Raw genomic sequence first — 56,099 nt, 5'->3', positions numbered from 1 at the left:
TCCGCCCCAAGGCCGAATTCGCCGCCATCGGCGAACTGGGTGGAGGCGTTCCACATCACGATCGCCGAATCGACTTCGGCGAGGAAATGTTCGGCGGTGGCGGCATCCTCGGTGACGATGGCGTCGGTGTGGTGGGAGGCGTGGGCGGCGATGTGGTTGAGAGCCTGGTTTACACCGGAAACGAAGGTGACCGAGCAGATGCCGTCGAGATATTCTGTATCCCAATCTTCCTCGCCCGCGGGCAGGATGCGCGGATCAAGTGATTGAATTTCCTTGGTTCCGCGGATCTCACAGCCCGCATCCAACAGGTTGGTGAGGACGGGTAGCGGGTCGGGATAGGCCCGGTCGATTAGGAGGGTCTCGGTCGCGCCGCAGACGCCGGTGCGGCGCATCTTGGCGTTGACCGCGAGCGCGACCGCCTTCGCCGGATCGGCGGCGCCATCGATATAGGTGTGATTGATGCCGTCGAGATGGGCGAGGACGGGCACGCGGGCTTCGGCCTGGACGCGCGCCACCAGCGACTTGCCGCCACGCGGCACGATGATGTCGATCAGGCCATCGGCCTTGAGCATCGCGCCCACCGCGGCGCGATCGGTGACGGGGACGAGCTGGATCGCGTCTTCGGACAGACCGGCGGCGCGCAGCCCTTCGAGCAAGGCGGCGTGGATCGCGCGGCTGCTCTCGATTGCTTCGGACCCGCCGCGCAGGATCGCGGCATTGCCCGCCATCAGGCAGAGCGCGCCGGCATCCGCGGTCACGTTCGGGCGGCTTTCATAGATGATGCCGACCACGCCGAGCGGCACGCGGACGCGGCTCAGTTCCAGGCCGTTGGGCCGGGTCGCAACGTCGATCACCTTGCCGACCGGATCGTCGAGCCCGGCGACCGCCTCCAGCCCGGCGGCGATACCGGCGAGCCGGGCGGGATCGAGCTTCAGCCGATCGAGCATCGCCGGCGATAGGCCGTTCGCCTCGCCCCGCGCCATATCCCCAGCATTGGCGGCGAGGATTGCCGTTTCGCCGGCGCGAATAGCGGCAGCGGCGGCGCGCAACGCCTCGGCCTTCTCCGTGGTCGGCGTGCGGGCGAGGATGCGGGCGGCGGCACGGGCGCGGCGGCCCATGTCGGCGATCAGCGCATCGGCGTCGACGGAGGCGGCAGGAGCGGCGAGGGTGGCAGCGGCAGTCATAGTTCGCCGCCCCTATCATGTCCCCCCTCGCTTCGCCACGCCCGCGCTATTATCGTGCGCGCATGACAGGGGAATTCGAAGCTGCGGCGAATGTCGCGACGGGCGCCTTGATCGCCCATGCCGTCGATAAGGAACGGCTGGGCAAGGACGGGCATACCCATGAAACAACGTGCCTGAACTGCGGGACGCCGCTGACCGGGCATTATTGTGCCGAGTGCGGGCAAGCGGCACATCTCCATCGATCGGCCGTGGCGCTGCTCCACGACATCGCCCATGGCGTCTTCCACTTCGAGGGCAAGATGTGGGGCACCTTGCCGATGCTCGCCTGGAAGCCGGGCGAGCTGACGCGCCGCTATGTGCATGGCGAGCGGGCGAAATTCGTGTCGCCACTGGCCTTGTTCCTCTTCTCCGTCTTTCTGATGGTTGCGGTCTTCTCCTGGGTCGGCCTGCCGATCCATATGACCGACGAGCCGGCGACGGCGGAAGGGGTCGCCACGAGCATGGCGGAGGCGAGGCAGGAAGCGGCTGCGGCGGTCGCGAAGAATGACGCCAAGATCGCCAAGCTTGAAGCCAGCCGCGCCGAGATCAAGGCGGCGGGCGGCAGCGCGAGCGCCATCAACCAGCAGATCGCGGATCTGAAGCGCGAGAGCGCGATCACCAACATGGTCACGGGCCGCGTCGCCGAACAGGCCGGCGATCCGACGCTCAACGTGAAAACGGGCTGGCCGACGCTGGACAAGGGGATCGAGAAAGCGAGCAAGAACCCCGCGCTGTTGCTCTACAAGCTGCAATCCTCGGCCTATAAATTCTCCTGGGCGCTGATCCCGATCTCGCTGCCGTTCATCTGGCTGATGTTCGCCTGGCGCTGGAAATTTGGCCTCTACGATCACGCGATCTTCGCCATCTATTCGCTGGCGGCGATGACGCTGCTGATGGTGATGTTGAGCTTTGCCGGGCTGATCCTGCCGTCCGCGGCAATCATCGTCATCCTGACCTTCGTGCCGCCGATCCATATGTACCGGCAATTGAAGGGCGCTTATTCGCTCGGCTGGTTCAGCGCGCTGTGGCGGACCTGGTTCCTGCTGATTTCGGCCAGCATCGCGGTGACGATCTTCCTGCTGCTGCTGATCGCGATGGGCGTGACGGGGCACTAGGGGCGGGACTTCGCCGATGGTCGCCGTTCAGAGGAATTGAAATGCAGGACTTTCTGGCCGCGATCGAGATCGGCGCGGCGACGATCTTTTCCAAGACGGTGACGGAGAGCGACGTATCGCTGTTCGCCGGGATCAGCGGCGATTTCGCCCGTAACCATGTCGACGAAGCCTATATGCGGCGCACGCCGTTCGGCGGTCGCATCGCGCACGGGCTGCTGTTGCTCGGCTATACGTCACGCGCATCGACATTGATGTGCGAAGCCTGCCTGAAAGGGTCGGACGCCTTCGTGCCGCTGGCGCTGGGCTTCGATCGGGTGCGTTTCCTGCGGCCGGTTCTGATCGGCGAGACGATCACCGTGCGCTATGCGATCGAAGCCGTCGACGCCGAACGCGGCCGGATGACGAGCGCGGTGACGATCGAGAATGAGGCCGGCGAACCGGTTCTGGCAGCGACGCATATCGTAAAATGGGTCGCTGCCGAGGGCTGAAGTTGGCGAGCGGGCGTTAGCCCACCCGCTTCACATCGGGCAGCTTGTAGCTGCCGTCGAGGATCGGGTCGGTGGGCACGTAGGTGCGGATCAGCAAGGCGAACTGGTCGTCGGGGGCGGGGAGCCAGTTGGCTTTGCCTTCGGCGTCCGCTGGCTCTTCGTGCGACAGGACCAATGTCAGTGAACCGTCGTCGGCGAATTTCAGTTCGTTGGCGTCGAGATTGACCCGGCCGATATTGTTGCGGCCGTTCGGGCTCTTCGCCAGCATATAATAATCGCGGTCATACATGGTGAGCGACCAGAAGCCGCCGCGAGCGCGATCGACCGGGGGAAGCTGGTCCTTCTCGAACCGGACGGCATAGCGATAGCGACCTTGCAGCAGCGCACCGTCTGCATCCGTGCCGCGGATGAAGTAGATCGCCTCGTGATAATCGTTGACGTAGATGTAGATCACCGCGGCGAGCGCGCGGCCGAACCAGTCGCTGCCCCATACGCCGCCATTTTCCTGCCGCTGCCAGCCGTTGCCGGCATCGACGCCGACCTGATCATAGCGGGCGGCGGCGTGCAGTTCGGCATCGGCGGCGAGCGCCACGCGATCGAGCAGCGCTCGCCATTGATCGGATGATCGGCGCAGCGCGAGCAAATTGCGGGCCTGTTCCGCCATCGGCGTGTCATCCGGCGCGACGACCGGATTGGCATCGAGCATCTTTTCCAGACCGTCCCAGAATTTCCGCGCATCGACCGGCCGGGCCCGGAGCAGATCGGGATCGCGATCCAGCATCTCCGCCGTGATGCCGGCCGGATAGACCTTGTTGCGCGCGCTCGCCTCGCAATCGAAGGTTTTGCGTGTCGCCGTGTCCTCGCTCAGCGGATAGACACCGATCTGGTTGAGCACGCGCCGCGCTGTGGCCTTGTCCTCCGGCGAATGGGCGGTGAAGCTGCGGCCGAACAGCCCTGCCACCGCGGTCGGCGAACGCAGGACATCGATGAAGCCCTCGGGCTTCTCGCCCTGCCATTGGGGCCCGACCAGCAGGAGCTTGCCGCCGGCGGTGTGCGAGGCCGAACCGAGTTGGTGCGTCACGTTGGTGAAGATATCGACGATCTGTATCGTCCAATAATGGCCCGGGGGCGCATCGATCGGCGTCTGGATCACCAGCGGCTCGACACTGAGGTCGGCAAAGCTGACGCCATAGATGGTGTCGGCGTTGGGGGTGACGACCTTGCGCTGGGCCGGCGACATATAATCGTCGAGATAGCCCATGCGATTTTTGGGCGCGCCGGGGAACAGGCCCATCGTTGCGCCCGGACCAGCCTCCTTCATGACTTGCCAGGAGCTCGTCCGCCCGAAGCCGTCCACCGCGGGATAGCCCCAATAATAGAGGATGCGCGCGAGCGATTCGACATAGGCCTGGTAGGCGAGGCTGGCGGGGACGCCGGCGCCATTTTTCAGATCGGCATGAGCGGGCGTGAACTGGCGGGCGGCATAGGGGATGTCGGTCATGGCAGGTCACCTCGATTTTCGGGGCGAAGCTAGGCGGTAAGGAACGCCCTAACCATCGGGACATACCCGCAGGCGGAATCCGAAATTCATGCGGCGGCGGATGGCGCGGGAGCTTCCGCGAGGTTCGATCGTTCCGATGCGACAATGAACCCCGATCGCCTCGCCAAGGATGCGCCGATGATGCACCGATTATGCAGTGGACTCGTTTTTCTGACTGCCCTGGCACCGCTGCCTGCGCTGGCCCAGACGATATCGGAAGTGCCGGCCGAGGGCCTGTTCCGGATCGTGACGGTGGCGGAAACCACCGTGCAGCAATTGCCGCCGGGGCCGCTTTACTGGCGGGTCGAGACCTTCCCGACGCTGACCGGCGCGAAGGAGGGGGCGGGGGCGACGAGCCTTGCCGCCACCGTATCGGGCAAGAACTGGCTGTTCACGCTGGGGCCCAAGGGCGGCAAAAGCGTCGGCGGCAAGCTGATCACCGAGATCGGGCCGGTGCCCGAGGTCGAGGCGCGGCAATATCTGCTGCGGATCAACCATGCCGGTGGTCCACCGGGAGCGAAGACGCCCGTCCATTCGCATCCGGGGTCAGAGGCTTTCTACGTGATGTCCGGGAAACTCTGTCAAAAGACGTCGCACGGCACGAACCAGCTTGAGGCCGGGCGTTCGATGAACGGGCATGAGCCGGGGATGGTGATGCAGCTCACGAGCTGCGGGACCGCCGAGCTCGACCAGCTCGTGATGTTCGTGGTGGATGCGACCAAGCCCTTCTCGCCGCCCGCAAGTTTCGACTGAGGGCGGGTTTCTCCCGATGGCGGGGCCGTAGCGCGGGCCCTAGCCTGTGGTCTTTGATGGCCGGGGGTGACCCATGCGCATTGTCGCGACGCTGTTGCTGCTGACGGCAGTCTGCCCGGCCCAGGCGGAGGAGACAGCATCGATGCTGGTGACGATCGACAATTTCGTGCGTGCGGAGACCGACACCTATTTTGCCGGCTTCGTGAAGGATGGCGCGCTGGGGCGGTTCGTCCATGCCCGGGCGCTGGCGGGTATCGACGAGCAATCGATCGTGCGGATGAACCGCGACACCGTCTATTCGCGCGGTCTGTTCGATCTCGATGCCGGGCCGGTGACGGTGACCTTGCCCGATAGCGGCGGCCGCTTCCTGTCGCTGATGGTGCTCAACGAGGATCATTATGCGCTGGACACCTTCTATGCGCCGGGGACGCACCGTTTCACGCGCGAGGCAGCAGGCACGCGCTATCTGGCGCTGCTGGTGCGCACCTTCGTCAATCCCGCCGACCCGGCCGATCTGGCGAAGGTCCATGCGTTGCAGGATGCGATTCGGGTGGAGCAGGCGTCGCCCGGCCGGTTCGAGGCGCCGCAATGGGACGTGGCGTCGCTGACGAGCGTGCGGGAGGAGCTGAAGAAGACGACGGCGGTCGATCCGTCCAAGGCGTTCGGCAGACCCGGCGAGGTCGATCCCAGGCAGCATCTGCTCGGCACCGCGTTCGGATGGGGCGGCAACCCGCCCAAGGATGCGACCTACGTCGCCGGCCGGCCCGAGGGGGATGACGGCAAGACCGTCTATCGGCTGACGGTGAAGGATGTGCCGGTCGACGGCTTCTGGTCGATCAGCGTCTACAACAAGGATGGCTATTTCGAGCCGAATCCGGAAAACGCCTATTCGCTGAACAATGTGACGGCGAAGCAGGACGCGGACGGGGCCTATGTCATCCAGTTCGGCGGCTGCGGGGCGGGCGTGGCCAACTGCCTGCCGATCACGCCCGGCTGGAACTATACGGTGCGGCTCTATCGCCCGCGTGCGGAGATATTGGACGGGCGCTGGAAATTTCCGGAGCCCGTGCCGGTGGGGTGAGGCGGGGCTGCTACTTCCGCCCGAACAGCTTCTCGATATCGGCATGGCCGAGTTTGATCCAGGTCGGGCGGCCGTGGTTGCATTGGCCGCTATGGGGCGTGACCTCCATCTCGCGGAGCAGGGCGTTCATTTCGGCGACCGAGAGGATGCGGCCGGCGCGGACCGAGCCGTGGCAGGCCATGGTCGCGGCGACCGAATCGAGCCGTTCCTTCAAGGATAAAGCTTCGCCATAAGCGGCGAGTTCGTCGGCGAGATCGGTGACGAGGCCCTTGGCGTCGCTCTGGCCGAGAAGGGCCGGGACGGCGCGGACCAGCATGGCGTGGGGGCCGAAGCGTTCGAGATCGAGGCCCATTTCGGTAAGTTCGGGGATGCGCGCTTCCAGCCGGTCGCAGGCGCTTTCGTCCAACTCGACGACTTCGGGGAGAAGGAGGGCCTGGGTCGCGACGCCGCCATTGGCCATGGCGCGGCGCATCCGTTCGAGGACGAGGCGCTCATGCGCGGCGTGCTGATCGACGAGGACCAGCCCGTCGGCCGATTCGGCGACAATATAGGTGGCGGCGACCTGGCCGCGGGCGACGCCGAGCGGGAATTCCTTGGGTTCGGGCGGCGCGGCGAAAGCCGGCTCGGCGCGGGCGAGCGGCTGGGCTGAAAAGCCGGGGGCGTGATCCCAGACCGATCCCTGCACCGGGCGGGGCGGAGTGGCCCAGCCGGTTGAAACCGGCGCCGACGGCAACGGGCTGAGCGGTTCGCTCTGCCACGATCCCATCGCGGCGGGCGATGCGGATTGCGCGCTGCGGTGGCCGGCGGCGTCGAGCGCGGCGCGTAAGCCGCCGACGATCAGGCCACGGACGAGGCCGGGATCGCGGAAGCGCACCTCGGTCTTGGCGGGGTGGACGTTGACGTCGACCTCGGCGCCCGGAAGATCGACGAACAAGGCGACGACCGGATGGCGATCGCGTGCGAGCATGTCCTGATAGGCGCCGCGAACCGCGCCGACGAGCAGGCGATCCTTCACCGGCCGGCCGTTGACGAACAGGAACTGGTGATCGGCAACGCCGCGGTTGAAGGTGGGGAGGCCGGCGACGCCGCGCAGGATCACCTCGCCGCGGGCATAATCCACCGCGACGCTGTTTTCGGCGAGCGCGCGATCGGTGAGTGCGGCGACGCGTTGGGCGCGATCCTCGCCGGGAGGGACCGAGAGCGCGCGGCGGCCGTCATGTTCGACCGAAAAGCCGATGTCGGGCCGCGCCATGGCGAGGCGGCGGATCGAATCCATGCAGGCGGCATATTCGGCTCGCGGCGAGCGGAGGAACTTGCGGCGGGCGGGGACGCGATCGAACAGCCCCTCCATGCGGATGCGCGTGCCGGGCGGGATCGCCGCCGGCCCTTCGGCGACGACCGCGCCATTGTCGACCGTGCGCGACCAGCCATCGGCCCCGCGCACGCGGCTTTCGATGGTGAGGCGCGAGACGCTGGCGATCGAGGGCAGGGCCTCACCCCGGAAGCCGAGGGTGGCGACCTCCTCGATCGCGTCGTCGGGCAGCTTGGAGGTGGCATGCCGTTCAAGTGCAAGGGCAATTTCGTCGGGCGCCATGCCGCAACCATCGTCGGCGACTTCGATGCGGGTGAGGCCGCCGTCGGACAAGGAGACGGCGATCCGGGTGGCGCCGGCGTCGATTGCGTTCTCGACAAGTTCCTTCAACGCGCTGGCCGGCCGTTCGACCACTTCGCCGGCCGCGATACGATTCACCAGATGCTCGGGCAGGCGGCGTATTGACATGCCTGTCGCTCTAGCCCAAGCGCGAGCATCCCGCGACCGGCATTTCTCCCATTTTTACGTGCAGGATTCGGTGGCGGTCAGCACACACGGAGCGGGCGAACTGATGTCATTTACGCGCTGGTTCAAGTTCATGTCGCACGACATGGCGATCGATTTGGGGACGGCGAATACCGTCGTCTATCTGCGCGGGCGCGGAATTGTGCTCAACGAGCCGTCGGTCGTGGCGATCGAGACGATCAACGGCGTCAAGAAGGTCCGGGCCGTCGGTGACGACGCCAAGCTGATGATGGGCAAGACCCCGGAGAGTATGGAAGCGATCCGGCCGATGCGCGACGGGGTGATCGCGGACATCGATGTCGCCGAGCAGATGATCAAGCACTTCATCCATAAGGTCCACGGAAAGCGCCGTTTTCCGCGCTTCCCGGAAATCGTGATCTGCGTGCCTTCGGGTTCGACCAAGGTGGAGCGCCGCGCGATCCGCGATGCCGCCTCGAACGCGGGCGCGAGCCAGGTGTGGCTGATCGAGGAGCCGATGGCGGCCGCGATCGGTGCCGATATGCCCGTCACCGAGCCGGTGGGTTCGATGGTCGTCGACATTGGCGGCGGCACCACCGAGGTTGCGGTGCTGTCGCTCCGCGGTCTCGCTTACACCACCTCCGTCCGCGTCGGCGGCGACAAGATGGACGAGGCGATCGCATCCTATGTCCGCCGTAACCATAATTTGCTGATCGGCGAATCGACGGCCGAGCGGATCAAGAAGGAGATGGGTGTCGCCCGCATGCCGGCCGACGGTCGCGGCGAGACGATCCACATCAAGGGCCGCGACCTTGTGAACGGCGTGCCCAAGGAAATCACCATCACCCAGAGCCAGATCGCGGAAGCGCTGTCCGAGCCGGTGCAGGCGATCGTCGAGGGCGTGCGCATCGCGCTCGAGAATACGGCGCCGGAGCTGGCGGCCGACATCGTCGACCAGGGCATCGTGCTGACGGGCGGCGGTGCGCTGCTCAACGGCATCGACGAGGTGATCCGCGAGGAAACCGGCCTGCCGGTCACGGTCGCGGAAGATCCGCTGACCTGCGTCGCACTGGGAACGGGCCGCGCGCTGGAAGATCCGGCGTTCCGCGGCGTGCTCCAGACCGCCTAAGGGGAGCGGCCGGCGATGGCGCCGCCGCGCCTCCGACGTCCTGGCTTTTCGCGTCGCGCGCAATATGGCCTGTTCGCCGCTTATGTGATTGCGGTGGTGGGGATCGTGGTTGCGCTGCTGCTGCTGATCGCCGCGCGCTTCGATCCGCAGGGCTTTGCCGTGCTGCGATCGGTGGCGACCGACCTGACTTCGCCCGCCACTGCCGCCGGGCGCAGCGCGATCGACGGCATCGGTTCCGTCGGCGACAATATCGCGGCCTATTGGCGGGCGGGATCGCAGAATGCGGAACTGCGCCGCGAACTGGAGGCATCGCGCGCCAAGCTGGTCGAAGCGCGTGCCATCGACTTCGAGAATCGGCGGCTCAAGCGGCTGTTGAGCATCGTCGGGCCGGATAACAGCCCGATCGCCACGGTGCGGATCGTCGGGTCCACGGCCAGCAGTTCGCACCGGCTGGTGACCTTGAGCGCGGGCGCGACATCCGGCGTCCGCGTCGGTCAACCGGTGCGATCGGCCGAGGGGCTGATCGGCCGGGTGGTCGAGAATGGCCAGATATCGTCGCGCGTGCTGTTGATCACTGACGCCAGCAGCACGGTGCCGGTGCAGATCATCCGCAGCGGCGTGGCGGCGCTCGCCACCGGGCGGGGCGATGGCGGGATCGACTTGCGGTCGCTGATCGCCGGCCAGACGCCCTTCCGCCGCGGCGACGTGGTGATGACGACCGGCGCGGGCGGGGTCTATCCCGCCGGCATTCCCGTCGCGGTCGTCACCAGGGTGACGCGCGACGCCGCCGAGGCGACGCCGCTTGCCGATCCGGCCAAGCTGGATTTCGCGGTGGTGCTGAAGCCCTTCCAACCCGATCTGCCGCCGCCCCCGGCGCCGGCCAAGCCGTGAAGGCGCCCCGCCAGCGCGTGATCGGGCTTGAGGATGGCGAAAGCCTGCTGCCGCGGCGCGCGCGCTGGGCGCCGGTGTTCACAGTCATGCTGGCATCGATGATCACATTGTTGCCGATCGTCGCGGACTGGCCGGTCCTGCCGCCGTTCGGCCTGCTGATGCTGCTCGCCTGGCGGCTGCTGCGGCCGGAAATGTGGCCGAGCTGGATAGCGCTGCCGCTGGGCCTGTTCGACGATATGTTCAGCGGCCAGCCGATGGGATCGGCGATGGCGTTGTGGACGATCGTCTTTCTCGCCTTCGACATGATGGACAATCGCGCGGTGTGGCGCGATTACTGGATGGACTGGCTGGCGGCGGCGGCGGCGATCCTGTTCTGCCTGGTCGGCGGCGTCGGGCTGGTCGCGTTCACCACAGGCGGAGGAAATTTGCTCGCCATCGTGCCGCAGGCCGTGATCACCATTCTGCTTTTCCCCGCCGCGATGCGTGTCTGCGCGGCGCTTGACCGCTGGCGGCTTGCACGGTGAAGGGCAGCCGCCGGATAGTCACCGAACAGCAGCAGCTCCTCACCTTCACCCGCAGGGCGATGGTGCTGGGGGGGGCGCAGTTCGCGTTGGGCGGGGTGCTTGCCGGGCGGATGGCCTGGCTGTCGATCGCGGAGAATGAACGCTATCGGCTGATGGCCGAGGATAATCGCGTCCAACTGATCCTGATCCCTCCGCGGCGCGGCTGGATCATCGATCGCAAGGGCCAGCCGATCGCAATCAACCGCACCGATTTCCGCGTCGACATCATTCCCGATCTGCTGGAGGACGAGGACCGCGTCATCGCGGAGGTCGCGAAGCTGCTCGCGCTGCCCGACGAGGAAGTGACGCGTATCCGCGAGGAACTGAAGGATGCCGCCGGATTCCGCCCGGTGCCGGTGGCCGAGAAGGTCGATTATGAGCGCTTCGCCGCCGTCAGCGTGCGCCAGAGCGAGTTGCCGGGCGTGGCGCCGGCGCGCGGCTATACGCGCTATTATCCGGCGGGCGCAGCGGTCGGCCATCTGGTCGGCTATGTCGGCGCGGCATCCGCCAAGGATTATGAGAAGGACAAGAACCCGCTGCTGATCACCCCCGGCTTCAAGATCGGCAAGGAGGGGCTGGAAAAGGTGATGGAGCCGGCGCTGCGCGGCAAGCCGGGGGCCAAGCGGAGCGAGGTGACGGCGCGCGGCAAGATCGTCCGCGATCTCGACACGCGATCGGACGAGCCGGGCGGGACGTTGCGGCTGTCGGTCGATGCGGGCCTGCAGACCTATGCCGCGCGGCGGATCGGCACCAACAGCGGATCGGTGGTGGTGATGGATTGCCATACCGGCGACCTGCTCTGCCTGGCGTCCATGCCGTCCTACGACCCCAACAGCTTTTCAGACGGCATCAGCCATTCCGAATATTCGATGCTGCGGGCGAACGACCATCTGCCGCTGCTCAACAAGACGCTGCAGGGCCTGTATCCGCCGGGATCGACGGTGAAGCCGGCGGTGGCGCTCGCCTTGTTGCGCGCGGGCCAGTCGCCCGCTGCATCGGTGGTCTGCACCGGCGCCTACCGGTTGGGTAATCGCCTGTTCCACTGCCACAAGCGCGGCGGGCACGGCCATGTCGACATGCGGCGCGCCATCCACCAGAGCTGCGACGTCTTCTTCTACCATTATTCGCAGACCATCGGCATCGACGCGATCGCGACGATGATGCGCAATCTGGGGCTGGGCGAGGAGTTTGCGCTGCCCGTCGCTTCGCAGCGTTATGGCACGGTGCCCGATACCGCGTGGAAGCAGCGGCGCTTCAAGACTGCCTGGGCCACCTATGACACGGTGAACGCCACGATCGGGCAAGGCTATATGCTGTCCAACCCGCTGCAACTGGCGGTGATGTCGGCGCGGATCGCATCGGGCCGGTCACTGATGCCGCGGCTGCTGGCGCGGGCTCGCCTGCACGCCGGCGAACCGCTGGACATCGACCCCGAACATCTCGCCTTCATCCGATCGGCGATGAGCGATGTGGTCAACGGCCCCGGCACCGCCGGCCGATCGCGCCTGCCGCTCGCCGACGTGCAGATGGCGGGCAAGACCGGCACCGCGCAGGTGCGCAACATCACCGCAGCCGAACGCGCGCGCGGCGGCAAGTTCGGCGGCGAGGGCGTGCCGTGGAAATATCGCGACCATGCGCTGTTCATCGGCTTCGCGCCGGTGGAAAATCCACGCTACGCCTGCGCGGTGGTGATCGAACATGGCATCGGCGGTTCCGCGGTGGCCGCCCCGATCGCGCGTGACGTGCTGACCTATCTCTACGATCCGGCCAAGGCGCTCGATACGCTCGCCAAGATGGAAGAGGGCTGGGGCGGCAATATCGAGACGCGGATGGCGCGCGATGCGGCGGAATGGGCCGCGGAGAACCGGCCGGCGACGGCAACGGCGACGGCCGCCGCGCCCGTTGCGACGCCGACGAGCCCCGCGGACAATGCGACGGCGGCAGCGGCTGCGCCCGTTGCAGCGGGGGGCAATGAAACGGTCGGCACCGAGCCGGTCGAGACCGACTGATGCGCGATCCGCTGGTTCCGGCACCGCTGGCCGTCCTGCCATGGAAACTGATCCTGACGGTGATCGCGATCGGCGGCTTCGGCCTGACCGTGCTCTATTCGGCGGCCGGCGGTAGCCTGAAGCCCTGGGCGCTTTCGCAGGGCATCCGCTTCTTCGCCTTCCTTTTCGGCGCGGTCCTGCTGTCGCGGCTGCGCGAGGAGCAGATCAAGGCGGCGGTCTTCCCGGTCTATACGGTGATCCTGATCGCGCTGGTGATCGTCGAGATTTTCGGCTTCGTCGGCGGGGGGAGCCAGCGCTGGCTGGACCTGGGCTTCATCAGGCTCCAGCCGTCCGAACTGATGAAACCGGCCATCGTGCTGGTGCTCGCGCGCTTCTACGATCTGCTGCCCGCGGGCGAGATCCGCCGCTTCAGCGCGGTATGGCCGGCGGCGGCGCTGATCGGCGTGCCATTCTTCCTGGTGCTGATCCAGCCCGACCTCGGCACCGCGACGATGATATTGGCGGGCGGGGTGGTGGTGACCTTCCTCGCCGGCCTGCCGCTGCGCCTCTATCTCGGTGCGGGCCTCGCCTTCCTGGCCGCGCTGCCGGTGATCTATTTCTCGCTGCATGATTATCAGCGCAACCGCGTGCTGATCTTCCTCGATCCGGAGATGGACCCGCTCGGCAAGGGGTATCATATCAGCCAGTCGAAGATCGCGATCGGATCGGGCGGGATCTTCGGCAAGGGCTTCCTCAACGGCACGCAGAGCCACCTCGATTATCTGCCCGAGGGCCATACCGACTTCGTCTTCGCGACGATGGCGGAGGAATGGGGGCTGCTGGGCGGTCTGTTCGTCATCATCGCCTATCTGGCGGTGGTGAACTGGGCGGTGCGCGTGGCGATGCGGGCGCGGACGCGCTTCGGCCGGCTGGCTGCCGCGGGGCTCTCGATGACGATCTTCTTTTATGTCGCGATCAATCTTTCGATGGTGATGGGCCTGGCCCCCGTGGTCGGCATTCCGCTGCCGCTCGTCTCGTTCGGGGGATCGGCGGTGATGACGGTGATGCTGTGCCTGGGCCTGCTGATGGCCATCGACCGCGCGGAAAAGGCCGGCCGATAGAAAAGTTGCGAAAGCCGGTTTACATTCGCCGCCGGCCGATGCTAAGGGCGCGCCTCGCTTCGGGGCAACCAACCCCATGGCATGGACGCATAGCTCAGTTGGTAGAGCAGCTGACTCTTAATCAGCGGGTCCTAGGTTCGAGCCCTAGTGCGTCCACCACCACCAAGACCGGCCACAGCAGCCGCGATATGGACGCATAGCTCAGTTGGTAGAGCAGCTGACTCTTAATCAGCGGGTCCTAGGTTCGAGCCCTAGTGCGTCCACCATCCCTCCTGACATTCTGATCGGAACCTTCGGTTGCGCAGTCGCGCGCTGACCGACAAGCCTTTCGACAACCCCACGATTTTTCGCCCACTGGAAAGCGCGGCGTGCGATCTCGCGCGCTTAATCCCGGTTGACGTTCCGATCGGCTGCCCTTAGCGGGTTCAGCTAATGCGAATCTATTGCATTAGCAAAAACTCTGTTCGGGGGATGAAGGTCGATATGCCGCGATCCGGTTCGATATGTGTGAAGGAAATGACCAAGCAAGGCGGGGGCCGCGTGCGGGCGAAACTGGCTTTGCTGGCGGCGACGGCGCCGTTGGCGGCGTTTTGGGCGATCGGTTCCGCGCAGGCGCAGGATGGCGATCCGCTGTTCTATGCCGATGCGCGCAACACCATCACGGTGACGGCGACCCGCATTCCGACCTCGATCCTGGACGTGCCGGCGACGGTGAGCGTGATCGACGATACGACCATTGCCAACAATCTCGTCGCCGACATCAAGGATCTCGTCCGCTATGAGCCGGGCGTGAGCGTGCGGCGTGCGCCCACGCGCTTCGGCGCGGCGCAAGGATCGACGGGGCGCGACGGCAATGCGGGTTTCAACATCCGCGGGCTCGAGGGCAATCGGGTGCTGATCCAGGTCGACGGCATCCGCATTCCCGACGATTTCAGCTTTGGGGCGCAGGCGGCGGGGCGTGGCGATTATGTCGACCTCAGCCTCATCAAATCGGTCGAAATACTGCGCGGGCCGGCGTCCGCGCTGTATGGCAGCGACGGCTTGGCCGGCGCGGTAAGCTTCACGACCAGCGATCCGGCGGACCTGCTGAACGGGCAGGGCGACTTCACCGCCTTGGCGCGTGGGGCCTATGACAGCGCGACCGATCAGTTCACCGAGACCGGCATCGTCGCCGGGCAATCGGGCGCATGGTCGATCCTGGCGGCCTACACGCGCCGTGACGGCCATGAGCTGGAAAATCAGGGCACCAACGACGCCGCCAACGCGACCCGGACCAAGGCCAATCCGCAGGATACCAAGTCCGATGCGCTGCTGGGCAAGATCGTCTGGACACCCAACGATGCGCACCGCCTGCGCCTGACGGTCGATTATCTGAACGATCATGTCGATACGAATGTGCTGAGCGGGATCACGCCGACCCCGGCTTCGGGCGTGTTGCCGGCCACCGCCGTGATCGGCCTGACCGCGGCGGACAGCACCGAGCGGACGCGCGTGTCGTTCGACTGGCGCTATCAGGGCAGCGGCGCGATAGACTCGGCGCAGATCGCGCTCTGGTATCAGGACAGTGAGAGCCGGCAGTTCACGGCGGAGGACCGCAACACCGCAGCCGATCGCACCCGCCTCAACATCTTCCAGAACCGGGTGATTGGCGCGAGCGCAGAGGCGCGGAGCGATTTCGAGACGGGATCGATCGGCCACAAGCTTGTCTATGGCGCGGACATTTCGGTGACGCGGCAGAAGGGGCTGCGCGACGGCACCGTGCCGACGGCGCCCGATACCTTCCCGAGCCGCGCCTTCCCCGTCACCGATTACACGCTGGCGGGTGTCTTCGTGGCGGACGAGATCACGCTGGCGGACGGCGCGATTTCCGTCTTCCCGGCGCTGCGTTTCGATTATTACGATCTTTCGCCCAAGGACGATCCGCTGCTGCCGAACTTCGCGGCGGCCAAGCAGGATGGATCGCGGCTTTCGCCCAAGATCGGCGTGGTCGGCCGGATCGGCGGCGGGGCGAGCCTGTTCGCCAACTATGCCCGCGGCTTCAAGGCGCCGCTGCCGAGCCAGGTGAACCAGTTCTTCGAGAACCCGACCTCGCCGTTCTTCGCCTACAAGTCGATCCCCAACCCGGATCTGAAGCCGGAGACGAGCGAGACGCTGGAAGGGGGCTTGCGCTATGGCAGCCAGTGGCTGGATGCCAGCGTCACCGGCTTCTGGGGCAAATACAAGAATTTCATCAGCCAGGAGCAAGTGGGCACGCACGCCGGCACGCCCGCGGACCCGATCATCTTCCAGTTCGTCAATCTCGACCGGGTGAAGATCAAGGGTATCGAGGGCAAGCTGGAGGGAAGGACCGCGATCGGTATCACCGGCACGGTCGCGATTTCCTACGCCACCGGCGACGTCAATGACGGCACGACCAAGACGCCCTTGCTCAGCATCGACCCGCTGAAGCTGGTGGCAGGGATCGGCTATCGCGATCGCGCCGGGCGCTTCGGCGGGCAACTGATCGCGACCCATTCGGCCGGCAAGGAAGCGAGCCGCACCGAAGGGCTGTGCACGCCTTCCTGCTACCGGCCCGAGGGCTTCACCACTCTGGATGCGACGGCGTTCGTGCAGATCAACCAGATGTTCACGCTGCGCGCCGGCGTCTTCAACATTTTCGACACCAAATATGCCTGGTGGAGCGATGTCCGCGGCCTTGCCGCGACGCCGGCGAACCTGGCCGTCACCGATGCCTATACCCAGCCCGGCCGCAACGCGAGCGTCTCGCTCACGGCCCGTTTCTGATCGATCGGAAGAGAGAAAAGTGATGAACCGCTTCCTGCGCAACAGCCTGCTTGCTGCCACCATCGCAACCGCCTTGCCCTTCACGCCGGCCTGGGCGGACGGCCCCGTCGCCACCCGCGCCGCGGCGGACGAGTCCGCTTCGCTGACGGCCGACCGCGCCGCGATCCTCGCCATGGCCGGCGATTATAAGGTGACCTTCGACTTCCGCGAGACGACCCCATGGCGCGCCGACTATACGCCGATCGCACCCAAGGTTTCCGGCGGGCATGAAAGCGTCCGCGTGGTCGAGGACAGCCCGCGCCGGATCGTGCTGCAGCACCTGCTCGTCGTCACCGACGACAAGGGCAAATCGATGGTCATCAAGCATTGGCGGCAGGACTGGACCTATGAGCCGGAATCGGTGCTGGTCTATGCCGGTGAGGGCAAGTGGAAGCTGGAAGAGGTGCCCGAGCGGATGCGCAAGGGCCGCTGGTCGCAGACCGTGTGGCAGACCGACGACAGCCCCCGCTATGGCGGCTGGGGCCAGTGGACCGACGAGGGCGGCGTGCGCCGCTGGCGGAGCAACTGGACCTGGCGGCCGCTCGCCCGCCGCGATGCCGTCCGCACGCCGCCCTATGATCGCTATCTCGCGATCAACCGACACTCCCCGTCGCCCGCCGGCTGGATCCACTGGCAGGACAATATCAAGATGGGCCCCGAAGGCGGCGTGAGCGGCGGCAAGATGGTGCCGTTCGTCCAGGAATCGGTGCTCAACAGCTACGTCAAGGCGAGCGATTACGACATCAAGGCGGCCGACGATTATTGGGCGGCGACCAAGGACTATTGGGCGGCAGTGCGGACCGCCTGGGATGCGGCGATCGCCAAAGGTAATGGCGTGTCGGTTGCCGAGGTGGCGGAGACCGGATCTGCTTCGGGCGAACGGCTGATGGCCTTTGCCGACGATATCCGGACCGGCAAGCTGACGAGCGCGCAGGCGATCGCCAAGGCCAAGGCGATCATCGCCCAGGTCACGACGAGCTGAGGCGCGATGTATCGCTTCGTCGACCAGCCCGTCACGCGGCTGAGCAATGGCGCCCGCTTCACCCTGTGGGCGATGCGGGCGTGGGTCTATGCGCTGGGACAGGGCCGCTGCCCGCCCGGCGCACTGACGCCGGCCTTTGCCCGCATGGGCGTGCTGGCCGCCTTGCCCGATTTCCACATGGCGATGGCGCTGCTCAACCGCGATGCGCTGGAGAAACTGGCGCTGGCGCCGCTGCAATGCGCGACGATCGCCGAGCATGAGGCGGTGCTGCTGGAGCTGTGGGCGGAGGGGGCGGGCGGCGACGAAGGCCGGGTGTGCGCCACGCTGGAACTGCTGATCGCCGACGAGATCGTGGTGCCGGTGGCGACCGCGATGATGGCCTGCGCGCCGAAGCTGACGGCGCTCGATAGGGTGCCGGTCGACATGAATCATCCCCAAGGAGGAGCATCGTCATGAGCGATCGCAAAACCGAGCTGGTGGCGCCGTCTGCCGCGCTTTCAGTGGAGGAGGTGCATTCGGTTCGCCACTGGAACGCGCATCTGTTCAGCTTCACGATCAGCCGCCCGGCCAGCTTCCGCTTCCGATCTGGCGAATTCGTGATGATCGGTCTGCCGGGCGACGGGCGGCCACTGCTGCGTGCCTATTCGATCGCCAGCCCTGCTTATGCCGACGAGCTGGAATTCCTGTCGATCAAGGTGCCGGACGGGCCACTGACATCGCGGCTGCAATTGATCCAGCCGGGCGACCATATCTTCCTGGGGCGCAAGCCGACGGGGACATTGGTGGCGGACGCGCTGCTGCCAGGGAGCCGGCTGTTCCTGCTATCTACGGGCACGGGCCTCGCGCCCTTCCTGAGCGTGGCGCGCGATCCCGACATCTATGATCGCTTCGGCCAGATCCTGCTGGCCCATTCGGTGCGCCATGTCAGCGACCTTGCGTTCCGCGATGCGCTGGAAAGCCAGTTGGCCGATGATCCGCTGGTGCAGGACCAGGCGCTCGTCCAGTTCAGCTATCTACCGAGTGTGACCCGGGAGCCGTTCCACACGAGCGGGCGTATTCCGGCGCTGATCGAGAATGGCCGGCTGTTCGAAGGGCTCACCGGCCCGCGCAAGCTCGACCCCGAGCTCGATCGGGTGATGCTGTGTGGTAGCATGGCGATGATCCGCGAGCTTGCGGCGGAACTGGAGCGGCTGGGATTTTCGGAGGGCTCCAACGCGAAACCGGGCCATTTCGTGATCGAACGGGCCTTCGTAGGATAGATTTTTACGCGATTTGCCGTTTTGGCATCTCGAAAAGAGCCGGTTCAGCGACAAAAACGACATTCGCCGCGACCAGCATGTAGCGGCGCGGGTGGGCGGACTCGGCGACGTCGGTTATTATGGCGCTGCGACCCGAGGAGTTCTGGCGTAGCCAGGCTTCTATCTTGGGGCCCGATCGGGAAACCGGTCGGGCCCTATTTTTATCCGGCCTTTTTCGAAGTCTCCTGCTTTGCCACCTGCTCGATCTCGCGCAGGACACGGAGCAGATTGCCGCCGGACAGCTTGGCGAGATCGGCATCGCTCCAGCCGCGGCGTGCGAGCTCGACGAACAGGGCGGGATATTTGTGGACGCCGTCGAGGCCTTCGGGCGTATCCGGGATACCGTCAAAATCGGAGCCGAGGCCGACGGCATCCTTGCCCGCCACCTTGGCGATATGGTCGATATGGTCGGCGACCATTGCCACCGTTACCTTGGGGCGCGGGTTCGCCGCCTCCCACGCCGCCATCGCTTCCTTCGCGCGTTCGGGCTGGCCGATATAGAGGCCACCGAACGGCGGGGCGTTGTAGCGCGTCTGCTCTGCCGCGCGATCGGCATCCCATTTGGCCCGCGCCTGCGAAACATAGCCCGGATAGAAATTGACCATGACGATGCCGCGGTTGCGGGCGACGAGGGCGAGCACGTCATCGGGCACGTCGCGCGGATGATCGATGAGGGCGCGCGCACCCGAATGGGAGAAGATCACCGGTGCGCGGCTGAGTTCGAGCACCTGCTTCATCGTGGCGGGCGAGACGTGGCTGAGGTCGATCGCCATGCCCAGCCGGTTCATTTCCTTGACCGCTTCGCGACCGAGGGGACTGAGGCCGTTGTAGACCGGCGTATCGGTGGCGGAATCGGCGAGCTTGGTGTTGGTGGCGTGCGTCAGCGTAAGATAGCGGGCGCCGAGCGCATAGAATTGCCGGAGCGCGGCCAGCGAGCCATCGATCTGGTCGCCGCCCTCCATGCCGATCAGCGATGCGATGCGGCCCTTCTTCTGGATGCGGACGATATCATCGGCGGTGTAGGCCATTTCGAACGCATCGGGATAAGCGGCGGCCATGCGTTTGATGATGTCGATCTCCTCGATCGCCAGCTTCATCGCATTGGGGTCTTTGTTGGGCACCCAGACCGACCAGAACTGGCCGCCGAGATGGCCCGCGCGGGCGCGGGGAATGTCCGTCATCAGCGGATTTTCGCCGGGTTTCCGGGGTAGGGTGGTGGCGTCCTTGCGGAGATCGGCGCGCAGTACGTCGCTGTCGAACCGGTCGCGGATTTCGGACGGCAGATCATTATGCCCGTCGATCACCGGGCTCGCCGCCAGCACCTTCGCCACCCGCGCGGCGAGGGCCGCGTCGCCGGGCGCTGCGGCGGGCGCCGCGGCGGTGCTGGCGAGAAGAGTGAGGACGGCCGCGTGGAAACCGAACGTGGAAGACTTCACTTGGCGTCCTTTATCGGGGTGAACAGCAGATCATGATAGTCGTAGCTGAAATCGGCGAGCGGCGAAGCGGCCTTCATCGTCACCCGTTCCACCTTGCCCTCCGCGTCCAGCCCGAACGTCACATAAGCCGGTTCGATCGTCTTGTCGTCGAACCGGGTGATGAAGGTATCATATTGGAAATGTTCGAGCTTGCCACCCATGCGCGGCGTCGACTTGAAATCGATCGCAAGGGCGCCCGCCTTGTCCTGGGTGACCTGGACATTGCCATACCAGGCATCGTTGAAGGTGCCGACATAGCGGGCTAGCGGGAGTGACGGGCCGACGCCGGCGGGCTTCCCGGCCTTCGCCTTGGCCAATTCGAGCCCCTTGGCGATGCGGCCTTTCTTGTATTCGATGAACTTAGCCGGCCAGTCGTTCGACGGGTAGCCGAGATAATGATCGAGCAGTTCGTGCATCAGCCCGAGGATGATCTCGCCATCCTCGCTGTTGATCTCGATCGCGAAGCCGACATTCTTTTCCGGTAGCAGCGCGACGACGGTCTGGAAGCCGAACACCGCGCCGCCATGGGAAACGAGCTTGGCGCCGCGATAATCCTGGATGTCCCAGCCGAGCGCATAGGTGTTGAACATCGGCTCGGTGAGTTTCAGGCTTGCGGGCATCGGCGAGACCGGCTGCAGCACGACCGGCGTCCACATCTCGGTCGCCTGCGTCGCGCTGAAGAGCTGGCCGCCGCCGGGAAGCTTGCCCTTGGCGAGCTGGAGATTGAGCCACTTCGCCATGTCGTTGGCGCTGACCGCAAGGCCGCCCGCGGGGGCGGCGTTGCGGGCGAGTTCGTCACGTTCGTTGAGCGGTTCCTGATTGCCGGCGCCGCGCAGGCCGCTGCTCATCCGCGCATGGGGGAAGGCGCGGTCTGGCGTAGCGAAGCGCTTCTCGTCGGTGGTGGAGGCCAACATGCCCGCGGGCTTGAAGACATGCTCCGCGACATAAGCTTCCCAGGTCTGGCCGGTCACGGATTCGATGAGCTGGCCGGCGACCATGTAGAGGATATTGTCATAGGCATAGCCGCTGCGGAAACTGGTCGCGGGCTTGATGTAGCGGAGTCGCTTCACCGCCTCCGCGCGCGAAAGATGGCTGCGCGGCACGAACATCAGGTCGCCTGCACCGAGGCCGAGGCCGCTGCGGTGGACCAGCAGATCGCGGATCGTCATCTCGCGCGTGACCCAGGGATCATACATCTGGAAGCCGGGCAGGCGATCGATCACCTTGTCGTCCCAGCCGATCTTGCCCTGATCGACGAGCGTGGCGAGCGCCGCGACGGTGACGGCCTTGCCGGTCGATCCGGTCGGGAATATCGTGTCGGGCGTTACCGGATCGTTCGACCCGAGCTTCTTCTCGCCATAGCCCTTGGCCAGCACCGTCTGACCATTTTCGACGATCGAGATCGCTATACCCGGCACGCCGACCTGCTTGCGCAGCGCCTCCACCCGCGCGTCGAAATCGGCGGGCGGGGCGGCGGCAAGCGGGGTCGAGGCCAGCGCGAATGCGAGGACCAGCTTCTTCATATAATCTCCGGTGATGGCTGGCGGCCACGCCATAGCCTGGCGACGCCGAGCGTCAGCAGGGGCAGCACGTAGATGCCGAGGAAGATGTAGGCCAAGGCGCGATAGCCATTGGCGATAAGGGCAACGAGGCCGAAGCGTTCGGCCAGCATCATGCACAGCACCAGCAAAGCGAGCGCGATGGCGAGCCGGGCGGGGTTGCCGAGCACGGCGCCGCGGCGGATGTGCCATGCCTTGGCGATGCGTTCGTTGATCGCGTGGACCGCGCCGGTGCCGCTTTCCAGCAAGGCGCAAAAGATCATGAGCTGGAAGATGAAGTGGAAGAGAGGATTGCCGAGCTGGCCGAGCAGATAATCGGACGGCAGTGTCTCCGCGGCGATGGCGGGATAGAAGGCGATCATGCAGGCGAAGAAGATGATCGCGGGAATCATCGCCAGCGGCCCGGCGATAAGGCCGGCGATCACCGCATCACGATCGCTGGTGAAGTGGCGGACGACGGGCAGGATCACCACCGCGCCGATGATGTTATAGCTCGCATAAGTGATGCCGCCAGTCGCCCATCCGTTTGTGGGCAGCGACTGTGCGAAGCCGGCGGCGATGCGATCACCGAAATTGGTCAGCGCGAGGACCAGGAAGACCGCATACACTCCGTAGAGCAGGAAGGAGACCCATTTGAACAGCGTCTCCACCGACGCGTTGCCGAAGGTCGCGAAGCCGGCGATGCCCGCCATCAGCGCGAGCGTGCCGATGATCGGCGGTAGGCCGAACGCGGCCTGCGCGATCGCCCCCGCTGCCGCGCCGAACACAGCGAGGATCAGGATGATGAAGAGGATATAGGCGACCTCGAACACCACCCAGCCGCGTCCGAGCAGGGCGGAGAAGAAGCTGCGATAGTCACGCGCGCCGGTCGCGCGGGCTAACAGGAAGGTGAGGGTGGCGACGAGGCTCCAGATCAGGGTGGCGAGCAGCATCGCCGCCAGCCCGCCCCACGGGCCGCTGGGCAGGAAGAATTCCGCAAGCTCGCGGCCCGTGGCATAGCCGCCGCCGATGATCACCGCCTTGAAAGCGAAGCCGGGCAGCAGGAAGCGCTGGAACCAGGACGGCCGGGCGCTTCCTTCCGCGCTTATCATGCCAGGCAGGCGTCGAGCAGGCGATCGAAGCTCTTGCCGCCGCGAACTGGATCGGCCGCAGGCAGGGCCAGCCGCGCGGTGGTTTCGGCGATCACCGCCTCGGCCTCCGCGGAGCTCAATGCCGAGGTGTTGAGGCTGATGCCGACGCAGCGGATGGCGGGGTTGGTGAGGCGGCCCATCGCCACCGTTCGCTCGATTACTTCCTCGATCGAGGGCAGTTTGTAGCCTGCGGTGCCCAGCATGTCGGTGCGACCCGGTTCATGGCAGACGACGAACAGATCCGGCTGGCTGCCGTGGAGCAGGCCCAATGTCACGCCGGCATAGGCGGGGTGGAAGAGTGAGCCTTGCCCTTCGATGATGTCCCAATGATCGGGGGCGGCATCGGGGCTGAGCATTTCCGCCGCGCCGGCCACGAAATCCGCCACCACCGCATCCATCGGAATGCCGCCGCCGGCAATCATGATGCCGGTCTGTCCCGTCGCTCGAAAATCGGCATCCACGCCGCGGGTTTGGAGGCCGCGGACGATGGAGAGGGCGGTATATTTCTTGCCGAGCGCGCAATCCGTGCCGACCGTCAGCAGCCGCTTGCCGCTGCGCTTGGCGCCGGTCGCGACCTTGATGCCGGGGGGCGGCGTGCGGACGTCGATGAGGCGCCGGCCGAGCCGATCGGCGGTGCTGGCGAGTCCTGGCAGATCGCCGAGCTTCGCGTGCATGCCGCTGATGATGTCGAGCCCCGCTTCCAGCGCCTCCACCAAGGCGCTGACCCAATGCGGTGGGATGACGCCGCCGGTATTGGCGACGCCGATCACCAGTGCGCGGGCGCCCTTCTGCTGCGCTTCCGCCGGAGTGAGCGGCGGCAGGCCGGTCGAGACCCTGGCGCCGGGCAGCGCATATTCGCCGACGCACATATCGCCGGCCCAATCGCGCAGCCCAAACGCTGTCTTGGCAAAGCCGGCCTCAACCGTATCGCCCAGGAACAGGAGATAGGGCTGCGGCAAGGCGTGATCGCCATTTCCGGTCAAATCCGTATCCCTCCGCAAAGCCGTAACGACACCAGAACGAGACATGGATCAATATTCCGCGGTGAGGGACAGGCCGATCGTACGCGGGCGGATGATGCCCGTGCCCATCGCGCCGTTGGGATAGACGTTGAAGCCGTTGGCGGTGAGCGCCGCCGTCGATGTGATGCCGTGGCTATTGCCGAGATTCTTGACATAGGCATCGACCGAGAATTTGCCGAAATCGACCCCGGCGCGCAGATCGATGACCGTGTAGGACGGGATGATCCGCTGGTGGCCGGTTGCTTCCCGATAGGTGCCGTCGAACGCGCCCGACTGATCCGACAGGAAGCGCAGCGATCCGCCGAGATAGGCCGTCGTCGTGTCAGACAGCGACCAGCTGTAATCCGCGTTCGCGCCGATGCTGTAGGTCGGCACATAAGGCAGGCGATCACCGTCGCGGCCGCCCACGATCGGATCGGCATCATCCTTCAGTCGCGTCTTGGTGTAGGCACCGTTGACCGACACGTCCAAACCATCGGTGGGGCGCATGGTGGCGGTGAATTCGAGGCCCTGGCTCTTGGCCTTGCCGGCATTGGTGTTGACGCCGAAGCCGTTGACGACGGCGAACAACTGGATGTCCTTCCAGTCGAGATAGAAGGCGGCCAGATCAATGCTGAAGCGGTTGTCGTCGGTCTGCGCCTTGAAGCCGGCTTCGTAGCTGAGCACGGAATCGGAATCATAGGTGCCCGGCGTACCTGGAGGGGCCGCGGGCGGCAGGACGTTCGGCCCGCCGGGGCGGAAGCCCTTGGCAAGCCGCGCATAGAGCGACATGCGATCGTCGAACTTGAATTTCGGCGCGATCGAGTAAGTGAAGACGTCTTCGGACGACTTCACGCCGAATTCCTGCGGGCCGCCGGCGAGCGCGCCATCGCCCACCTGACGTGCTTTCTGGCTGTTGTGGCTGTAACGACCGCCGAGATCGACGTCGAACTGCTCGCCAAGGTGGATCGTCGCATTGGCGAAGGCCGCGATTTCCTCATATTTGGATGCGAGGTTGACCTGAGCCAGTAGGGGCAGGGTGGTGATCTCGTCCAGCGTGCCGGGGGTGACGGCGACATAGGCCTGGTCGATCGAACCATCCTCATGCGTGTAATAGCCGCCGACCAGCCATTCGAATGTTTCGGACTCATTGGATGCCAGGCGCAGTTCCTGCGTGAACTTTTCGACTCGCGTCGTCTGATCGAGGAATAATTCGTTCGGCGTGCCGAAGATCGCCTCGATCAGCCCGCTGAGATTGACGGTAAGGTCATCGTGGAACGACTGTTCCTGGGTGCTGTAGCTGGTCGACGAAGTGAGGTTGGCGAAGCCCAGATCGAAATTGGCGGCGCCATTGTAGAGCCGATATTTGACCTTGGAGGTCGGCTGCACGAATTGCGACAGAGTGAGGCCACCATAAAGCGGCTTCAGCGTCGTGGGATCTGCCTCGACGACGCTTGGCGCATCGGAATTGATGTTCTGGAGAATGGCGCTGAGGCGAACAGTGACCGTTTCGTTCGGCGTGAACAGCAATGATGCCCGGCCGCCATAATTTTCGACGCCATTGATGTTCTTCTCGACGTCCGATCCGGCGGTGCCGATGGAATCGATGAAACCGCCATCCTTGCGGTAGCTGCCCGAGGCGCGGAAGGCGAGGACATCGCTGATCGGCACGTTGACGACCGCGTTGCCGAAATAGGAGGTGTCGCCGCCGTCCACGGCCTCTACGCCGGCGCGGCCCCGGATTTCGAGTGCGTCGGTCTGGGGCACGTTGGTGACATATTTTACGACGCCGCTGAGCGAGCTGGCGCCGTAGATCGTGCCCTGCGGGCCGCGCAGCACCTCGATCCGGGCGATGTCGAACGTGTCGAAGTCACCGGCGAGGATTGCGCCATTGGCAAGGCCGCTGCTGGAGCCGAAGGGCATTTCATCCAGATAGACGCCGACGGTGGAGGCGACGCCGCCGGTGTTGAGGCCACGCAGCACGAGCCGGCCCTGGCCCGGCGTGCTCTGCGTAAGCTGAAGGCCGGGAACGAGTTTCAGATAATCGCTGAAACTGTTGGCCTGATGCGTTTCGAGCGTATCACCGCTGACGACCGAGATGGACTGCGGCACGTCGACCAGCGTCTGTTCGCGCTTCTGCGCGGTGACGACGATGACTTCAGATCCGGCGTCCGCCGTCTCCTCGGCCAGTGCCGGCGCGCTGACCAGCGCCAGCACCATGGCGGTCGACACACCCAATGTCGCGCGGATCCTATTCATCTCAGTCCCCCTTCTTCGGGCCCGTGGCCCGTCCCTTATTTCCAGACCTGGCCAAGCAATCGGCGGAAATTGCCGCCGAGCACGAGGCCGATATTCTCGTTGGACCAGCCGCGCCGGACCAGTTCCTCGGTCAGGTCGAACATCTTCATCGGATGATCGAAGCCTTCGATGTCGATCTTGTCGCGGAAGGCGTAGCTCGCCTTGTAGGCGGCTTTCAGCTTGGCATATTGATCGGCCGGCATGTCGTCATAGCCGTTGAGATCGGCGTCGGAGCCGATGCCAACATGGTCGACGCCGATCAGCTTCACGACATGATCGATATGATCGACCATATCGCCCAGCGTGGTCGGATCCTTGTCCTTCACGAACATGCGGACGCCGCTGATCCCTATCACGCCGGCCGTCTTGCCGAGCGCCCTGATCGCCTCGTCGCTCTTGGCGCGGGGATGGTTGGAAAGCGCGCGGCAGTTGGAATGGGTGATGGCGATCGGTGATTTGGAGATCGCGATCGCGTCCAGCGTGGTGCGGTCGCCGCTGTGCGACACGTCGACCAGCATGCCGGCCTTGTTCATCGCTTCGATGACGGTCTCGCCGAAATCGCTGACGCCGCCGTCGACGCGATCGGTGCTGCCCGATCCGATCAGATTCTGGCTGTTATAGGTGAGCTGCGCGCAGCGCAGGCCGAGGCCATAGAAAAGCGCGACATCTTCGGGCTTTTCGAACTGCTCGGCATTCTGCAGGCCGATGATCATGCCGATCTTGCGTTGGGCCTTGGCATGATCGAGATCGGCGACGGTGCCGACGAGCGAGAAGATATCGGCATTGCGGCCGGCGAAACCCTGCCAGGCGGCGAGGAATGTAAGGGCATCCTCGCGCGCCTGAGGCCCCCCGAGCCCAAAGGCATTATGGAAGCCGGTGATGCCGCAGGATTTGAAATCGGCGATCTCGCGAGCTGTGAGCGGGCGGGAGAAGGCATCGGGCGCCATGTCGATCCGCGGCGGCGCCAGCATGTCGATGACGAGCGCCTTTTCCATGATGTCGAGCGTGCGGCGCGAATAGCGTTTCGCGCTGCCCGGTGCGGCCGCGAAGCTGCCGCTGTTGATCATGGGAAAGGCAAGCGCGGCGCCGGCAATGGCGGCCCCGAGAACGGTTCGACGATTTGGGGTCGACAGCGCGCCCAATCCCGCTTCCTTGCTAAATTTAGTCCGTATTGGGATCGTATTGTCCTGATCAGAGAATTGTCAAACTGATTCGGACGGCCAGGCCCGATCGACGCTGCGAACCATCCGATCGAGCGAGCGCAGTAGCAAAGCGGCCACAGCGGCGATCAACGCGAGCAGGCCGAAGAAGCTTGCTGGCGTCATGTCGCTCCACAAGGTGCCGACCAGACCGGCCGAAAGGCTGCCGGTGAAGATGGCGAGATACCAGGCGGCGACCGTGGTCGCGCCGAGCCGCGGTGGGGCGAGGCGGGCGAACAGGCCGAGGCCGGTCGGCAGGATTAGTAATTCCCCGAAGGTGAAGATCAGGAAGAAGAGGCCGAGCCAGAGCCAGCCGGCGCGTGCCTCACCCGTGAAGCCGGCGACGAGCGACAGCAGCAGATAGGCGCCGGCCACGACCAGCGCGCCGATCGCCATCCGCCGCGCGGGCGAGGTATCGCGCCCGGCATCCGCCCGGCGTCGCCAGTAAGCGAGCAGAGCCGGGGTCATCAGCATCACCAGCAGCGGGTTGAGCGACTGGAACCAGGTCATCGGGATCGTGAAGCCGCCGGCGAGGCGATCGACCCCGGTGTCCGCCCACAAAGCCACGGTATTGCCGACCTGTTCATAAGCACCGCGGAAGACGGTGACCGAGAGGGCGATCGCCAGCAGCGCCGCGAAGGTGCGACGATGATCGGCCCAGCGTGTCGCCGGCAGTTCGGCGGTCGGCATGCGCGGCGCCTCCGGCGGGAGATATTTCTGGCCGGCGAGATAGATCAGGAGGCCGGCCAGCATGCCGACGCCCGCGGCGCCGAAGCCATAATGCCAGCCATAGAATTCACCGAGCGTGCCGCAGACCAGAGGGGCCAGGAAACCGCCGATGTTGATGCCGACATAATAGACATTATAGGCCCAACCCCGCCGCGGATCGCCGGCGGCATAAAGGTCGTTGATCTGGCTCGGCAGGCTGGGAAGGAACAGGCCGTTGCCGAGCGCGATGGTGGCGAGCGCCGGATAGAAAAGCGGCTCGAACGCCATCATGAAATGGCCCAGCGCCATGATCGACGCGCCGATGATCACCGCGCGGCGCTTGCCGAGCAGCCGATCCGCGATCACCCCGCCGACGATCGGCGTGAAATAGGCGCAGGCCGTGTAGGCGCCGTAGATGAAGGAGGACTGACCCTGGCTCAGCAGCAGCTCCTTCGTCATGTAATAGACGAGGAGCGCGCGCATCCCGAAGTAACTGAACTGTTCCCACATGTTGGTGAGGAACAGGATTGTCAGTCCACGCGGTTGCCCGAACCACGGGCGCGGGGCCGCCTCGCTCATACGACGGCGACCGCCGCGGTGGCACCCCACACATCATCGTCGCACCAGGCGGCGCCGTCGCGATAGACGATGCCGGGCGTGCGATCCTGCTTCAGGAAGATCGGCCCGTCGAGATCGCAGATGTCGCACAGCTGCCCGAGCACGAAGCCCGGCGCCATGCCGATGCTGGTGCAGACCATGTTGCCGACCATCACCTCCAGGCCATGGTCCTTCGCCGCGCGCGCGATCATCAGCCCTTCGGTCAGCCCGCCGCATTTATCGAGCTTGATGTTGAAGACGTCGAAGCGGCCGACGAGGCCCGGCACATCGTCCAGGGTCAGCGCGCTTTCATCCGCGGCGATCGGGATGGGGGATTTGTAGCCCTGGAGATCGGCCTCGCGCCCGCGGGCGAGCGGCTGTTCGATCAGCGAGACCTTGCTGTCGACCATCGCGGCAACCAGCGCATCGAGATCGCCGATCGCGAAGCCCTGATTGGCGTCGACGCCCAGCCACACATCGGGCCGGGCGGCGCGGATGGCCTGCACGCGGGCAATATCGAGATCGAGATCGCCGGTGAGCTTGACCTTGATCGCGCGTGCCTGCGCGTAACCCCGCGCGCCTTCCGCCATCACCTGCGGATCATCGGCGCCGAGGGTGAAGGTGGTGAGGAGCGGGCGGGGTTCGGGAAGCCCGGCCAGCGCCCAGACGGGCTTGCCGCTGCGCTGGGCTTCCAACTCCCACAAGGCGGCGTCGATCGCGTTGCGGGCGCCGCCCGCCGGCAGGATCCCGCGGAGTTCCTCGCGCGATGGGCCGGCCTCGATCGCGGCGCGCACGCCTTCGATCGCGGTGAGCATATGATCGGCATCGTCGTTCAGATAAAAGACGCCCGCCGCCTCGCCCCGGCCGCGATGCGCGCCATCGTCGAGCGTGACGAAGATGGCGTCGCAAAGTTCGAACACATGGCCGGAGATGCGGAAGGGCGCGGCAAGCCGCAGCCCTTCCCTGACGACATTCAGCTTGAGGCTGGCCATCAGTAATGCACCGTCATCGCGAGGAAGCCGCAGATCCACGCGACATAAAGCACGGTGAGCGAGGCGATGAGCAGCAGCACCGCCCACAGCTTGTTCGTCCAGCGGCGCTTGCCGGTGAAGGTGAGGTAGAGGTTCCAGCCCGCCAGCAGCACGGTGCCGACGAAGACGAAGAGACCCGCGATCTGCAGCGTCCACAGCCACCAGTCGGACTTCGCCGTCAGGTAGGTGAGCTCGCTCATCAGCTTGGTGAAGCCGACGATCCAGCCGACCAGGATGGCGATCGACAGACCCGCGGCGAGCCGTACGCCGCGATAGGCCTGCCGTTGTTTGCCTTCCAGCGGCAGCGGTGCCTTGAAGCTGCGGCGGACGAGTGCTGCGGCCGGCCAGTGGAGGAAGGTCAGAAGCAGAACGCCGAGGCTGGCATAAAGCAGAGGCAGCAGCCAGGCGGCCGACTTGTAGCTGGGTACGCGATCGAAGACCATGAAGGGCGAGAAGCCGTCGACGCTCCAGCGCACGACCTTGCCGTCGACGACCTTGGCGGCGAGGCGATCATGGCTGTTGGTGTCGCGCCAGACGAATGGGGCGATCTCCACCCACTTGCGCGGCTGGCCGTTGAGGCCGGTGAGATCCGGGATCAGCAGCCCGCCCTTATCGTCGAGGGTGACGACGGTCTGGCTGATGAGGCCGGTGATGGCGAGGAAGTTGGTCTCCTCACGCCGGCTGTTTTGCCAGTGGCCGGCCATCAGCTTGGCATGTTCGGCCGCGGTCTTCGCATCGACCCTGCCGTCCGGCGGGGCGATCGAGGGCAGGTAGCGATCCGCGAAATCCTGGAACAATGCGCCGCGCAGGGCATGGGCTGCACCCTGCTTGCCGCCGCTGTTGAACGAAACGTAGAAACCGACGCCATCGTTCATGAAGAGGTGGAGCGAGGTGTGGAACGCCTCGGTATCGCCGAGATGGGCGTTGACCTGGCGGCCGTTGATGTTGGTTTCGAAGAAGCCGAGCTGCATCCGGTTGAGCGGCGGGATCAAAGTCAGCGGGCTATCGTGCATCTGCTTGGCCGTTTCCGGCTTCAGGATGCCCGCGCCCTGGTTCAGGTGCGCGATCATGAAGCGGGCCATGTCCGCGCCGGGCGAGGACAGGCTGCCCGCCGGCGCCGGGCCGACGATTTCGAACGGCATCGGCTTGCCCGAAGCGACCGAGTATCCGGTCGCCATCTGCGGGACGAGGGCCTTGGGCAGCGGCTGCCGGAAGGTCGATTGCGTCATGCCGAGCGGCTTGAAGATATGCTGATCGACATAGTCGTCGAACGGCTGGCCCGAGACGCGCTCGACCACATAGCCGGCCAGCGTCGTCGCATAGTTCGAATAGGATGGCGTGGTGCCGGGCGTGTAGATCCGCGTCGGCAGCGCGGTTTTCACATAGTCGCCTACCGTCTGCATATGCTTGACGTCATAGAAGATGATGTTCTTAGCATGATCCTCGAAGCCTGCGGTGTGCTGCATCACCTGCCGCATTGTTGCCGGCTTGCCGTCCTTGGGCGGGATCTTGAAATCGAGATAGCGGTTGATGTCGGCGTCGAGATCGATCTTGCCCTGCTCGACAAGCTGCATCACCGCGGTCCAGGTCACCAGCTTGGAGACCGATCCGGGGCGGAACAGCGTCCTGGCCGGATCGACCGGCGAGCGCTTGGCGACGTCCGCATAACCGAAGCCGCGTTGGGTGAGCACCTGGCCGTCCTTGACGACGACCACCACGGCGCCGGCAATGTCGCCGGTGTGGAGCGCATAGGGCATGTAGCCGTCGAGCCAGGCGTCGACATCATCCTTGCTAAGCGCGCGCTGGCCGACCGCGGGTGCGCCGCTCGCTACCGGTGCTGCGACCGGCTTCGACAATGATGGCGGCGCCAATGTGGGCGCGAGATTGGTCGCCTGCTGTGCGGCGGTGACCCCGCCTGCCAGCAATAAAGCGGCCGCCGCGAATAGCTTGATCGAACGCATGTCCAACGCCCCCCTTTCCTGTTTTGATGCCGCCGCGGCGGGATTGCCTACCTGCGGAACAGCCTATATCTTGGGTATATCCTGATCAGGACATCATGATCCTAATCGGAAAACAATGTCAACATGACCGCCGGAGACGTTTTGAGCCGCTTGAAATCAGCCAATCCAACGCTCGGGGCGCTGCTTCGGGGGTTGCGCAGCCGGGAGGGATGGACGCTCAAGGAAATGAGCGCGAAGAGCGGGATACCCGTATCCACCCTGTCCAAGATCGAGCATGATCGCCTGACGCTGACCTATGACAAGCTGCTGAGCCTGAGCCAGCGGCTGGGCTTGCGGATGTCGGAGCTGTTCGCCGAGTCGGACGACATGATCGAGCCGCAGCCAGTGACGGCGCGGCGCAGCATCGGCCGGCTCGATCGGGCGGTGCGGGTCGAGACCGCCAATTACGACTATTTCTACCTCTGCACGGAGTTGCGGCGGAAGCGGATGATCCCGGTGCTGACTCGCATCCGCGCCAAATCGGTCGAGGAGTTCGGCGAACTCGTCCACCATCCGGGCGAGGAATATATCTATGTGATCGAAGGCAGCATCGAGATCCACACCGAGTTTTACGATCCGGTGCTGCTGAAGCAGGGCGAATCGATCTACATCGATTCGAACATGGGCCACGCCTACATCACCGCCGAAGGATGCGAGGAGGCTTTGGTGCTGGGCGTCTGTTCCAGCGCGGACGAAAGCCTGATGGAATCGCTCATGACGCTGCATGGCGACGGTGAGGTGACGTCTATCAAGCAGGCAAAGGCGCGATAAGATCGCGATCCATGCGGGCTGCGTGGGGGAGGCGAGACCGGCCGGGCGTAGCAGCAATTCCGGACCGATCACGCGCAACGGTAGTCGCGCCCGCTGCCAGCAACACTCCCATTCCGAGACAGCTCGGTGCGTCGTACCCGAGGATGCGACGTAGGAAGCCGCTTTTCCTCATGATACGATCCGTAGGTTGCGCGCCGCGAAGATCACCGCAGGAACTGCCTGCGACTTCGAGGTCATGAGATCGATTACCTGTGGGGTAATGGCGGCAAGTGGGCCGTCTGGTAGCGTGGGGGCCATGACGCAGCATCTTCCGTTGGGCGATCTTCTGCGGGGGTGGCGCAAGCAGCGGCGGGTGAGCCAGATGGACCTCGCGCTCGACGTATCGGTTTCGCCCCGTCATCTGAGCTTCGTCGAGACCGGCAGATCGCGCCCGAGCCGTGGCTTGGTGCTGCGAATGGCCGAGAAGCTGAAGATGCCGCCGCGTGCTCGCAATGCCCTGCTGGTATCGGTGGGCTATGCTCCGGCTTTCCCCGAACGGCCGATCGACGATCCCGCGCTCGGCCCCGCGCTGGCCGCGATCGAACGGTTGCTGGCGAGCTTCCATCCGTTCCCGGCGCTGGCGATCGATCGACACTGGAACCTGCTGCGCAACAACGCGGCATTGGGGCCGCTGATCGAGGGCGTGGCGCCCTGGCTGATGGCGGCGCCGGTCAATGTGCTGCGATTGGGCCTTCATCCTGAGGGGCTGGCACCGCGGATATTCAATCTGGGTGAGTGGAAGGCGCATATCTGCCACCGCCTGGAAATGCAGATCGACGCGACGGGTGACATCGCGCTCACCCCATTGCTGGCGGAACTGCGCGGTTACCCTGCGGGACACGTGCCCGAGCGGCGGCCGGATGCGATCGCGGTGCCGCTGGTGATCGACGTGGGTGGCAGGCGCATGTCGTTCCTGAGCATGACGATGGTGTTCGGAACACCGATCGACGTGACGCTGGCGGAGGTGGCGATCGAGACGCTGGTGCCCGCGGATGCCGAGACTTCGGCGCTGCTGTTGCAGGGCGGTTGAGGGGGCGGGGCAGTGCGAGACCGGAACAGCACTGACCCCGCCACCATCAGAACGCGGGAACAACTGGAACGCGAATATATAAGCAGACGGCGTGCCAGAACGGCGGTTTGGCACTTTTCCGGCCGTCACAATGGTTGACGCCTGTCGAACCATGGCGTGGTTTGTAAGAATGTCCGACGATGCGCGCGGGGACTTCAAATCCGGTGCCGCCGGTGCCACATGGCGCTGATGGACGAACAGACAGCCGGAACCGCGCAGGACCTGCACCCGCTGGTGCGCCGCGTGCTTGCGCCCAATCCGTCCGCCTTCACTTTTCATGGCACGCAGACCTATATCGTCGGCCATGGCGAGGTGGCGGTGATCGACCCCGGCCCCCATGCCGAGGCGCATGTCGATGCGATCCTGGCGGCGACGGCGGGCGAAACGATCCGCTATATCGTCTGCACCCACACTCATAATGACCATAGCCCGGCCGCCGCGCCGCTGAAGGCGATCACGGGCGCGGAGATCATTGGCTGCGCGCCGCTCGCGCTCGACGACAGCGGCCCCCGTGCCGACGCGGCGTTCGACCGCAATTATGCACCCGATCGCGTGTTGGGCGATGGCGAGACATTGTCCGGACCTGGCTGGAGCCTGGTCGGCGTCGAGACGCCGGGACATACGTCCAACCATCTCTGCCTCGCCTTGCCGGAAGCCGAGGCTTTGTTCACCGGCGATCATGTGATGGGCTGGTCGACCACGGTGATCTCCCCGCCCGACGGCGACATGGCCGATTATATGGCGAGCCTCGACAAGCTGATGGCCCGCAACGACACCGTTTATTATCCCGCCCATGGCGACCCCGTGGACCGGCCGCAGCGCTTCGTCCGCAGCCTGATGGGGCATCGCAAGCAGCGCGAAGGGCAGATCCTGCGCCTGCTGAATGAGGGCGAGAAGCCGATCCCGACGATGGTGGCGAAAATGTATGTCGGGCTGGACGAGCGGCTGGTGGCCGCCGCCGGCCGATCGGTGCTGGCGCATCTGCTCGATCTCGAGCGAAGGGGCGTGGTGATCCGCGCGGGCGAGGAAGGCTGGGCGCGCGCGGCGTGACCAACAGGTCCGTCCGGTGGTTTGCGGCGCTGGTTGCCGTGGCGATCGTGGCAGGCGCGATCGGCTGGTTCGGCGCGCGCCAGATCGCCGGCGTCTTTTCCCCCGATCCCGTGACGATCGCCGTGGCGAGCCTGGATTCGATGCGCGAGCAGAACCGGCTGACGGTGTTCGCTGCCCGTTATGTAGCGGTGGTGACGTCAACCCAGAGCCGGTTCGGCCTGTCCGCCAAGAAGACGCTGATCATGCCGGGCAATGTCCGTTACGAGGTGGATCTGGCTGCACTCGACCTGAAAGATGTGCGCTGGGATGCGGCGGCCAAGCGATTGTCGGTGACGCTGCCACCCCCCATATTGGCAGGGCCGGAAGTGGATATGGCCGCGATCCGCGAATATGACGGCGGCGGCATGCTGATGGCGCTGAGCGACGCGGAGACCGCGCTCGACGCTGCCAATCGCAAGGCCGGTCAGGCGGAACTGCTGCGGCAGGCCCGCGGTGAGCTGCCGATGCGGTTGGCGCGCGATGCCGCGCGCCGGGCGGTGGAACGCAATTTCGCGATGCCGCTCAAGGCGGCCGGGTTGGACGCCAGCGTTGCCGTCCGCTTTGCCGACGAACCTGTGGCCCGCGATGGCGAGCGGATGGACGCTTCCCGTTCGCTGGAAGAGATATATGGGTTGAACGAGAATCAGAACGCGCGTCCGGAAAGAGGAACGAAGCCATGAATGCCCCCACCCAGAGCCTCGCCGGGCTGGACCTGCGCGCGGAGATCGAGCGGCTGCGCAAGGAGCGCAACGCGGTGATCCTGGCGCATTACTACCAGACGCCCGACATTCAGGATCTCGCCGATTTCGTCGGCGACAGCCTCGATCTCAGCCGCAAGGCGGCGGACACCAATGCCGATGTGATCGCGTTCTGCGGCGTCCGCTTCATGGCGGAGGTCGCCAAAATCCTTTCCCCGGAAAAGACCGTGATCCTGCCCGATATGGATGCCGGTTGCTCGCTGGAGGATAGCTGCCCGCCGGAGCAGTTCGCCAAGTTCCGCGCGGCGCACCCGGATCATATCGCGTTGACCTACATCAATTGTTCGGCCGCGGTGAAGGCGCACTCGGACATCATCGTCACAAGCTCGTCTGCGGAGAAGATCCTCAGCCAGCTGCCGATGGACCAGAAGATCATCTTCGCGCCGGACAAGAATCTGGGCGCCTATTTCAACCGCAAGACCGGCCGCGACATGCTGCTGTGGCCGGGCGCGTGCATCGTCCATGAGGCGTTTTCGGAAACCGAATTGCTGAAGCTGAAGGCGCAATATCCCGACGCGCCCGTGGCGGCGCACCCGGAATGCCCGGCCTATATCCTCGACCATGCCGATCAGGTGGGATCGACCCGCGCGATCCTGGAGTTCGCGCTGGCGAGCCCGGCCGAGACGATCATCGTCGCCACCGAGCCGCACATCATCCACCAGATGGAGAAAGCGGCGCCGCACAAGACGTTCATCGGCGCGCCGGGTGCGGACGGCAACTGCAACTGCAATATGTGCCCGTACATGGCGCTCAACACGATGGAAAAGCTCTACATCGCGCTGCGCGACATGGAGCCGCGGATCGAGCTGGACGAAGGCACCCGTCTCGCCGCCAAGAAGCCGCTCGACCGGATGCTGGCGATGGCGAGCGGATCGGTCGGGCTGGGCGATCTCGGGCTGCGGGTGACGGGGGATTGATCGGATACTCCCCTCCCGCTTGCAGGAGGGATGGGGGGTGGGAATGCCCCCTTCAGTCGTGCGCGATTTGAAGCGCGAGCCCACCCCCGACCCCTCCCGCAAGCGGGAGGGGGGAGTCTGATAAATGCCTTTCACTCTTGCCGATTTCGATCTTGCTGCCTTCGTTCGCGCCACGCTTGCCGAGGATCTTGGCGAGAAGGGTGACATCACCTCCGCCGCGGTAATCCCAGCCGAAGCGATGTTCACGGGCGTGATGGCGAGCCGTGACGCGATCTCCGTCGCCGGGCTGCCGCTGGCCGAAGCTTTTTTCCGCGCGCTCGACCCCGACGTGGTGATCGAGACACTGGTGGCGGACGGCGAGACGGTTGCGCCCGGCACCGAGTTGATGCGCCTCCATGGTCGTGCTCGCGCGATGCTGACGGCGGAGCGGTCCGCGCTCAACACCGTCCAGCACCTTTCGGGCATCGCGACGATGGCGCGCACCTATGTCGACAAGATTGGCGGCACGCGCGCGACGCTGCTCGATACGCGCAAGACAATTCCCGGCCTGCGCGTGCTCGAAAAATATGCGACGCGAATGGGCGGGGCGACCAACCATCGCATGGGCCTGTGGGACGCGGCGATGATCAAGGACAATCATGTCGCGGTGGCGGGCGGTGTAGGCGAGGCGGTGCGGCGCGCCAAGGCGGCGGGCATCGCTTCCATCATCGTCGAGGTCGACCGGATCGACCAGATCGAACCGGCGATTGCGGCTGGCGCCACCCACCTGCTGCTCGACAATATGGACCCTGCCACCTTGCGCGGTGCGGTGACCCTGGTCGGCGGGAGGCTGCCCACCGAGGCATCGGGCGGCGTGCGGCTGGAAACGATCCGCGCGATCGCTGAGACGGGCGTCACCTATATCTCGGTAGGCCGGCTAACCCAGTCCGCGCCGGCGGCCGACATCGGGCTCGATTTCGCTACCGCTTGAAGGGTTTGAGCGCGGTTGCGCGATCCGCGGCCCGGACTATGGTGCGCGCGGGATAAACATAGGGGGAAGCCGGCTATGAGGCCACAATCGATCATCCTGTTCGAACGGATCGCCCTTGCGACGATCGCGCTTGGTATCGTGGCAGCGGTGTTGAGTTGGCAGCGGACAGTGGGGATGGTCGAGAAGATGGGCCACGGCCCCGGCCTGGTGATCGGCATCCAGGCGGTGAGCGTCGCCTTCATGCTGCTGCTCGTCTATTTCATCACGCGCCGCGCGAGCGAGATCGCCAAATGGATCTTCGTCGTGCTGGTGGTGCTGGGTGCGGTCAATATGGTGATGACCCTGAGCTCGGTGCTGGCGGCGGGGCCGGCCGGGATGATCGCGCCGGCCCAATTGATCTTGCAGTTGATCGCGACGTGGATGCTGTTCCGGCCCGATGCGGGCGCATGGTTCCGCAAGGATGCCAATGACTGATATGCGCCTGATGGCGGCGACAGCCTTGCTGCTGTCGCTGCCGGGGACAGCGCTTGCCCAGGCGCGGGATTGCCGCGTGCCGGCGGTACTGCCGCGGCCCGCGGTGGATGAGGCGACCGCGCAGCAGCCCCGGCGCAACGTGCCGATCGGTGGATATACGCTCGCGCTCACCTGGTCGCCCGAATATTGCCGGACGCGGGCCAACAGCCCGACCGATCGCTTCCAGTGCGGCGGCGGGCCGGCGCGCTTCGGCTTCACGCTGCATGGGCTGTGGCCCGACGGTCTGGGAGAGCAATGGCCGCAATATTGCCGACCGGCGGCGCTGCTGCCCGATCGGCTGGTCCGCAGCAATCTGTGCATGACGCCTTCGGTGCAATTGCTGCAGCACGAATATGCCAAGCATGGCACCTGCATGAGCGCGTCTCCCGAGGCCTATTTCCGTACCGCGGGCGCGCTCTATGGCGGGCTGCGTTTCCCGGACATGGCGGCGCTGTCGCGCCGGCCGACGTTGAGTGTCCGCCAGCTTGCCGAGGCGCTGGCTACGTCCAATCCGGGTACCGATGCTGCGATGTGGAAGATCGCGACCAACCGCAAGGGCTGGTTGGAGGAGGTGCGGCTGTGCCTCGACACCGCGCTCAAGCCCAAGCGCTGCCGCGCCTGGGCCGGGGGCGCCAAGCCCAACGATAGTGTCAGGATCTGGCGGGGCGGGAACTGACGCCTTCGATCGTCACCGTGCCTGGATAATGCTTGTCCAGGTGGCGCTTGATGATCTTCAGGTTGCGGCTGTTCGATCGGAAGAAGAAGTCGAACGCGTCGCCGACCACCGGCACCGCGCCGAGCAGTGAATCGACGCCGACATTGGTCGCCATGCGGACCAGCTGGAATTTCGACATGCCGAGGTTGCGCGCCTCCCACACGATCCACGCGCCCATCACGGCGGTGAGAATGTCGCCAACCACCGGCACGAGCCCGACGATGAAATCCAGGCCGACGGGGCGATTGATGCCGGGTATCACGAGCACGCGTTCGAGCATGCCTTCCATCGCCTCGATCCGGCGGCGCACGGCGGCGGGATCGCGATCCAGATTGGCGATCGCGGCAAGTTCTTCAAAATTCGGTGGCGTGGCGGCCATCAAAATCTCCTCATCCCGCATTCCATATGGGAAGGCTGCACGGGATTTCACCCTCCCGCGCTTCAGCGGTCCTCGGGGCGCAGATGGTTGAGCGGATGGACGCCGCGGGCGTTTTCCTTGAACCCGGTCATCGTCGGCGAAACCAGCGACCAGCGCAGCGGCGTCGCAAGGGGGATGAAGGAGACGATCTGGGCGAGCCGGGCGTCGGCATCCGCCATCGTCAGATTGCGCTCGAGGAGCGTCGGAGCCTTGCGGGCGGTCTCCAGTGCGCGATCGGCCTCCTCGCTGCAGAACACCGCGCGATCGCAGGTGAACTGGCGCAGATACCAACTTCCGCTGTCGGCAGGCGAGACCATGTCGATCAGTTGCAGGTCGGCCTTGGCCCGCGGGCCGACGGCCTCGGCTTCTACTCCGATCCGCCGCCAGTCGATCTGCAGCAGCGTGAAGAGAAACCGTGCGCCGGGCCCCTGGGGCAGCGACACCCGCACGCGCGCAACGGGCGCCTCCTCCCGCTTGCGCCAATCGGCGATGGAGGCCGCGGCGATGGCCCGCCGCTGGGGTAGGGACGTGTCGATCCAGTCGGGCGTGGCGGGCGAGGGAAGATCGGCGATGCCTCCGGGTACGATCGTCGACGCCGCCCGCCAATCCTTGACGCCGAAGGCCTGGACGATCCGGTCGCGATCTATCGCCATCGAGAGCGCGCGGCGCGTATCGACGCTGCCGAGCAGGCCGCCAGCATCTGTGACCTTCAGGCCAAACAGGCCGAAAACCGGATCGAAGCGCAGCGTATTGGCGGCAGGCGTTGCGGCGCGGGCGACGGCGAGATCCTGGAAGCGGCCGCCGAGAACGGCCTGCGTTGCGCCATCGCGGAAGCGCACGATCGCGAGCGAGGCGCGCTCCCCACGCAGCCGTACCTGTCGGCGGGCGATGGCATCCTCGTCGCGCTCTTCCTCGGCATCGGGCTCGCCTTCCGGGGGCGTATCCTCAATCGCGCCAAGCAGCAGCCAGCCTGGTCCTCGGCCGGCCACAGTCAACGGTCCCGTACCCCCCTTTGACCGTGAAGCGATCAGTGCCATTTCCGGCTGGGCCAGATATTGGAGCAGGCTCGGCCGCGGGGCGGTGAGGCGGATTTCCACGACTTGCGGCGTCACCGCGATCACTTCGTCGATCGCGCCAAGTGAGGGCTTGAGCGGGTTCTTGCTGGAACGGGCCAGCGCGTCGCGCAGGCGACGGGCGGCGTTCTCGGCGTCGATGCCCAGCCCGTCGGCAAGACGGAAGGTGTAATAGAGGCCGTCGTCGGAAACGTCCCAGCGGATGGCAAGACCAGGCTCGATCTGGCCGCCGCCGTCGAAGCGGATCAGCCCTTGCGCGGTTGCCCCCATCAGCACGGCATCGGCCGGGCGTAGTGGTTTCTGATTGGGATCGACCACGGCGGGCGGCTCGCCGATTACGCTGACGTCGATCGGCCCGTCATGGCCGCGATCGGAGCAGGCGGCTGTCGCGAGCAGCAGGGCAAGGCCGATCTGTCGCATCACCGCTTCAGCCCCAATGTCCGGCTGGGGTGGACGTTCGCCGGATTGTCCTGCCAGCCGAGCACGCGCGGCGAGACGAGCGCGCGGCTGACGTAGAAATAGAGTGGCAGCACCGGCGCATCCCTCATCAGGATCGCTTCTGCGGCACGCATCTTGCTCGCGCGGCGTTTGGGATCGGGTTCGGCGATCGCGGCGTCATAAGCGGCATCGTAGCGCGGATTGGCGTAGCCGGAATAGTTGATCGGCCCGGCATCGGACCGATGGACGCCGAGAAAATTTTCGGGCGCGGAGAGATCGGCGATCCATCCCGAGCGGGCGAGCGCGAAATCGCCGCGGCGCATGGCGGCGAAGTGAAGCGCGGCCTCGCTGTTGAGCAGACGCGCCTCGACGCCGAGCGGCCGCCACATCGCCGCAAGCGCGATCGCGACGCGGCGATGATCGGGATCGCTGTTGAAACGGACATCGAAGACGAGCGGATGGCGCGGGCCATATCCGGCTTCCGCCAACAGTGCGGCTGCGACGGCCATCCGCTTCGGCTTGGGCCAGTCGACCCAGCCGGGACGGTAGGCGGACAGGCCGCCGGTGCCATCGGGGACGACGCCCCAGGCGGGCGGATTGCCCATCGCCAGCAGCGGGCCGGCGATCCATTCGCGATCGGTTGCGAGGCTGAGCGCCCGGCGTATTCGAACATCATCGAAGGGCGGCCGCCGCGTGTTGAAGGCGAAATAATAGCTGCCTTCATAAGGTGCGATGTGCGCGGCACCGGGCAGATTGCGCCGAATCCATTCCAGGCGGGTCGATGGGAATTCCGCGGTGGTGTCGCCCGCGCCGGCGCGGAACATGCGAAGCGCCGTCAGTCGATCGGGCACCGGCCGCCATTCGACCTTCGCGATCGGCGGCGATGGATCGTGCCAGGCGGGATTGGCTTCGAGCCGCATCGCATCGTTGAGATGCCACCCGGTCAGGCGATAGGCGCCGGACGTCACAAGCGGCCGCTCGGCGGTCCAGCCGTCGCCCAATGCTTGGATGCGGTGAATGGGGAGGGCGGCCATCGCCGGATGGGCGAGGAGAGCGGGCAGCGCCGCGAAGGGATGGCGCAGGCGAACGACCACCGCCTGACCTTCGGCGTGCACATCGGCGATCGGCTCGAACGTCCCCTTGTGGGGGGCCGCGGTAGCAAGGTCGATCAGCCGCGCGTGAACGGCAGCGAAGGTGGCCGGCGTGATCGGCGTGCCATCCGAAAAATGCAGATTGGGGCGCAGCGGGAAACGCCAGGTCAGCCCATCGGGAGACGCGGTCCAGTTGGTCGCGAGCCCCGCTTCGGGCTGCCCCTTGGCGTCGAAGCGGGTCAGGCCCTCGAACAGATCGGCGGCGATCCGTACCGATGCGATTTCGGAGGTCTTGTGTGGATCGAGGCTCTTGGCCTCGGCATCGCCCAGACGGACCAGAGTGTCGCTGGGAGGAGTTGCCCGGTCCGGCGAGGGCGATCCGCAGGCGGCCGGCATGGCAATAAGGAAAGCCAGCAGGCGCCACACCCTGCTGCCGGACCGTTGATCTGATGACCTCACCCCGCATCGCTAGCCCAATTGTGCGCTGCGATGAAAGGTGCGAACGCGGTCCGAAATACCGTCGATCAAGGTAAAGATGGGCCGCATTGGCCCAAAAGCGCCCCGAAACCCCGAAAATTCAGCATCGGGGGGATGACAGGAACGAAAAACTCGGGCAGCGGAGCGAAAGGATTCAGCAGAAAGGAACAACATGAACAGCACCGATCTCGCCGATGGCATCGCCAAGACGCACGGCCTGACCAAGGCGCAGGCCAAGGCGATCGTCGATCAGGTTCTCCAGTCGATCACCGAAGCCGCTGTCGCCGGCAACGAAGTGTCGCTGCCCGGTTTCGGCAAGTTCAAGGTTCAGGCCCGTCCGGAGCGCGAAGGCCGCAACCCGCGCACCGGTGAGACGATGAAGATCGCCGCTTCGAAGAAGCTCGGCTTCGCGCCCGCCAAGGCGCTGCGCGACGCGCTGAACGGCTGATCCCTTCGCGGATCCAGTTGAAGGGGCGCTCCGGTTTCGACCGGGGCGCCCTTTTCTTTTTACGAGCCTGGCTGGAAAGCCGGCGGTTCCCACACCTCTCGCCTTGCATCGCCATTCGCTTCCATCATCCTGCAACGAAATCAGGAGGGGGCGAATCATATGGCAGACATTTATGATTTCACGGCGCAGACGATCGAGGGCACCGAGGCGTCGCTCGGTGATTATCGCGGGAAGGTGCTGCTGATCGTCAATACCGCCAGCAAGTGCGGCTTCACTCCGCAATATGACGGGCTGGAAAAGCTGCACGAGGCCTATGCGGAGCGCGGGCTGGCGGTACTTGGCTTTCCCTGCAACCAGTTCGGCGCGCAGGAGCCCGGCGATGAGGCCGAGATCGCCAATTTCTGCACGCTAAAATATGACGTGAAATTCCCGATGTTCGCCAAGATCGACGTCAATGGCGATAATGCCCATCCGCTCTACAAATATCTGAAGAATCAGCAGAAGGGGCTGTTGGGCACCGAAGGGATCAAGTGGAACTTCACGAAATTCCTGGTGGATCGTAACGGCCAGGTGGTCGATCGCTTCGCCCCCACCACCAAACCTGAAGACCTGCGCGGGGCGATCGAGAAGCTGCTGTAGCGCGGCCGCGGCTGCTCAGCCGCCCACCGGCTTTTTCTTCTTCGCCTGGTTCAGCTCCACCGCCGCGCGAACCAACGCCTTCAGCGCCTCTTCGTCGATCGCGTCATCCTCGCGGATATCGATGGCGCGCCGGGTGTTGCCTTCGAGGCTGGAGTTGAACAGGCGGGCGGGGTCATCCAGTGCGGCGCCCTTGGCGAAGGTGAGTTTCACGATCTGCTTGTAGGTCTCACCCGTGCAGATGATGCCGTCATGCGACCAGACGGGCACGCCGCGCCATTTCCATTCCTCGATCACGTCAGGATCGGCCCCCTTCACCAGCTTGCGGACATGAGCGAGCGTCTTGCCGCGCCAGTCGCCCAGTTCTGCGATGCGGGCGTCGATCAGGCTTGACGGGGATTCTGTTTCCTTGGCGTCGGTCATCTGGCTCACCTTTTCACATGCGCTCGCCGGGCAACAGGCTCGCCTGCTTCACCCAGCATGCGAGCAGCGCTTCGTCCCATTCATCATCTTCGTGAATATGGAAATAGCGGGTGTCGCCGCTCTTCGATCCGACCGGCGGCACCGGATCTAGCGAGCGGCCGCGGAAGAAGGCGATCTTGATATAGCGGGTGAAGCAATGGAGGCTGAGGAACCAGCCTTCGCCCTTGATGCCGTAGAAAGGCGAGTTCCATTTGACCGCCTTGTGGACGCCGGGGACAGAGACCTCTATCAGCGCGTCGATCCGACGACCGACCGCGCTCTTCCACCCCGGCATCGCGGCGATATAGGCCTGGATCGGCGCATCGCCTTCGCCCTTGGCAATCTGCGGATTGCTGCCGGACAGCAGCACCGGATCGGCAGGCTTCTTTTCGGCCATCGCGCACCTCCAGACAGCGGGCGCGCAACATCCAATATTCAGAACGGCTTGCCAACCGCTGCGGGATGACCGGATTGCGGGGCGCGGCCGGCGTCAGCGTTGCAGATCGGCGACGCGCCCGCGTTCATCGGCCGGGATCAGCCCTTCCAGCACCGTCCAGAAGCCGGCGACCGACCCTTGGCCCGCCTCCGCATAAGCGCGCGACAGCTTGGTCCTCAACGCCTCGAACAATTCGGCTTCCAGGGTCGCGCCTTCGGGCGTCAGCCGGAGCAGGCGCTGGCGGCGATCCTCGCGGCCGGTGCGGCTTTCGACGAGGCCGCGGCCGGTCAACTCGTTGAGCACCCGGCCCAGCGACTGCTTGGTGATGCCGAGGATGCGGAGCAGGTCGCTCACCGTCAGATCCGGCTGGCGGGCGATGAAATAGAGCGCGCGATGGTGGGCGCGGCCGAGCCCCTGCCGGGCCAGCCCGTCGTCGATGCCACGATAGAGGTGGCTGTAGCCGAAAAACAGCAGTTCGACGCCGCGTCGGATCTCGGATTCGCGCAGGAAGAGCGGGGATGCAGATTGGACAGCCATATTGCCATATATATAGGATGCAGCGCCGGCCCCAGCAATAGCGGCCGGCGGCCGATCAGGCCGCCAGTGTGCGAAGTCCGGCGCTCCGTCCGCGAAGCTCGAACCGGGCGATCAGGTTGGCGAGCTGATCCGCTTCATCGGCCAGACTGCGCGCTGCGGCGGTGGATTCTTCGACCATTGCGGCGTTCTGCTGGGTGGTCCGGTCCATCTCACCGACGGCCTGGTTGACCTGGCCCAGTGCTGCGGCTTGCGTGTCGGCGGCGGACGCCATCTGCGTCGCGAGGTCGCGGATCTCGCTGACCCGGCCGACGATCCTTTCCAGCGCCGCGCCGGTCTGGCCGACAAGCTCCACCCCGGAACCGACCTGACGCGAGCTGACCCCGATCAACCGCTTGATGTCCTTGGCCGCCTCCGCCGAGCGCTGGGCGAGCGCACGCACCTCGTTGGCGACGACCGCGAAGCCCTTGCCCGCGTCACCCGCCCGCGCGGCTTCGACGCCGGCGTTCAACGCCAGCAGGTTGGTCTGGAAGGCGATGCCGTCGATGACCGAGACGATCTGGCCGATCTCGTCGGCCGATTGCTCGATCGCATCCATCGCGGCAATCGCGCGGGCGACGACCTCGCCACCTTCGGATGCGTGCTGATGGGCGTCGCCGACGGAATCGCTGACCCTGGTCGCACCCGCGGCGCTCGTCCGCACCGAAGAGGTGATCTGATCCATCGACGCCGCGGTTTCCTCCAGCGCGGCCGCCTGCTGTTCGGTGCGGCGCGAAAGATCGTTGGAGGCGTTGGCGATCTCGGCCGATCCGGTGCGGATGTTGGAAACGACCTGGTTCACGCCGCTCAACGTATCGCCCAATTTGCCGACCGCCTGGTTGAAGTTGTGGCGCAGCGGCTCATAATCCGCGGGGAAAGGCTGTTCGAGCGTGCGGGTGAGATCGCCGGCGGCCAGCGCGGAAAGCCCGTCGCGGAGCGCCTGGATCATGCGGGTCTGCGCCTGGCGCGCCTCGCCCTGCAATTCCTCTTCCAGCCGACGGCGTTCGATCGCTTCGGCGCGGAAGCGCAGGACCGATCCGGCCATCGCGCCGATCTCGTCCTTGCGGCCGGTCGACGGCACATCGGTTTCGAGATTGCCGGTCGCCAGCCGGTCCATCGCCCCATTGAGCGCGAGGATCGGGGTGACGAGATAGCGGCGGACGGCGAGCGCGGCGCCGATCGTCACCAGCACGGAGAGCAGCAGCGATCCGCCGACCATCCATACCGCCAAGGATCGTTCGCTGGCAGCCTGCCCGTTGAGTTCGGCCGCGTGGGCGCTGATCGTGTCGCTCGCTTTCTCCATTGATTCCTCGAGCACGGCGAACTGCTTGAAGAAATCTGGCAGTTGGCCGAGCGCCGCGGGCGGATTCTCCCGCGCGGTGGTGACGATGCGGCGGGCAGCCTCGGCATAGGCGGCCATGGGCGTAGCGAGGCCACCGGCCGCCTCGGTCACTTCGGGCGAGTCCTTGTAAGCCTGGTCGCGCTTCATTGCCTCTTCGAGCGTGGCGAGATGTTCGGTCAGGTCCTTCTCGCTGGCGGCGAGATCGATGCCCGACGCAGGATCGCGCGCGGCGAGCGCCGCCAGCACGTCCGATCGCACGGCATCGTGCATCATGTCGCCGTTCATATGGTTGCGCATCAGTTCGGACGCCGTTTGCAGCCGATCGAGCGCCTGACCCTGGCGATGGCCCGACCACAGGCCGACCGTGCCGCTGAACAAAACCATGAGAATGATAATCACGCCGACCAGCGCGGCACTGCGACTCAACGAACCCGGCATCCCCAACTCCCCTTCAGCCCCACGGTGACGAATCGCCGTTAATTTTGTGCAAGTGAGCATTGGCGCCGCTCGCCATCCTAAATTGGCAAAAGGGGGCGGCTGATCATCGGTCGCAACGTCCTCGCTATGACAATCATAGGTCGCAGGAGTTCAGACGGTGCATTGCGGTGTTATTTTTGGTGGTGTTGCGTCGCTGGCGTTAGTCGCTTCACCTGTTTCGGCCGAAACGATTGAGGATGAGAAAGACCCCTTTACTGTCGATCTTACCTACACCACCGATCTGATGGGGTCGGTTTCGGGTGGGATCAATAAGAACTTCTATTGGCTTGATAATCTTGACGTTGTGGGGAATGCCGATCTCGACGCTCTGGTCGGCTGGCAGGGCGCGACCGCGCATCTCCATATCCTCAACAATCTCGGTGGGATGCCCAACAATGGTGCCGGCACGTTGCAGGGCGTCGACAATATCGAGGTGGGGAGCCAGCGCCTGCGCATCTTCGAGGCGTGGGTCGAACAAAGGCTGGGTGAGGCGGTGAGCCTGCGCATGGGCCTCTATGACCTCAACAGCGAATTCTATGTCGCTGATACGGCCGGACTGCTGATTGCGCCGGCCTTCGGTATCGGATCGGAAATCGCGGCGACCGGCCCCAACGGGCCATCCATCTTCCCGTCCACCGCCATCGCCGCGCGGATCGACGTGAAGTTGGGTGAGGCCGGTTATGCGCGCGCCGCGATCCTGAACGCGACAGCGGGCACGATCGGCGATCCTTCGGGCGTGAACCTGTCGTTCGACGATGGCGCGTTGCTGATCGGCGAAGCCGGCATCCAGGGGCGGGGCCGGATCGGCATCGGCGTCTGGGGCTATACGCTGAAGCAGGACGACATCCGCGACGTGCTGCCCGATGGCAGCCCCGCGCAGCGCAAGGCGCGCGGCGCCTATGCGCTCGGTGAAATGCCGCTGAACGATGCGAAAGGCGTGCACGCGACGGCTCTGTTCGCGCGGGCCGGCCTGTCCGATGGCGAAACCACGCCGTTCAAGGGCGGCTGGCAGGCGGGCGTGCTGGTGTCGCATCTTTTTGCGGGCCGGCCGGACAGCAGCGTCTCCTTCGGCGCGAACCAAGGTTATCTGTCCAAAGGCTATCGCCGCAACCTGGCAGATGAAGGCGTGCGGACGGCATCGGCCGAAACCGCGCTCGAAATCACTTTTTCGGACAAGCTGGCCGATTGGCTGCGGGTCCAGCCCGATCTGCAATGGGTGTTCAATCCGTCCGGGGACAAGGATCGGCATGACGTAGTCATCGTCGGGCTCAGGACCGAGCTCGCCTTCTAAATTCGCATTTTTCCTTTGTTTTTCATCAAAGTGTCACGAAAGCCTTACGCGCTGTTTACCCTTTGACCCCTAAACCGCCCGCAATCGAACGGGGGCGGAACGAGCGAACGTGTTGGACCAGCGAGCAAGGACGATCGGCAAGGCGGACATAGGCTCGGTTCGGGTCGCCGTAGGCCATGTCTGGATAGCGGCCGATGCGAAGTTAGGCGACGCCATCGACATTTTTCGCGCTAGGCCGGAACTGCGGCTGCTGCCGGTGATCGATGCCGAATTGCGGCCTGTGGGCGCGATCTTCGAGGCCGATCTGAAGCGGATATTGTTCAATCCGTTCGGCCACGCGCTGCTCAACAATCCGGGCATCGGCATGACGCTTGCCCAGCATGTCCGGCCGTGCCCGGTCGTCGCGCATGATCTGGCGACCGGCGCGCTCCTTGATGCCTATGCGGCGAGCGGCGGGACCGAGGGACTGATCGTGACGCGCGATCAGCGTTATGAAGGCGTGATCGCCAACCGCACCCTGCTGCGACTGGCGGCCGAGCGGGAAGCGGAGCGCGCGGCGGCGGCGGCGGCGCGGCTCGCCGCGGTGGATGTCGCCAGCAACCGTTTCCGCAGCGAGGCGGCGGGGCTTGCCGACGAACTCAATCGCTTGTCGCGGGCGGTGTTGCAGACCGCCAACGACGTGGCCGAGCGGGCCGTGCAGAATGGCGTGCGGGCCGGCGCGGTGGCGACCGCGGCCTCGCAGGCGGCGACCAACATGGCGGAGGTCGCGGCGCGCGGGCATGGCCTGGCCGATGCGCTGGGCGACGTCCGCGAAACCATGCGCACCGCGCGCGCATCAACCGTGGATGCCGTGGCAGTGGTCGCCGATGGCGGCGAACGGACCGCGGGGTTGAGCGAGGCAGCCGAGAAGATCGGCGGCGTCGTCAATTTCATCGAGGAGATTGCCGGCAAGGTGAACCTGCTGGCGATCAATGCCACGATCGAGGCGGCGCGCGCGGGTGAATCCGGCCGGGGCTTCGCGGTCGTCGCGCATGAGGTGAAGACGCTGGCCTTGCAGACGCAGGCGGCGGCGTCGGGCATTCACGGCCAGGTCGCCCATATCCGCCAGTCGGTCGCCGCCGTGCAGGCCGGCCATGGCGATATCGAGACGATCGTCGGCCGCGTCGATGCCTTTGCCAGCGCGATGGAGACCGCGGTCGCGCGGCAAAGTGCCGCCACCCACACCATCGCTTCCAATGTGAGCGAGGCGGTGGCAGCGTCCGAGCACATTCACCGCAACGCTGCCGAGATCAACGAGGCGACCTTGGCCGCCGCCGCGAGCGCGCGATCGATGCAGGCGATGGCGGAATCGCTGGCGCAGCGTTCCGTCCAGCTTCGCGGCCGGGTGGGCGCCTATGTCGAGGAGATCCGCGCGGCCTGATGTGCGTCGGATCAGGCGGCGCAGCGTGATCTTGCCGGAAAATTCGCGGAAGTAGGAAGTTCGTGGTGCCGGCTACAGGATTCGAACCCGTGGCCCCCTGATTACAAATCAGGTGCTCTACCAACTGAGCTAAGCCGGCAATGTGCGCTCCATGCGTCAGGGGACGCCGAAGGTCCAGCCCTCCGTTGCAGCGAGGGTGGAAGAAAAGGGCGGGCCGGGGTTCCACAACTCGGGCCGATGGGCGGCGCGACGCAGCCACGCGGCGGTGATGATCGCATCGGTGCTGTGATCGTCCCAGCGATCGAGCAATGGCGGTGTGGGCACGTCGAGCTTGGCGAGAGCGTCGACAAGAGAGGCAGCGTCGCGCGCCTTGGAGCGTGCGCGTGGGCGACCGGCGGCCATCGCGGCGATGCTCGTGTAGATTTCGACAAGGACGGGGCCGTGTGCCGGCACGCTGTCGAATGGCCATATCGGCACTCGCCCGGAAAGGCGGTGGAGCAGGCGCATGGCCGTCAGGCTCGATTTGCCGACCTGCTTGGCACCGACAAGGTTGAAGGAGGACGCGGGGCTGGCGTCAGTCCGCGCCTCGACCGCGCGCATCCGCCCCACGCCGCCACCGAACAAACTGCCCTCGCGGCCGCCGTGGCGGCGGAAGTGGAGTGCGGCTTCGGCATGATCGACGAAGCTATTGGCGCCGAGATGAGGTTCATCGCGAGCGATCTCATCGACCAGCGCCCAGAGCGAGCGCGCGTCCGGGGGAGAACGATCCCAGCCGGGGAAGAAGGCGCCCCGGTCGACGAATGGAAAGGAGGAGGAGAAATCCACGCCTACGAGAATATCGGCCCGATCGTCGGCAAGCCGCAGGAGCCAATCGAGCACCGCCTGGCGCGACCAATGGCCCGGTGTGCCGACCAGATGCGGGGCGGTCCCGCCCGGTCCGCATTCCGCGACTGCGATGCCCTTCTGGGGCTCTCCGGCAGCGCCTGACCAGTCGATGCAGGCGAACCGCGTGAAGTGCCTCATCAGCTCTTCTTGCGGGGGCGGGGCCGCGGGCGCGACAAGGCCCATTCATGCGCGCGTTCGATCATCGTGCGGACGCGATCGGGATCGGGGCTGTCATAGCGGACAAGCACCGCCGGCCAGCCTTCATAATGCGCGGTTTGCCAATAGGTATCGGGGTCGGTTTCCTTGAGGATCTCCACCGTGTCGCGGTCGATCTCGATGCAGAAGGAGCCGTCCTCACGCCCCGGATGGAGGAAGGCGCGGCCGTTGGCGGCCTTCACCGCGGGTTTGCCGTAGCTCGTCGAAAGCTCGGTGCCGGGGAACGCGAGTGCGAAGGTGACGGCTTCGTCGAAGGTCACTCGCCTCTCCGGTCCTGGCGCAGCTTTTCCCAATAAGCGATGCGCTCGGCGATCTTGGCCTCGAAGCCGCGGGGTGAGGGGGTGTAATAGGTCTGCGGGGTCATCTCCTCGGGCCAGTAATCGGCGCCCGAGAAAGCGTCGGTCGCCTCATGATCATAGGCATAGCCTTTGCCGTAGCCGACGTCCTTCATCAGCCGCGTAGGGGCGTTGAGGATCGACTTGGGCGGCATCAGCGATCCGGTTTCCTTCGCCGATCGGAAGGCGGCCTTCTGCGCCGCATAGGCTGCGTTCGATTTGGGCGCGGTGGCGAGGTAAAGGCAGGCCTGCACGATCGCCAGCTCACCTTCGGGCGACCCCAGGAAATCATAGGCATCCTTGGCGGCGAGGCATTGCACCAGCGCCTGCGGATCGGCGAGGCCGACATCTTCGGACGCGAAGCGAACAAGGCGGCGGAGCACATAGAGCGGCTCCTCGCCCGCGGTCAGCATGCGGGCGAGATAATAGAGCGCGGCCTGTGGATCGGAGCCGCGCAGGCTTTTGTGGAGCGCGGAGATCAGGTTGTAATGGCCCTCGCGATCCTTGTCATAGACCGCGACGCGGCGGTGGAGCAGGCCGGCGAGGGCGGCCGGATCGAGCGGTTCGGGCAGGTCGATCGAGAACAGGGTCTCGGCCTGGTTGAGCAGGAAGCGGCCGTCGCCATCAGCCGAGGCGACCAGCGCTGCGCGGGCCTCCGTCGTGAGGGGGAGGGGGCGGCCTTCCACCTCCTCGGCGCGGGATAGGAGGGTTTCGAGCGCAGTAGCGTCGAGCCGGTTCAGGATCAGCACCTGGGCGCGGGAGAGGAGGGCGGCGTTGAGCTCGAAGCTCGGATTTTCGGTGGTCGCGCCGACGAGGATGACGGTGCCGTCTTCGACATAGGGCAGGAAGCCGTCCTGCTGGGCGCGGTTGAAGCGGTGGATCTCGTCCACGAACAGGAGCGTGCGGGTGCCCATGCGGGCATGTTCGCGGGCCTCGGCGAAGATTTTCTTGAGATCGGCGACGCCGGAGAAAACCGCCGAGACCGCGGCGAAGCGCAAGCCCACCGCGTCGGCGAGGAGGCGGGAGATCGTTGTCTTGCCGGTGCCGGGCGGACCCCAGAGGATCATCGACGACAGGCGGCCCGCGGCGACCATCCGGCCGATCGCGCCATCGGGGCCGGTGAGATGTTCCTGGCCCACCACTTCGCCAAGCGACTGGGGGCGCAGGCGATCGGCGAGGGGCGAGGCGTCGGGCGAAACGGTCGCGAGGTCGGAGGCGAAGAGGTCGGCCATGCGGCTGGTATAGAGTCAAGTTTACACACGATCCATGGGGCGCGCTTGACAAAGAGCTATCAAGATATATCTTAGACGCATCTAAAGGAGATGCATTACATGAGATTCGGATTTTCCCAACACCGCCACGGAGGCGGTTTCGGTCCCCGCGGTGGAAACTGCGGCGAGGACTTCGCGGCCGATGGCGGTGGCGAGCACAGGCGCCATGGCGGCCCCCGCGGGATGCGGGGTCGCGCTTTCGCGGCGATGGCCTGGGGCATGGAAGGCGAGGAAGGCGGCCGCCGCCGCCGCGTCTTCGACGGGGGCGAGCTCAGGCTCGTGCTGTTGAAGCTGATCGGCGACCAGCCCCGCCACGGTTACGACCTGATCCGCGCGATCGAGGAGCTGACCGGCGGTGCCTATGCGCCGAGCCCCGGCGTCGTCTATCCCACCGTCACGCTGTTGCAGGACATGGACCTGATCGAGGAGGCTGCGGCCGAAGGCGCGCGCAAGGCCTTTGCCATCACCGAAGCCGGCCGTGCCCACCTGGCCGAACGCCAGGCGGAAGTGGACGCCTTGTTCGAGCGGCTGGCCCAGCTTGCCGAAGTGCGCGAACGCACCGACGCGATGCCGGTCAAGCGCGCGATGCACAATCTGCGCACGGTGCTCCGCCACCGCCTCGGCCGCGAACAGGTGTCGAGCGATACCATCCACGAAGCGGTGGCGCTGATCGACGAGGTCGCCCGCAAGATCGAGCGGCTGTGAGGGCCACGCGGCTGGACAGACTGCGCCGGCGGATCGGGATCGACCCGGCCGCCGGCCTGACTACGGACAAGGACACGGACATGACGATCAGCGCAACCGCCGCGGTGCCCACCACCAGCGGCAGCCGCTATCTGCAACAGCTCTGCAAGCATTGGGCGCATAATCTGCAGGTGGAATTCACCGCCGAGCACGGCACGGTGGTGTTCCCGAAGGATGCGCGCGGGGCGGACTTTCCCGCCGACGGTCTTGCGACCTTCGACGCCCGCGCCGAGGCGCTGGACGTGCGGATCGATGCGAGTTCGGACGAGCAACTGGAGGCGCTGAAAGGGGCGGTGGCCCGGCACCTCGATCGCTTTGCGTTTCGCGAGGCGCCGCTGGCGTTCGATTGGCGGTGAAATTTCCTCCCCTCCCTAGAAGGGAGGGGTCGGGGGTGGGTGGCGAAGCCGGCGGGCTCGATGCCCGTCGGCGTAGCTTTACGCGGAGGGCCAAGGAGCTCGCTGCGCTCGCCACCCACCCCTCAATCCCCTCCCTTTCAGGGAGGGGAGGCGCTAACTTTTAGGCCGCCGGTTTTTCGAAGGCGACGCTGATCTTCAGCTCGACAACGTCCGGCACCATCGGGATGCCGTAGCTGACGCCGAAATCGCTGCGCTTGATCTTGGTTTCGGCTTCGAAGCCGACCGTATCCTTCTTCGTCATCGCGAAGAGGCCGGCGCCCTGGAATTCGGCGTCGAGCACGACCTGCTTGGTGACGCCCTTGATGGTGAGATCGCCGGTGATCTTGGCGTCATTGCCGTCCACGACCACGCTGGTCGACTTGAAGGTGGCGGTCGGGAACTTCGCCGCGTCGAAGAAATCGGTGCCGAGCAGATGCTTGGTCAGGCCCGCGCTGCTGGTTGCGACGCTGTTGATCGGGATTTCGATCTCGACGCTGGCCGCCGAAGGCTTGGCCGGATCGATCGTCAGCTTGCCCTTGGCATCGCCGAACAGGCCGAAATAATCGTTGAAGCCGAGATGGTTCACTTCCCACAGCACCTGAGTATGGGCGCTGTCCACCGTATAGGTGCCGGCCTTGACGCGGCTCGGATCCTTGGCACCGGGCTGGGTGGTCGGCTGCTGGGCGATCACGGGAATGGCGACGGCAGTGGTGGCCGCAAGTGCAACGGCAATCACGATTTTGCGCATGAGAGGCTCCGAAAAAGGAATAGCGGCCGGAGGCTGATCCTGCCGGGCCTTCGTGTCAAACGCGGATAGCGAAACGAATTGTTTCGGAATGTGAGCGATGCCGCGGAGAGCGCCCGCTACCTTGGTGATTTCTAGAACCCATAGACCAGGCTGACCCGCGAAAAGATGTCTTCCTTCTCCTTGCCCTCGGGCGGGTCGGTTTCCTTGTCGAAGGTGAATTCGACGCGGATCGAAAGTTCGCCGTAGATATTGTTCGTCAGCGATGTGGTGGACAGGAAACTCTTATTCTCCTTCGCTACCACCGCGCCGGTGTAGTTGCGGATCGTCAGCCGATCATTGGCTTCCCATTTGAAATCGGTGGCGATGAAGGCGCCGAACTGGCTTTGGTTGGTGCCGTCGGTGAAGTCGATCTGGCGCAGCGCCGGGCCGGCATAGACATCCCAGTCGAGATCGTCCTTGTCGATGATCTCATAACCGCCACCTGCCGACTCGGTAAAGCGATTGCTCGTGCCCTGGAACCTGTCCCGGTCGTAACGCAGCGTGCCGAACAGGAAGAAGGGCGAGCGATCGAAATCCCGTCGCGCGCGATAGGCGGCGGTGATCCGCTCCTCGGTGCGGTTTCCATCGACGTCACTGAAATCGAGAGTCGCGTCGAGCTTATGTTCCCAGCGGAAATCCTTGCGCTTGATGCTAAGCGCGGTGGAGACATTCCATTCGTCGGTATTGCCGGACGAGTAATTGCCGCCGAACGAGGCTTCGCCGGTCCAGCCCTCGACAATGTCTGCCTTTGCGACCTGCTTTTTCTCTTCGTCTTCGATGCGATCGATCAGGTCGTCGATCGCCTTTCGCTGATCGGGATATACGCGCTTGGCGACATTTTCGAGCGTACTTCTTTCCTTGGGGTTGGCCTCGCGCAGCAGTGCGGCCAGATCCGGCGGCAGTTCCCTGGCGATCGCGGGTGTTGCCAAAGCAATCCAGAATAGGACGAGAAGGCTGGCGAGCAGTCTCATGGGTGATACCTTTGCGCGCGGGGGACGGCGCTCCGAACCGCCCCGGCGTTACTTTTCGCACAGGCGCCATCTACCCGGTATCGGGGTATTTACTTGCTTCCGTTCGAGGAAGTGCTGGCTAATCCTGCCCGAGCACGAAATCCCGAAGTGCGCGGGCGTCGTGGAGCGCGTTGTGGGGGACGCGGCTGTTCATCGCGGTCGAGAAACCGGGGCTGCGACGGAATTCGAAGCGCAGACTGCCGACGTCGACGATATCGGCGGGGCCGATCAGCAGCAGCCGGCAGAAGAGGGCGATATCCTCCGGCCAGTCGGCGACGATCACCGGATCGCGATCGCCTGACAGGAACGCGGCCACCTCATGCGCGGCGGTGACGCCGTCGACATGGTTGTCCAGCGCCTGCGGCACGCTGCCGAGATAGGGGATCACGTGGCGCGCGACCCAGGGGTGGAGATCATCGGGCAGCGGCAGGACGGCATAATATTCCTGGTCGCCATATTCGGGCACCAGGCCGAGGCTGATCAACTCACCGCCGAAGCCGTTGAATTCGGTATCCAGGAAATAGCGCATCAGGCGGGCGACACCGCGGCGCGGGCGAGGCGGTGGAGCTGGTCGCGAAAACGGCCGAGTACGACCGGGTCCGCTGGATCGTAAGCCCGGTTGGGGCCGACCTGGCGCCCATTGCAGACATAGAAGAGCGCGCCGCCGGCGACGCCATTGACGATCAGCATCGGCGAAACCGGACGGAAAGCGCCCGAATCCACGCCGGTTGCAACAATCTCCTCCATGTCGCGCAGCGCTGTGTCCGAGAATTTGACGGGATTAGTACCGCGCGGGCCGACATCGGCGATCAGGCGCTGGAGAATCCGCGCCGCGGTCGGGCGCTGGACGAGGAAGTCGAGCCAGGCGTCGAGCAGCGCCAGCAGGCGGTCCATCGGTGTGGTGGCGCCCGCAGTCCGCTCCATCACGAAGGCGTGCATGGCAGCGAAGATATCGCTTTCCACCGCGTCATAGAGTTCTTGCTTGCCGGGGAAATAATAGATGATCGACGGCCGGCGGATGCCGACCGCTATCGCCACATCCTCCAACCGCGCCGCCGCATAACCGAGATCGGCGAAGATCGTCTCCGCCGCATCGAGAATCGCTTGGCGGGTCGCATCGCCCCGCGCCTGGCGAACCGGTGGTCTGATCGCATTCATGGCACCGCCTTATTCCGCCTTGCCGGGGGCGGCAACGCCCGTCCCGCGGCCCCATTACAAAAGATTGCTCTCAAACGGACTTGAAAT

The 56,099-nt window shown here is 65.4% G+C and carries 53 protein-coding genes and 3 tRNA genes (1 of these 56 running past the window's edge); 29 read left to right on the top strand and 27 right to left on the bottom strand.

All coding sequences use genetic code 11. The features are described from left to right. A protein-coding gene (locus tag ACFB49_RS09240) for a glutamate-5-semialdehyde dehydrogenase (protein WP_380878728.1) crosses the window boundary here: on the bottom strand, positions 1-1,184 show its 5' portion. Its footprint begins 106 nt before the window's first position; 1,184 of the gene's 1,290 nt are visible here — the first part of the coding sequence; the start codon lies at positions 1,182-1,184; its stop codon lies off the left edge, out of view. 62 nt (positions 1,185-1,246) lie between these two features. On the opposite strand from ACFB49_RS09240, the gene ACFB49_RS09235 reads away from it, so the two are divergent. Continuing rightward, positions 1,247-2,338, top strand: a complete 1,092-nt coding sequence (locus ACFB49_RS09235; protein WP_380878726.1) for a DUF3667 domain-containing protein — start codon at positions 1,247-1,249, stop codon at positions 2,336-2,338. A gap of 41 nt (positions 2,339-2,379) precedes the next feature. Continuing rightward, positions 2,380-2,826 (top strand): MaoC family dehydratase, encoded by a 447-nt coding sequence (locus tag ACFB49_RS09230; RefSeq protein WP_380878724.1) that lies wholly within the window; start codon positions 2,380-2,382, stop codon positions 2,824-2,826. A gap of 16 nt (positions 2,827-2,842) precedes the next feature. Here the strand turns inward: ACFB49_RS09230 and ACFB49_RS09225 are convergent, their stop codons facing one another. Beyond that, the gene (locus ACFB49_RS09225; RefSeq protein WP_380878722.1) at positions 2,843-4,327 is read right to left on the bottom strand and encodes a DUF1254 domain-containing protein; all 1,485 of its coding nucleotides are present in this window, start codon (positions 4,325-4,327) and stop codon (positions 2,843-2,845) included. A gap of 144 nt (positions 4,328-4,471) precedes the next feature. Here ACFB49_RS09225 and ACFB49_RS09220 point away from each other — a divergent pair, with 144 nt between their 5' ends. Beyond that, on the top strand, positions 4,472-5,119 hold the full coding sequence (locus ACFB49_RS09220) for a hypothetical protein (protein ID WP_380878720.1): 648 nt from the start codon (positions 4,472-4,474) through the stop codon (positions 5,117-5,119). Positions 5,120-5,192: 73 nt separating this feature from the next. Beyond that, the gene (locus tag ACFB49_RS09215) at positions 5,193-6,200 is read left to right on the top strand and encodes a DUF1254 domain-containing protein (RefSeq protein ID WP_380878718.1); all 1,008 of its coding nucleotides are present in this window, start codon (positions 5,193-5,195) and stop codon (positions 6,198-6,200) included. Positions 6,201-6,210: 10 nt separating this feature from the next. On the opposite strand, the gene mutL is transcribed toward ACFB49_RS09215, so the two are convergent. Then, positions 6,211-7,980, bottom strand: a complete 1,770-nt coding sequence (gene mutL / locus ACFB49_RS09210; protein ID WP_380878716.1) for a DNA mismatch repair endonuclease MutL — start codon at positions 7,978-7,980, stop codon at positions 6,211-6,213. A gap of 103 nt (positions 7,981-8,083) precedes the next feature. Here mutL and ACFB49_RS09205 point away from each other — a divergent pair, with 103 nt between their 5' ends. The 11 genes from ACFB49_RS09205 to ACFB49_RS09155 all read left to right on the top strand — a co-directional run bounded on the left by ACFB49_RS09205 (position 8,084) and on the right by ACFB49_RS09155 (position 18,751). After that, positions 8,084-9,124 (top strand): rod shape-determining protein, encoded by a 1,041-nt coding sequence (locus tag ACFB49_RS09205; RefSeq protein ID WP_380878714.1) that lies wholly within the window; start codon positions 8,084-8,086, stop codon positions 9,122-9,124. Positions 9,125-9,139: 15 nt separating this feature from the next. Continuing rightward, a complete protein-coding gene (gene mreC, locus ACFB49_RS09200) occupies positions 9,140-10,015 on the top strand; it encodes a rod shape-determining protein MreC (protein WP_380878712.1) in 876 nt (291 codons plus the stop codon). Next, positions 10,012-10,539, top strand: coding sequence for a rod shape-determining protein MreD (locus ACFB49_RS09195; protein ID WP_380878710.1), 528 nt, complete (start codon positions 10,012-10,014; stop codon positions 10,537-10,539). The genes mreC and ACFB49_RS09195 overlap by 4 nt, the downstream gene beginning before the upstream one ends. A 59-nt stretch (positions 10,540-10,598) precedes the next feature. Continuing rightward, positions 10,599-12,587 carry a penicillin-binding protein 2 gene (mrdA, locus tag ACFB49_RS09190; RefSeq protein WP_380879903.1) on the top strand — a complete coding sequence of 663 codons (1,989 nt, stop codon included), beginning with the start codon at positions 10,599-10,601 and terminating at the stop codon, positions 12,585-12,587. Next, positions 12,587-13,687: a rod shape-determining protein RodA gene (rodA, locus tag ACFB49_RS09185; RefSeq protein WP_380878708.1), complete on the top strand. Its 1,101-nt coding sequence runs from the start codon at positions 12,587-12,589 to the stop codon at positions 13,685-13,687. The genes mrdA and rodA overlap by 1 nt, the downstream gene beginning before the upstream one ends. Before the next feature lie 83 nt (positions 13,688-13,770). Beyond that, positions 13,771-13,846, top strand: a tRNA-Lys gene (locus ACFB49_RS09180). Between the two features lie 31 nt (positions 13,847-13,877). Then, positions 13,878-13,953: transfer RNA gene (locus ACFB49_RS09175), tRNA-Lys, on the top strand. A gap of 250 nt (positions 13,954-14,203) precedes the next feature. Next, positions 14,204-16,471, top strand: coding sequence for a TonB-dependent hemoglobin/transferrin/lactoferrin family receptor (locus ACFB49_RS09170; RefSeq protein WP_380878706.1), 2,268 nt, complete (start codon positions 14,204-14,206; stop codon positions 16,469-16,471). Positions 16,472-16,493: 22 nt separating this feature from the next. Next, the gene (locus tag ACFB49_RS09165; protein ID WP_380878704.1) at positions 16,494-17,492 is read left to right on the top strand and encodes a DUF6607 family protein; all 999 of its coding nucleotides are present in this window, start codon (positions 16,494-16,496) and stop codon (positions 17,490-17,492) included. 6 nt (positions 17,493-17,498) lie between these two features. Next, the gene (locus ACFB49_RS09160) at positions 17,499-17,948 is read left to right on the top strand and encodes a hypothetical protein (protein WP_380878702.1); all 450 of its coding nucleotides are present in this window, start codon (positions 17,499-17,501) and stop codon (positions 17,946-17,948) included. Next, positions 17,945-18,751, top strand: a complete 807-nt coding sequence (locus ACFB49_RS09155; RefSeq protein ID WP_380878700.1) for a ferredoxin--NADP reductase — start codon at positions 17,945-17,947, stop codon at positions 18,749-18,751. Before ACFB49_RS09160 ends, ACFB49_RS09155 begins: the two co-directional genes overlap by 4 nt. A 200-nt stretch (positions 18,752-18,951) precedes the next feature. On the opposite strand, the gene ACFB49_RS09150 is transcribed toward ACFB49_RS09155, so the two are convergent. The 9 genes from ACFB49_RS09150 to ACFB49_RS09110 are packed head-to-tail and all read right to left on the bottom strand — an operon-like array spanning position 18,952 to position 31,749. Continuing rightward, positions 18,952-20,226, bottom strand: a complete 1,275-nt coding sequence (locus ACFB49_RS09150) for a dipeptidase (RefSeq protein WP_380878698.1) — start codon at positions 20,224-20,226, stop codon at positions 18,952-18,954. After that, a complete protein-coding gene (locus ACFB49_RS09145) occupies positions 20,223-21,788 on the bottom strand; it encodes a serine hydrolase (RefSeq protein WP_380878696.1) in 1,566 nt (521 codons plus the stop codon). Before ACFB49_RS09145 ends, ACFB49_RS09150 begins: the two co-directional genes overlap by 4 nt. Continuing rightward, positions 21,785-22,915: a hypothetical protein gene (locus ACFB49_RS09140; protein WP_380878694.1), complete on the bottom strand. Its 1,131-nt coding sequence runs from the start codon at positions 22,913-22,915 to the stop codon at positions 21,785-21,787. Before ACFB49_RS09140 ends, ACFB49_RS09145 begins: the two co-directional genes overlap by 4 nt. Continuing rightward, positions 22,912-23,982: a DUF1611 domain-containing protein gene (locus ACFB49_RS09135; protein ID WP_380878692.1), complete on the bottom strand. Its 1,071-nt coding sequence runs from the start codon at positions 23,980-23,982 to the stop codon at positions 22,912-22,914. Before ACFB49_RS09135 ends, ACFB49_RS09140 begins: the two co-directional genes overlap by 4 nt. A 3-nt stretch (positions 23,983-23,985) precedes the next feature. Then, positions 23,986-26,214 carry a TonB-dependent receptor gene (locus tag ACFB49_RS09130; protein ID WP_380878690.1) on the bottom strand — a complete coding sequence of 743 codons (2,229 nt, stop codon included), beginning with the start codon at positions 26,212-26,214 and terminating at the stop codon, positions 23,986-23,988. Positions 26,215-26,249: 35 nt separating this feature from the next. Next, positions 26,250-27,395 carry a dipeptidase gene (locus ACFB49_RS09125; protein WP_380878688.1) on the bottom strand — a complete coding sequence of 382 codons (1,146 nt, stop codon included), beginning with the start codon at positions 27,393-27,395 and terminating at the stop codon, positions 26,250-26,252. 60 nt (positions 27,396-27,455) lie between these two features. Then, the gene (locus ACFB49_RS09120; protein ID WP_380878686.1) at positions 27,456-28,739 is read right to left on the bottom strand and encodes a peptide MFS transporter; all 1,284 of its coding nucleotides are present in this window, start codon (positions 28,737-28,739) and stop codon (positions 27,456-27,458) included. After that, positions 28,736-29,749: a dipeptide epimerase gene (locus ACFB49_RS09115; RefSeq protein WP_380878684.1), complete on the bottom strand. Its 1,014-nt coding sequence runs from the start codon at positions 29,747-29,749 to the stop codon at positions 28,736-28,738. Before ACFB49_RS09115 ends, ACFB49_RS09120 begins: the two co-directional genes overlap by 4 nt. Next, positions 29,749-31,749 carry a serine hydrolase domain-containing protein gene (locus tag ACFB49_RS09110; RefSeq protein WP_380878682.1) on the bottom strand — a complete coding sequence of 667 codons (2,001 nt, stop codon included), beginning with the start codon at positions 31,747-31,749 and terminating at the stop codon, positions 29,749-29,751. Before ACFB49_RS09110 ends, ACFB49_RS09115 begins: the two co-directional genes overlap by 1 nt. Before the next feature lie 141 nt (positions 31,750-31,890). On the opposite strand from ACFB49_RS09110, the gene ACFB49_RS09105 reads away from it, so the two are divergent. The 8 genes from ACFB49_RS09105 (at position 31,891) to ACFB49_RS09070 (ending at position 38,590) form a co-directional block, all read left to right on the top strand. Then, positions 31,891-32,559 (top strand): helix-turn-helix domain-containing protein, encoded by a 669-nt coding sequence (locus ACFB49_RS09105; RefSeq protein WP_380878680.1) that lies wholly within the window; start codon positions 31,891-31,893, stop codon positions 32,557-32,559. A gap of 295 nt (positions 32,560-32,854) precedes the next feature. Then, the gene (locus ACFB49_RS09100) at positions 32,855-33,628 is read left to right on the top strand and encodes a helix-turn-helix domain-containing protein (RefSeq protein WP_380878678.1); all 774 of its coding nucleotides are present in this window, start codon (positions 32,855-32,857) and stop codon (positions 33,626-33,628) included. A gap of 219 nt (positions 33,629-33,847) precedes the next feature. Then, positions 33,848-34,717, top strand: a complete 870-nt coding sequence (locus ACFB49_RS09095) for an MBL fold metallo-hydrolase (RefSeq protein ID WP_380878676.1) — start codon at positions 33,848-33,850, stop codon at positions 34,715-34,717. Next, positions 34,714-35,436 (top strand): DUF4230 domain-containing protein, encoded by a 723-nt coding sequence (locus ACFB49_RS09090; protein WP_380878674.1) that lies wholly within the window; start codon positions 34,714-34,716, stop codon positions 35,434-35,436. The genes ACFB49_RS09095 and ACFB49_RS09090 overlap by 4 nt, the downstream gene beginning before the upstream one ends. After that, complete coding sequence (gene nadA / locus ACFB49_RS09085) at positions 35,433-36,431, top strand: quinolinate synthase NadA (protein ID WP_380878672.1); 999 nt, start codon at positions 35,433-35,435, stop codon at positions 36,429-36,431. Before ACFB49_RS09090 ends, nadA begins: the two co-directional genes overlap by 4 nt. Positions 36,432-36,555: 124 nt before the next feature. Continuing rightward, on the top strand, positions 36,556-37,401 hold the full coding sequence (nadC, locus tag ACFB49_RS09080; RefSeq protein WP_380878670.1) for a carboxylating nicotinate-nucleotide diphosphorylase: 846 nt from the start codon (positions 36,556-36,558) through the stop codon (positions 37,399-37,401). Positions 37,402-37,476: 75 nt separating this feature from the next. Further along, positions 37,477-37,875: a hypothetical protein gene (locus ACFB49_RS09075; RefSeq protein WP_380878668.1), complete on the top strand. Its 399-nt coding sequence runs from the start codon at positions 37,477-37,479 to the stop codon at positions 37,873-37,875. Continuing rightward, a complete protein-coding gene (locus ACFB49_RS09070) occupies positions 37,868-38,590 on the top strand; it encodes a ribonuclease T (protein WP_380878667.1) in 723 nt (240 codons plus the stop codon). Before ACFB49_RS09075 ends, ACFB49_RS09070 begins: the two co-directional genes overlap by 8 nt. On the opposite strand, the gene ACFB49_RS09065 is transcribed toward ACFB49_RS09070, so the two are convergent. The 3 genes from ACFB49_RS09065 to ACFB49_RS09055 all read right to left on the bottom strand — a co-directional run bounded on the left by ACFB49_RS09065 (position 38,565) and on the right by ACFB49_RS09055 (position 42,075). Next, positions 38,565-39,008, bottom strand: coding sequence for a DUF4112 domain-containing protein (locus ACFB49_RS09065; RefSeq protein ID WP_380878665.1), 444 nt, complete (start codon positions 39,006-39,008; stop codon positions 38,565-38,567). The genes ACFB49_RS09070 and ACFB49_RS09065 overlap by 26 nt on opposite strands. A 62-nt stretch (positions 39,009-39,070) precedes the next feature. Next, the gene (locus tag ACFB49_RS09060; RefSeq protein ID WP_380878663.1) at positions 39,071-40,540 is read right to left on the bottom strand and encodes an ABC transporter substrate-binding protein; all 1,470 of its coding nucleotides are present in this window, start codon (positions 40,538-40,540) and stop codon (positions 39,071-39,073) included. After that, positions 40,540-42,075, bottom strand: coding sequence for an ABC transporter substrate-binding protein (locus ACFB49_RS09055; RefSeq protein WP_380878661.1), 1,536 nt, complete (start codon positions 42,073-42,075; stop codon positions 40,540-40,542). Before ACFB49_RS09055 ends, ACFB49_RS09060 begins: the two co-directional genes overlap by 1 nt. A 223-nt stretch (positions 42,076-42,298) precedes the next feature. On the opposite strand from ACFB49_RS09055, the gene ACFB49_RS09050 reads away from it, so the two are divergent. Both ACFB49_RS09050 and ACFB49_RS09045 read left to right on the top strand, forming a co-directional pair. Beyond that, positions 42,299-42,574, top strand: a complete 276-nt coding sequence (locus ACFB49_RS09050) for an HU family DNA-binding protein (protein ID WP_380878659.1) — start codon at positions 42,299-42,301, stop codon at positions 42,572-42,574. Positions 42,575-42,733: 159 nt separating this feature from the next. Next, complete coding sequence (locus ACFB49_RS09045; RefSeq protein ID WP_380878657.1) at positions 42,734-43,213, top strand: glutathione peroxidase; 480 nt, start codon at positions 42,734-42,736, stop codon at positions 43,211-43,213. Between the two features lie 15 nt (positions 43,214-43,228). Here the strand turns inward: ACFB49_RS09045 and ACFB49_RS09040 are convergent, their stop codons facing one another. The 4 genes from ACFB49_RS09040 to ACFB49_RS09025 all read right to left on the bottom strand — a co-directional run bounded on the left by ACFB49_RS09040 (position 43,229) and on the right by ACFB49_RS09025 (position 46,461). Further along, on the bottom strand, positions 43,229-43,633 hold the full coding sequence (locus ACFB49_RS09040; protein WP_380878655.1) for a DUF1801 domain-containing protein: 405 nt from the start codon (positions 43,631-43,633) through the stop codon (positions 43,229-43,231). A 13-nt stretch (positions 43,634-43,646) separates the two neighbouring features. Then, the gene (locus ACFB49_RS09035; RefSeq protein WP_380878654.1) at positions 43,647-44,069 is read right to left on the bottom strand and encodes a DUF1801 domain-containing protein; all 423 of its coding nucleotides are present in this window, start codon (positions 44,067-44,069) and stop codon (positions 43,647-43,649) included. Positions 44,070-44,162: 93 nt separating this feature from the next. Continuing rightward, positions 44,163-44,645 carry a MarR family winged helix-turn-helix transcriptional regulator gene (locus ACFB49_RS09030; RefSeq protein ID WP_380878652.1) on the bottom strand — a complete coding sequence of 161 codons (483 nt, stop codon included), beginning with the start codon at positions 44,643-44,645 and terminating at the stop codon, positions 44,163-44,165. Between the two features lie 55 nt (positions 44,646-44,700). Next, a complete protein-coding gene (locus ACFB49_RS09025; RefSeq protein WP_380878650.1) occupies positions 44,701-46,461 on the bottom strand; it encodes a methyl-accepting chemotaxis protein in 1,761 nt (586 codons plus the stop codon). Positions 46,462-46,618: 157 nt separating this feature from the next. On the opposite strand from ACFB49_RS09025, the gene ACFB49_RS09020 reads away from it, so the two are divergent. Next, positions 46,619-47,791, top strand: a complete 1,173-nt coding sequence (locus tag ACFB49_RS09020) for a carbohydrate porin (protein WP_380878648.1) — start codon at positions 46,619-46,621, stop codon at positions 47,789-47,791. A gap of 112 nt (positions 47,792-47,903) precedes the next feature. Then, positions 47,904-49,211: a methyl-accepting chemotaxis protein gene (locus ACFB49_RS09015; RefSeq protein WP_380878646.1), complete on the top strand. Its 1,308-nt coding sequence runs from the start codon at positions 47,904-47,906 to the stop codon at positions 49,209-49,211. A gap of 63 nt (positions 49,212-49,274) precedes the next feature. Here ACFB49_RS09015 and ACFB49_RS09010 read toward each other — a convergent pair. The 4 genes from ACFB49_RS09010 to ACFB49_RS08995 all read right to left on the bottom strand — a co-directional run bounded on the left by ACFB49_RS09010 (position 49,275) and on the right by ACFB49_RS08995 (position 51,879). Beyond that, positions 49,275-49,350 (bottom strand) — tRNA-Thr (locus ACFB49_RS09010). A 17-nt stretch (positions 49,351-49,367) separates the two neighbouring features. Next, a complete protein-coding gene (locus ACFB49_RS09005; protein WP_380878644.1) occupies positions 49,368-50,234 on the bottom strand; it encodes a hypothetical protein in 867 nt (288 codons plus the stop codon). Then, entirely contained in the window at positions 50,234-50,572 is a 339-nt protein-coding gene (locus tag ACFB49_RS09000; RefSeq protein ID WP_380878642.1) for an MmcQ/YjbR family DNA-binding protein, read from the bottom strand. The genes ACFB49_RS09005 and ACFB49_RS09000 overlap by 1 nt, the downstream gene beginning before the upstream one ends. After that, positions 50,569-51,879 (bottom strand): replication-associated recombination protein A, encoded by a 1,311-nt coding sequence (locus ACFB49_RS08995; protein ID WP_380878640.1) that lies wholly within the window; start codon positions 51,877-51,879, stop codon positions 50,569-50,571. The genes ACFB49_RS09000 and ACFB49_RS08995 overlap by 4 nt, the downstream gene beginning before the upstream one ends. Before the next feature lie 99 nt (positions 51,880-51,978). On the opposite strand from ACFB49_RS08995, the gene ACFB49_RS08990 reads away from it, so the two are divergent. Continuing rightward, positions 51,979-52,623, top strand: a complete 645-nt coding sequence (locus ACFB49_RS08990; RefSeq protein ID WP_380878638.1) for a PadR family transcriptional regulator — start codon at positions 51,979-51,981, stop codon at positions 52,621-52,623. An 80-nt stretch (positions 52,624-52,703) separates the two neighbouring features. Then, positions 52,704-53,018, top strand: coding sequence for a DUF2218 domain-containing protein (locus tag ACFB49_RS08985; RefSeq protein WP_380878636.1), 315 nt, complete (start codon positions 52,704-52,706; stop codon positions 53,016-53,018). Between the two features lie 160 nt (positions 53,019-53,178). On the opposite strand, the gene ACFB49_RS08980 is transcribed toward ACFB49_RS08985, so the two are convergent. From ACFB49_RS08980 to ACFB49_RS08965, 4 genes are all read right to left on the bottom strand, one after another. Further along, positions 53,179-53,805: a YceI family protein gene (locus ACFB49_RS08980; protein WP_380878634.1), complete on the bottom strand. Its 627-nt coding sequence runs from the start codon at positions 53,803-53,805 to the stop codon at positions 53,179-53,181. A 131-nt stretch (positions 53,806-53,936) separates the two neighbouring features. Further along, positions 53,937-54,815: a YdiY family protein gene (locus tag ACFB49_RS08975; RefSeq protein WP_380878632.1), complete on the bottom strand. Its 879-nt coding sequence runs from the start codon at positions 54,813-54,815 to the stop codon at positions 53,937-53,939. Between the two features lie 118 nt (positions 54,816-54,933). After that, positions 54,934-55,383, bottom strand: coding sequence for a hypothetical protein (locus ACFB49_RS08970; RefSeq protein WP_380878630.1), 450 nt, complete (start codon positions 55,381-55,383; stop codon positions 54,934-54,936). Beyond that, the gene (locus ACFB49_RS08965) at positions 55,383-56,012 is read right to left on the bottom strand and encodes a TetR/AcrR family transcriptional regulator (RefSeq protein WP_380878628.1); all 630 of its coding nucleotides are present in this window, start codon (positions 56,010-56,012) and stop codon (positions 55,383-55,385) included. The genes ACFB49_RS08970 and ACFB49_RS08965 overlap by 1 nt, the downstream gene beginning before the upstream one ends. Between the last annotated feature and the right edge of the window lie 87 nt (positions 56,013-56,099).

The organism is Sphingomonas sp. DBB INV C78, assembly GCF_042693015.1.
Classification (GTDB): domain Bacteria; phylum Pseudomonadota; class Alphaproteobacteria; order Sphingomonadales; family Sphingomonadaceae; genus Sphingomonas_E.
Note: the sequence above shows the minus strand (reverse complement) of the source record. Positions and strands in the feature narration are given on the sequence as shown.

Coding starts and splice junctions, on each gene's coding strand:
- ACFB49_RS09235 (WP_380878726.1), top strand. CDS start 1,247: ATGACAGGGGAATTCGAAGCTGCGGCGAATGTCGCGACGGGCGCCTTG.
- ACFB49_RS09230 (WP_380878724.1), top strand. CDS start 2,380: ATGCAGGACTTTCTGGCCGCGATCGAGATCGGCGCGGCGACGATCTTT.
- ACFB49_RS09225 (WP_380878722.1), bottom strand. CDS start 4,327: ATGACCGACATCCCCTATGCCGCCCGCCAGTTCACGCCCGCTCATGCC.
- ACFB49_RS09220 (WP_380878720.1), top strand. CDS start 4,472: ATGAACCCCGATCGCCTCGCCAAGGATGCGCCGATGATGCACCGATTA.
- ACFB49_RS09215 (WP_380878718.1), top strand. CDS start 5,193: ATGCGCATTGTCGCGACGCTGTTGCTGCTGACGGCAGTCTGCCCGGCC.
- mutL (WP_380878716.1), bottom strand. CDS start 7,980: ATGTCAATACGCCGCCTGCCCGAGCATCTGGTGAATCGTATCGCGGCC.
- ACFB49_RS09205 (WP_380878714.1), top strand. CDS start 8,084: ATGTCATTTACGCGCTGGTTCAAGTTCATGTCGCACGACATGGCGATC.
- mreC (WP_380878712.1), top strand. CDS start 9,140: ATGGCGCCGCCGCGCCTCCGACGTCCTGGCTTTTCGCGTCGCGCGCAA.
- mrdA (WP_380879903.1), top strand. CDS start 10,599: ATGGTGCTGGGGGGGGCGCAGTTCGCGTTGGGCGGGGTGCTTGCCGGG.
- rodA (WP_380878708.1), top strand. CDS start 12,587: ATGCGCGATCCGCTGGTTCCGGCACCGCTGGCCGTCCTGCCATGGAAA.
- ACFB49_RS09170 (WP_380878706.1), top strand. CDS start 14,204: ATGACCAAGCAAGGCGGGGGCCGCGTGCGGGCGAAACTGGCTTTGCTG.
- ACFB49_RS09165 (WP_380878704.1), top strand. CDS start 16,494: ATGAACCGCTTCCTGCGCAACAGCCTGCTTGCTGCCACCATCGCAACC.
- ACFB49_RS09160 (WP_380878702.1), top strand. CDS start 17,499: ATGTATCGCTTCGTCGACCAGCCCGTCACGCGGCTGAGCAATGGCGCC.
- ACFB49_RS09155 (WP_380878700.1), top strand. CDS start 17,945: ATGAGCGATCGCAAAACCGAGCTGGTGGCGCCGTCTGCCGCGCTTTCA.
- ACFB49_RS09145 (WP_380878696.1), bottom strand. CDS start 21,788: ATGAAGAAGCTGGTCCTCGCATTCGCGCTGGCCTCGACCCCGCTTGCC.
- ACFB49_RS09140 (WP_380878694.1), bottom strand. CDS start 22,915: ATGATAAGCGCGGAAGGAAGCGCCCGGCCGTCCTGGTTCCAGCGCTTC.
- ACFB49_RS09135 (WP_380878692.1), bottom strand. CDS start 23,982: ATGTCTCGTTCTGGTGTCGTTACGGCTTTGCGGAGGGATACGGATTTG.
- ACFB49_RS09130 (WP_380878690.1), bottom strand. CDS start 26,214: ATGAATAGGATCCGCGCGACATTGGGTGTGTCGACCGCCATGGTGCTG.
- ACFB49_RS09120 (WP_380878686.1), bottom strand. CDS start 28,739: ATGAGCGAGGCGGCCCCGCGCCCGTGGTTCGGGCAACCGCGTGGACTG.
- ACFB49_RS09115 (WP_380878684.1), bottom strand. CDS start 29,749: ATGGCCAGCCTCAAGCTGAATGTCGTCAGGGAAGGGCTGCGGCTTGCC.
- ACFB49_RS09110 (WP_380878682.1), bottom strand. CDS start 31,749: ATGCGTTCGATCAAGCTATTCGCGGCGGCCGCTTTATTGCTGGCAGGC.
- ACFB49_RS09100 (WP_380878678.1), top strand. CDS start 32,855: ATGACGCAGCATCTTCCGTTGGGCGATCTTCTGCGGGGGTGGCGCAAG.
- ACFB49_RS09095 (WP_380878676.1), top strand. CDS start 33,848: ATGGCGCTGATGGACGAACAGACAGCCGGAACCGCGCAGGACCTGCAC.
- nadA (WP_380878672.1), top strand. CDS start 35,433: ATGAATGCCCCCACCCAGAGCCTCGCCGGGCTGGACCTGCGCGCGGAG.
- nadC (WP_380878670.1), top strand. CDS start 36,556: ATGCCTTTCACTCTTGCCGATTTCGATCTTGCTGCCTTCGTTCGCGCC.
- ACFB49_RS09075 (WP_380878668.1), top strand. CDS start 37,477: ATGAGGCCACAATCGATCATCCTGTTCGAACGGATCGCCCTTGCGACG.
- ACFB49_RS09070 (WP_380878667.1), top strand. CDS start 37,868: ATGACTGATATGCGCCTGATGGCGGCGACAGCCTTGCTGCTGTCGCTG.
- ACFB49_RS09065 (WP_380878665.1), bottom strand. CDS start 39,008: ATGGCCGCCACGCCACCGAATTTTGAAGAACTTGCCGCGATCGCCAAT.
- ACFB49_RS09060 (WP_380878663.1), bottom strand. CDS start 40,540: ATGCGACAGATCGGCCTTGCCCTGCTGCTCGCGACAGCCGCCTGCTCC.
- ACFB49_RS09050 (WP_380878659.1), top strand. CDS start 42,299: ATGAACAGCACCGATCTCGCCGATGGCATCGCCAAGACGCACGGCCTG.
- ACFB49_RS09045 (WP_380878657.1), top strand. CDS start 42,734: ATGGCAGACATTTATGATTTCACGGCGCAGACGATCGAGGGCACCGAG.
- ACFB49_RS09040 (WP_380878655.1), bottom strand. CDS start 43,633: ATGACCGACGCCAAGGAAACAGAATCCCCGTCAAGCCTGATCGACGCC.
- ACFB49_RS09035 (WP_380878654.1), bottom strand. CDS start 44,069: ATGGCCGAAAAGAAGCCTGCCGATCCGGTGCTGCTGTCCGGCAGCAAT.
- ACFB49_RS09030 (WP_380878652.1), bottom strand. CDS start 44,645: ATGGCTGTCCAATCTGCATCCCCGCTCTTCCTGCGCGAATCCGAGATC.
- ACFB49_RS09025 (WP_380878650.1), bottom strand. CDS start 46,461: ATGCCGGGTTCGTTGAGTCGCAGTGCCGCGCTGGTCGGCGTGATTATC.
- ACFB49_RS09005 (WP_380878644.1), bottom strand. CDS start 50,234: ATGAGGCACTTCACGCGGTTCGCCTGCATCGACTGGTCAGGCGCTGCC.
- ACFB49_RS08995 (WP_380878640.1), bottom strand. CDS start 51,879: ATGGCCGACCTCTTCGCCTCCGACCTCGCGACCGTTTCGCCCGACGCC.
- ACFB49_RS08990 (WP_380878638.1), top strand. CDS start 51,979: ATGAGATTCGGATTTTCCCAACACCGCCACGGAGGCGGTTTCGGTCCC.
- ACFB49_RS08985 (WP_380878636.1), top strand. CDS start 52,704: ATGACGATCAGCGCAACCGCCGCGGTGCCCACCACCAGCGGCAGCCGC.
- ACFB49_RS08980 (WP_380878634.1), bottom strand. CDS start 53,805: ATGCGCAAAATCGTGATTGCCGTTGCACTTGCGGCCACCACTGCCGTC.
- ACFB49_RS08975 (WP_380878632.1), bottom strand. CDS start 54,815: ATGAGACTGCTCGCCAGCCTTCTCGTCCTATTCTGGATTGCTTTGGCA.
- ACFB49_RS08970 (WP_380878630.1), bottom strand. CDS start 55,383: ATGCGCTATTTCCTGGATACCGAATTCAACGGCTTCGGCGGTGAGTTG.
- ACFB49_RS08965 (WP_380878628.1), bottom strand. CDS start 56,012: ATGAATGCGATCAGACCACCGGTTCGCCAGGCGCGGGGCGATGCGACC.